A 52,545-nucleotide genomic window follows, 5' to 3' on the forward strand; every position below is an offset into this window, starting at 1 on the left:
CGGCAGCGCCCCCCACCGAAGGCCCACGTGCGGCAATGGCTCGTGTACGAGGGGCAGAGCTCAACTGCCGGGCTCGCATCCCTAAAGCCGGGGGTACCGGCTCGTCCCGGTCCAACCAGCCGTCCGGCAGGCCAAGAGCGTCCTCCATCGCTCGCGCCCGTCGCGGTCCGAAGGCGCGCCGCTGGCTAGCAGCCCGCGTCTCCGAGTTCATCAGGTCAGAGAGCATCGACGGTGCCGTGTTCAGCAACGTCGCCAAATGGGTCGTATGCGTGCAGGCGTCCGCCAGTCGCCTAAGGTTGCCGCGCCGCAAACGCTGGAGTTCCACGCTGCTGGCTTTCGCCCTGGAGTTGCGCTGAAGCGCTCGAATCATGTCCGGATGCCAAGGCTCGCCCGAACCCAGCCACGTCGCCGGTACCTCGGCGCACTCCGCGATTTGTGCCCATTGCAAGGGGGACAGCAACCCGTAGTCGTCCATGGCTCGCTGAAGCAGTGGCACTGAGCATTCAGCAGCTTTTGCCACGGCACCTGCCAAGTCGGGCGATTGCTCAAGGAGCTGGGCGACATGTGCGGCGGGGTTCATGGTCACTCCTTGCTGACAGCCTCGGGTCAGGTTGTACTGCGACTTTAAGGCGTTGAAGTATAACTTTACCCAGGCTACACCTTGAGGTCAAGAAGAACGGCGCGGCTGCGTGGAATTAGGGCAGGCCGGCCGCGCGAGCCCAGAAAAAAAGAGAGCCTGGGGCTCTCCTGGGGGAATGTGCCGTGGGGACCGGGCGTGCCCGCTGGACGGCCCATGGCAAGACGCCCCGCGCTGGGCGGGGCGTTCGCTGACAAAGCTAGCAAGCCCTATCGGCCGGCGTAGAGCGAGGCGGAGGCCATAACCCCGGCAGAGCGCATCGCCATGTAGCGTGTACTGGCCCCTGCCATCTCCGTGAATGCGGAGGTCACCGATTCGGTTTTGGTCGCATCGTAGGCCTTGATGTTGCCCGCCTGGAGGTTCAGGGCAGCGGCAAACTCGTCCACCTGGCCGGTGGGGCCCACCAGGGTGAACGTCCAGCGGCCTGTGGCCTCGAGCTTGGCGACGAGTTCGCGCAGCAGCTGCGGAGGGTAGCGGTACGACGAGGTGTCCTCGCCATCGGTGAACGGTGCCACGAGGAACGCAGTCGACGGCGAATCAGCGTCCGGGCGGGCCAGGAGCGAGGCGATGGTGTCCCCGATGGCGTCGTAGAGGGCGGTGCCGCCGGTGGGCGTGTACTCTTCCTCGGGCAGCGGACTCAGTTGCTCCGTCGGCGCCGCGCTCAGGACTTCCCGCGGCGTGCTGCTGAACACGTTCAGCGTGACCAGTGTCTTTCCGGCCTCCTTGGCGCCTTCCTTGATGACGCCGACCTGGTGGTTGTAGCCAGCCAAGGCAGCTGCGCGGTGGCGGTTCATCGACCAGGACTCGTCGAGGAGCAGCGCCGCATGTGTGGTTTGTTCGCCAACGGCGGGCCGGGAACGCTCGGCGCGACAGTCTTCAATCGAACGCGCGAGCAGGCGCTGGATGGCGGCAGGTAACTCGAAGGCCGGGAGGGTGGGCCGGACATGGGACTGGACGGTGAGGCCAAGGTAGGGCAGTACCAGGGGGCCGAGGCGGGGGTTATTGAGCACGGTGAGTCTCCTTGCGCGATTTGAAGAATTGAGCGATGGGGTTGGCGGGGGTGTGCACGAGCTCAGGAGAGGCCGCGCTGGGGGTGGTCGGGAAGTTGGCCTGGGCCGAATGGGCGCATGCGCCCTGCACACCGCCAGATGCGGCGAGCCAGTCGGAAGAAGTTGTCTGAAGGCTCGCGCCAGGTCCCTGGCGCATTGCGCTTTCGTAGGCGCTCAGCCCCAGCCGAACAAGGCCTGCGACCGCAACGTCGGAGGTCACCTGCAGCTCTTGGCGGACGCGGTCCACGCGCTCCTTTTCGTCGCTGGCGATATAGCCCTCGACTCGGCGGAAGCTGCTCTCCGCCAAGCGGCTTCGAAAGGCCTTCGTTCGTTCCGCGGGCTCGAGTGGCTCGGGGGGTGGTGATTGCTTGTACGTCATCGGTTTTCTGTCGTTACCGGTAACGTCTAGCGTGATGTTTTATACGCGCCGTTTTCGTCAGTTCGCTGGTTAAAGGCCCGCCCGCCCCACAGTGCCGAGCGAGAACCAGCGCCTTGCGAAGGGGCGGGCGGGCCCCTCGGATGTCCCGCCGAGAGCCGGAGGTCCAACCGGTCCGTACCCGTGTCACGCCCATGGGCACAAGAGCTTGATTGCTATCCGAGGGATGCCTGTCCTCGTTCCCGCCGCCTATTGCCTGGTCGTCATGCTGCTCGCAGCGTGGTTCGCCATGGACGCGCTCACGCTTCCCATTGGGCGTGGGCTGAAGCGCTATGCGATTGTCGTTTGCGCCTTGTCTGCGGCCCCCTTGCTGCACTTGCTCGAATCGCGAGCGCAGGCACCAGGCTGGACGACCGCCATATTTCTCGGCTGGGCGCTCGCCTTGGCGTCCGTAGCGGTCCTGCGCGACCGCCGGCTCGCACAAACTCGCGCGGCAAAACCGGCGTAGTGAGCCCGCCTCGGGCGGCGCGGAGGCCCCTTGGCCGCGGTGACTATAGGGGGAAGGTCACATCTTCTCTTTAAAGGCAAATCATGCAAACCGTTTTCGCTATCGCCATCCTCGCTGTTGTCATCGCCTCGACTTCTGTCCTGGTAACGATGCTCATCGAGCAGGTCAAGGCTGAACGTCGCGTGGCTGCCGAAAAGGCCGCCAAGCATCAACGTCTCCGCACGCTGGAAATGAACCTCCGGCACCTGGAAGCAGACTCGAAGTCCCGTAAGCTTTCCCAAGCTGAAATGGACGACTACGCTGCTTTCATCGCTGAGCGCAATGACTTGTCGGCCGCGTTGTTCCCGCAACGCAATCCGTCCCTGGCATTCGCTTAAATTGATTCCGCGCCCCTAACCCGGGCGCGTTTCTTTTTGGGCCTCGGCCTTGCCGACTAGCTACACGAGGCAGGAAATTTGCCAGGAACACACCATGAACCAAGATTCGAACACCGGCCTTTCGGTGCGCTACCTGCTGACAGTGCAGGGGCAGCCAGAGGAACTCGAGGTCTTCGTGACCAGCGTGCGGCATCCGACGGACGGCGACAAGCTGTTCCAGCCGAGTAGGGCGGTACCGGTGCCTGCTGGCCTGGAGGCCGTCGACCCCTTCGCTATCCCGTACTATCACTTCATCCAGAACCAATACCGCATGGCGGCTGAGGCGCTGGAGGCGCTCAACGAAGAGCCCAAGCTGGTGGCGTTGCTGAAGGACCCCGCCAAGCACCAGGAAGCACGCGTGCTCCTGAACCGCACACTGGACACCGAGGCGCTAGCCGGCGTTGCCCTTGTTCGCAAGAACGTGCGTCAGTACAACGCCCTCACACGTGCCCAGTGGGCGCAGAAGAACTGGGGGCAGTTTGACGACCGGCTGACATGCGCGCAGTTCGAGCGTGTCACGAACCGCCGAGGGCAGTACCACTTCACGTGGCACACCCTGGACGTTCGGATTCTCGACCAGCTCGGCGCGCTCCATCCGACCCTCTCCTTTGGCCTCGTCGGGGTGGACGAGCTCAACCTCAAGCAGGCCTACGGTTGGCACTGCGAAGGCTCAAGCACGTTCCACCACGGGGCCGGCGCAGTCGACCCGGGCAGGCCTACCTGGCTTGACCATCTCCCCGCGGCGTTTTCCGTCGCGTGATTCTCTCCAAGGGGCCGCATCTGCGGTCCCTTCCTTTTTTTTGGAGGCGCGCTCATCGCGTCCTTCGCTACCTCCACAAAAACTCCTTTTCTTCCGCCTCAGCGCACAAGCGCAGCCTCCTTAGCTGGTCACTTGGCGGCCAAGGCGACGACAGGGGGAGCCAGGGCGGCCTGGGTCGAAGGTTCGAAGGGGTCGGCGGGTGGCAGAGGTCGCGAGAGACCGTTTACAGAAAAATAAACGTCATCCGCTAAAAGACTCTTTCTCTCGCCTGAGACTTCATCAATAACTCTTAAACAAGAGCAAGAGTCCTTCGTGCGAGCGCGAGCGCGCGACCGCTCAAGCCCGGTCTAAAAACTCGCCCCTATACCTTGCATGTTCAACGAACCCGCCCCGCCGTGACACACCGGTGCCATGCGCAGGCCTGCCTGACCGCTGTGCGCCCCGAGCTGCTGATGTGCGCGAAGCACTGGCGAATGGTTCCTCGAGCACTGCAGCGCGACGTGTGGCGGGAATACCGCCCGGGTCAATGCGATGACAAAAAGCCTTCGAGTGCCTGGAGGGGTGCCGCCTGTGCGGCTATCAACTTCGTGGCCGAAATCGAGGGTCAACCCAAACTTCCGCCGCTGGCGGTCTGAAAAATCATGTCTCTCGACCTTATCCCCAACGAAGTCGCCCGGTACGGACTCAGAGCCGACTGGCACTCCATGAACGTCGTCGTGGTCAAGCGCCGCGGGGCGTCATCGAAGAACGCCGGCCAGGAGTACGAGGAAACGCTGGCGTACTGCCGCGACGTCCGAAACGCTTCGCTCTGGCTGTTCAACCACATCATCCGTGCGAACGGGGCTGACGCCCAGGCGGCCGCGGAGGTGACCACCAGGTCGCTCGCCGACGTCGAGGCCTTGATGGCTGTCGTCGACGAGGCCCAGCGGCACGTGCTGGCTGCGGTCGAATCGCTGGAGACCAACCTTGCAGCGCTGGGGCTCAGCCAAAAGGAGCTCGTGAAGGCTTTGGCGGCCGCGGATACGCCTGCAAAGGCCGACGGCGAATCTTCGGGCCAGTGAGCCTTCGGCGGCGATGAGCGGCGAGTTCTCCTATCGGCTTCGGAACGACCTGTACGAGTTGTACCAGGGGGAGAAGTTGCTTGGCCAGCCCATGCTGGCCGTCTCATTGGCTCTCGATGAGGTAAGCGGTGCGGTGCTTCAGCACGGCAGCCCGGAGCTCGTGGAGCCGTGGGGCATGGACCGCCGCGCCAAGCTTCGAGCCGACAAGAATTCCGCGGAGGCCGAGCGCCTGGTGGTGCTCACCGGCCGAATTCCGGTGGTCGAGCTGAACCGCTGCTTCACCCAGCCTGGGCATGCAGCCGAAGTCCTGGCGCGCGCCAGGGCGGGCACCCTTGAGCCGGAGCCGACAAACAGCTAAGCGGCGTTCAGCAGATAAGTCGCGGCGCTACACGCCGGACCTATGCCCAACTCCATTGAGCCCCGCCCCGACCACCACGGTGGTGAGCATGACGCGCCAGAGCTCCTGCGAGACCGACTTGCAGCTGCTTACGACGACGAGATGCTGTTCCTGGACCCTCCAAGTCTCGACAAGGCAATCGTTGGTGTCGCCGAGCGCATCAACCTCGGGCCGGTCGTCGTATACGACCGGAACAAGCTGGTGCAGGCCTTTGCTGAGGAGGGCATGACCGAGGAAGAGGCGGACGAGTGGGTCTCGTTCAACGTCGAAGGCGCCTTCGTCGGCGAGCGAACGCCGCTTATCCTTTGCTCGGTCGACCCCCTGGCGCCATAAGCTCGGTCATCGGCTTACACCAGAGACGTCGCGCCCCCGAAAAAAGCGCCTCGAAGGTTCGGCATTGAATTTCGACGTGGCGGTGCAGTTGGCGGGCCAGTACTGGAAGTTGCCTTGGCCGGCCTCGTTCCAAGCACCCAGGAGCGCCGGTAGGCTGGAGCATTCCGACGTGGCGTCGAGGGTTGCCATGTCGAAAACCACCGATGCGGGACCGAATAGCCTCAGGGCGGAGCGCCTCGGCCTCAATGCACCCGTTGGCATGTGTCGGCGAAATGCCGCGTGTCCGGAAGAATGCGGAGCTTGCGAGCAAGGCAGCTTTCGTCATGCGGAAAGGTCTTTCGTCGAGAATGTACGACTTGGCATGTTGGTTGTCCTTGGTTGCCGAACGTCCTATAGCCGGCCAAGCCGACGCTCGCTAAACCGAGAAGACCATTTCTAGGAACACCATGGCAGTGAATCTTCCAGTTAGGAAGCTGGCGAAGCTTTGCAACCCCTTCTCGAACCCCTGGACGACCGGCCGCTTCTCGGCACCAGACGTGCGCCGGGCATTGGCAGAGGGTCGCCTACGCTCCGAAGCCTTCGGGATGGCCACTGTCGAGTGGACCTTGACGGAGCACATCGAGCGCATCGCCTTTCTGGTCCACTACGGCTGGTCAGAGGCGGTAGCGGTCGATGTCGGCGTCCCCAGCCTAGGCTGCGTCGTCAATTGGCCCCTGACCGACGGCAACCATCGCCTCGGTGCAGCCCTCGTTCGCGGTGATGACGTCATCGCAGCTTCGGTCGCCGGGGACATCGACTATGCCTTCAGGCTCTTCGGGGTGGACGTGCGAGAATCGGATTTCGAGACCGTGCCGGCGTAGCGCACCCTTCGACGGACACATTTTCTTCTTTTCGATTCCTAGAGGTCCTCGCTCTTGCGGGGACCTCTTCCTTTTGCCGTCCGCGCGCATGGCTACACCATTGGCAAAACAACTTTTCCAAAGGATTTCCATGCGCCTTCATCGCTCCCTCATTTCAATCCTCGCCGCCACCGTTTTGGTCGCCGGCGCACACGCTGCTCAGGAAGGGCTGGAGTCCCAACCTCCGACGCTGCGCCTCGATGCAGCGGCGAATCTGGAGGTCGTGGAAGACACTGCATGGGCCAGCCTGACCGTCGAGCGTGAGGCGCGCGAGGCCAAGGACGCCCAGCGCCAGGCTGCAGCAGCGTTCGCGAAGGTCGTGGCACAAGCCAAGGAGACGTCCGGTCTCGATGTGCGCACGGAGAGCTTCTACACCGGCCCGGTCTACGGGCGCGACGGAAAAATCGCCAGTTGGCGCTCGCGCGGCGAGATTCGCATCGAATCCAAGAACACCAGTGCCGTTGCCCAAGCGGCCGCGGAACTGGGCACTCAAGCGCGTCTGACCGGCTCCGGCTTCTATCTCTCGACCACGGCGCGTACCCAGGCCGAGAAGGGACTCATCGGGACGGCTGTCGAAGAATTCCAGGGTAAGGCCAAGGTGACTGCCCTCGCCCTGGGGTTCCCTCAGACCGAAATCAAGGAAATTTCCATCGGCCAGAGCGGCTACAACCCCCGCCCGCCGGGGCCGATGATGAAATCGATGGCAATGTCGGCCGAAATGGCATCGCGAGCGACTGAGCCGCTGCCCATGGAGCCTGGCAAGGCGACGGTGTCCGTCACGGTGTCCGGCGCGGTCACCCTAAAGCGTTGAGCCATTGTGAACTCCTGAAGCCCCGCTAGCGGGGCTTTTTCAATTCTGGCCCTTCCCTATACGTGCCAGGCGCGCGCTGTCGCCCTCCGCCTGCCCCCTCACGGGGACGGTGAATTGAGCAGCGCATTCAAGGAAAACACACCCTGAGTGCCTTCGTGCATGTCACGCGAGGCGCCTATCGGTAATGCAGGCAATCGACACGAAATGAACGTGATGGCGCTTCGCGCTCATCCACAAAGGAAAACTCATGCTTCACATCTACAACGCACAGTCCGCCAAGAAGGCGGCTCGCTCCCTCGAGAAGTTCGCTACGAGCCTGGGCTTCGAGCTCAAGCATGGCCAGGCGCTCGACGCCCTTGCCACCATGACCGGCTTCCAGAATTGGGCCGCTTTGAACGACAGCGTCTCCCAGGAGGCGATTGACGCCAAGCTGATGCCAGTCGAGCTCGACCACATCGAGGACAACCAGGACGTCACCTATGGACCGGAGTATGCGGTCATGGCCCACAACGGCTTTGAGCTGCGCTACGCCCAAGGGGACGAACCGTTGGACTACGTGCGCATCTGCGACCCACTGGGCCGCGAGATTGCCTACTGGGTCAGCGATGAGTGGCAGCAGGACCCGCAGGCGGTGATGGGCGCCATTCTTGGAGCCCTGGTTCAGGGCGGACCTCTCGAGGTCGGCGCGGCCAAGAAGCCTGCGAAGGCGTCCGGGCCGGCGCGCGAGGCGACTCGCCCGCCCACCATCATGGACCTTTACCCCTTCGACGCGGTCGCGCACGTTGTCGTTGACGGTCGTTCGTTCCCAGTGCGTTACCTCGACGGCGATGTCGCGCAGCTGCTGGAGGAACCGGCCGCCGACTTCGACGAGGAGGACGACGCAAGCCATGTCGTTCTCGACTTGCACTTCGAAGAGGACGGGCGCGACGTGGACCACCCGCTGACCGTCGCCGAGCTCCGCGAACTCCGCTGGAGCGCGAAGGAGGGCGGGTTTGTGAACAAGAAAGGGACCCTCTACGAGTTCTACATCGAGCAGAAGTTTGGAGCTTCCGCTTCCGTTGCCCCCAAGGCGGCGGAGGTGGCCAGGTCCGAGGATGGTCCGATTGAGCTTTTTGAGGTTTTCTGCCGCGCGCCTGACGGGGTTCAAGCCACATCGGGTGTTGCCCGCGTGGCGGCCAAGAGCGCACAGGGGCCATAGCCGCCTGCCGCGCTGCTCAGCAGCGGTTCTGGAACGGACCGCAGCGGCCGCCCGTTGGCGAGTTCTCGTTCGATACGAGGAAACTGTCCAAGGACGCGTTTGGGCCCTACAACGTTTATGTTGACGGTGGCTATTACGACACGGTCGAAACCCTGACACACGCCATGGATTTGGTGGAACTCTTGCAGGGGGCAGCGACCAGCGATGTCGAGGTTCGGGATAGAGACGCATGGACAGTTGGATTCGCAGCCGCGGACAACCAGGCGTAGTTGTCTAAACGAGCACTGACGCTCAATTTCATAGCCGCACCAGTTTCCTGGTGCGGCTTTCCTTTGCGGACGCGCCGGCGCCAGTTTTAGCGGAGGGCCGAAGGCTAGCTAGACCTTGTACAGCGGATGCTGTTTTCAACACAAGGACATCGATGCAAGCAGAAAAAATCTCGCTCTTTTACAAGGACGCCAAGTCCAACAAAGAATACCACGCCCAGTTGGAGCAGAAGGAGCCAGGGTGGGTGGTTCTGTTTCAATACGGGCCGCGTGGCGGTACGCTGACCTCGGGCGCGAAAACGAAGGCTCCCGTCGGCTACGAGGCGGCGAAGAAGACCTACGACAAGCTCGTCAGCGAGAAGGTGGGCAAGGGTTACTCGCCGGGTGAAGCCGGCAGCGCCTTTGTCAACACGTCGATGGAGGAGCGCTTCACCGGCGTCGTGCCGCAGCTGCTCAACGTCATTGATGAAGAGCAGGCTCAGCGCTTGCTGGACGACCCCGACTGGCTGATGCAGCCGAAATACGACGGACACCGTCGTCTCACTCAGCACACCGGCACCGAACTGCTGGGCATCAACCGAAAGGGCCTGGCAACGGGCCTCCCAGAGTGTGTGGCCAAGGCGCTTGCTGCGCTCGAAGGGCATGCACCCTACGTCCTGGATGGCGAGCTCATCGGTGAGACGTACTTCGTGTTCGACATCCTCGAGTGGGAAGGCATGGACATGAAGGTGCAGGAGTGCGGGTACCGGGTGAGTATGCTGCAGGCTGTGCAGGACCTCCTGAAGGCCGCCGGCGCCAAGCAAGTGGCCATCACCGGCACGGCCTACACCAGCGAAGCCAAGAGAGCGCTCTATGCGGCTGTGAAGTCCGCGTCCGGCGAAGGCCTTGTCTTCAAGCATCGAGACGCCCAGTATGTGCCTGGTCGCCCCAACTCCGGCGGCAACCAGCTCAAGCGAGTGTTCACCCATCGAGCCACCGTGATTGTCGGAGCGCAAAGCACGACCAAGCGCAGCGTGAGCATGGTGCTGCTGGACGAAGCCGGGGCCGAAGTCGATGTGGGCAACGTGACGATTCCGCCCAACCACCTCATCCCGGCCGTGCGCGCGCTGGCTGAGGTCGAGTATCTGTATGCGTTCAAGGGCGGTAGCCTGTTCCAGCCGCGGTACCAAGGCGCTCGTGACGACGTCGGCACCGACGCCTGCTCGTTGAAGCAGCTCGTGTTCAAGCCTGAAGGCGTGAGCAGCGACGAGGCTGACGAAGCCTGATTCTGAAAAGGCCGCCGAGTTACCTCGGCGGCCCTTCTTTTTGTCGAGGCACTAGTTCTGCGCAGGTGCCGCTGTTGACGCAGGCTTGTCAGAAGTCGCCTCAAGGACCAACTCGCCGAGCGAGGTGAGCCTATTTGAGACGTGCTGGACGCCGGCTTGCGCCGCCTCACCGACCTTGGTCAGCGTGGACGCTGCAGTGTCGCTCGCTGAAGTGACGTTCTCACCGAACGAGGTGAGGGACTCCTTGACGCCATCCGCGGTACTCGTCGCAGTGACCGCCGCGCCCTCTGCGCTGGACTTTGCGGTCTCGGCAGACTGCTTCGCAGAGTGCATCGTTGTCTCGGTGGACTGTCCGAGCCGGATGAGCTGCTCCTTCAGCTGGTGAGGGCTCGAGGGCACGTTGCCATTGCAGCCAGCAAGTAGCGCAAAGGCGGCCACGAAGGGAAAAAGATTTAGATTCACGAAGGGGCTCCAAGGGTTGATACCGGGTGTAGCGGAGTGCCCTGGAGAGGCCAAGAAAAAGAGCCCTCGGAGAGGGCTCTTAAATTGCTCCCGGATAGGCCTAGCTGGCGGATGCCAGAGCCTCCTTGGCGATGGCGCTCGCGGCACTGCCGTCGTAGTTGGTGCCATGCTGTTCCTTCAGGGCCTTCATCACAGCGCCCATCTGTTTGGGTGAGCGCTCGGCCAGGCCCTGGACAATGCCAAGGATGGCCGAGGTGAGCTGCCCGTGGTCGAGCTGCTGCGGAAGGTAGGCGTTGTAGACGCTGACTTCCTGGCGCAACGCGTCGCGCGCGGCAATACGTGCGTCATCGGTTGCATTCTCAAGTACCACGATGGCTTCCTTCGCGTTCTTGATGAACTTCTTGACGGTCGCTGCGACCTCCTCGTCGGTCGTCTCGCGATTGCCGGCATTCTTGCCAATCATGGCTGCCTCGGAGTAGAGGGTGGTCAGTGTTGCCGCCTTTGCCGCCTCCTTGGCCTTGCGGGCTTGGAGAGAGTCGTCTTTGATGCGTTGAAGCAAACTCATGGGGGTCCTTTGTTGTTTAGAGGTCTACTTCCGTATAGGCGACGCCGAAGCCCGTCGTACACGTCTAGCCTTCCAAGCCTTACCGATTAGAAGGTGGACAGCCTCGATGGCCCGATTAGAACCTGGAGGGTTGGCGGGAAAGCCGCACAGTGCGGGTACCCGCCCAAAAAGCGAAACGGCCCGGTTGGGACCGGGCCGCCTGACGGTCGGAGGGGGGCTAGCGCCTACAGTGCGGCAGCCTGCGTCAGCATTTTGAGAGCGGTAGCCTCATCCAAGCGACCCTCGCGCGCCTTCAGCGCCAGCGTTTGGACCAGCGCGGTCGCGATGGGCCCGATGGTTCCCACGTCTTCCGGAATCGCAGAAGCAGCCGGCGCTGCAGCGAAACGCCGCTGCTCTGCCGAAGCCGGTGCGCGGACCGTGGCGGGAGCAAAATCGGCCGCCGACGGTGTGGACACGGGCGCCGATGCACCCACGGAGGCCAGCGCAGGGACTGACACGGGAGCGGGCGCGCGCGTCGGAGCGACAACACCCGTCGAGAGCCGAGGCATCTTGACATCAGCCGGCGCCAGGACACGGGTGGTGGGGCCCTTGCGAGCAGCAGGCTTGCCAGGAATGAGGCCCTGGGCAGCCTCGCGAAGGGCCTTCTTGGTACCACGAGGCTGCTTCGGGCCCGGGTCCAGCATTTTTACGACTGCAGGAGGAATGTCCTTCGCCGTCCGCGGACCATCGAACCAGTCCTTGGGAAGGTGGAGAGCAGTCGTAAACCGCTTGACCTCCGCATCGTCGAGCTTCTTGTTCCTGTGAATCCGATGGGAGATGTTGGCCGGGCTCATGCCCATGATTTCACAGAGCTTGCTCTTGGCACCAGGGGCTTCGGTCAGCACGGCCAAGTTGATGCGGCGGGTGTCGAGGATGTCCTCGCCGGGCGTGTGTGTCGTTGGAGCGGTCGCAGCGGGCGCCCGCGTCTTCTTGGCGGCCGCCGCGGGCGGAGCCACGGTCTTGGCCGCCGCTGTCTTCTTCGCGGGCTGAGAGCTTTGTTTTTTGGCCATGTCTTCGTCCTGTCGTTGAGGTGCGGCTTCTGTGCTGGCTGGCGCTGCTTCCGGCACCGCTGCGAGCGTCAACTGGACCGGTGCCTGAACTGCCACTGCTGTTTGCGTTTCGGTTGATTCCGCTTCGTTTTCAGTCGCGTTGAAGTTTAGCGGAGATTTTAAACGATTTACAACTTCAGGTGTCAAGCGGGCGTTTACGCGGTCAAGGAACCCGCTGGGCAGCTCTAGCGTTACCTCGATGTGGTACGCAACGTCGTGGGGAAAGTTTTCGCCTCGAAGCAGCTCATTCACGCGCTGCAGTGGCATGTCCAGGGCTAGGGCGAGGTTTTCGACGGAGGTCGCGGCGTCCAGGAGAGCTTTAAAGTTTCTGACCTGGATGGCCGAGGCGAGCTGGGTGGGGTCTATCGCGGGCGGTTGATGCCGTGGCGCATTGTTGCGCTTCTGAAACTCACCAAATTGGGGCTGTCGGTTCGACCGTGCCTGGTGTCTTCCGGGGCTTTGATACATAGGGAGACGCTCCTGAAACGAATAAAGCACGTTAAGACGGCGAGTATAGCCCATGAACACTTTCGATTGCCTGTCTTTTTATCGGTATGAAACAGGCCCTCTATACGCCCAAAGCACTTTGAAGCGGATTGAATGGACCACGATTTTGGCTACGTCTACGTACTCACCAACCCCTCGATGCCGGGGCAGGTGAAAGTGGGCATGACCAGGCGACGGCCTGAGCGTCGAGGCGCGGAGCTGTCCAGTGCCACCGGGGTTCCGCAGCAGTTTGAGCTCTTCTACGCGCGCTCGTTCGAGGACTGCGCGCTCGCCGAAAAGGTCGTGCATTCGGTCCTGGATGAGCAGGGTGCCAGGACGGCGAAGAACCGCGAATTCTTTAACCTTACGCCCGAGCAGGCTAAAGAACTGATTGACAAGGTCGCGGAAAGGCTTGCGGTACCCGAAACGGCCGATGTCTTCGCCGAAGCCTTCACCGCCCGCGCCCAGCAACACCTGACCTTACCCCGGCCTAGCGTCGCCGAGCTGGAGGAGGCTTTAACGCTCTTGGAACACGCGGCGTCTCTCGGTCACCATCTGGCGCCATATCTGGCCGGCGAAACAGCCGTTGCGCTGTCCGAGAGAAAGAAGGGTCCTGCAGGGGTCGCCGAGCGATTGGTTGCTCGGGGCCGCGAGCTCTTTCAGCTGTCCGCGGAGCGCGGAGTCAGTCGCGGCTTCGGTAGGGCCGCCGAGGCCTCTTTGCGCCTGGGAGAGACCTTTGAGTACGCCACGCTCTGGGGCCGCTACCTCGCGGCGCTTCCTCCGGACGAGCCTATTCCCGAAGAGGAGCTCGAATTCATCCTCGTTTTCGTGCACGACCACATGTTCAGCGGCGAAAAGGCATGCCCACCGGTTCATGGCTATCTCCAGGCAAACTATCGTCAGTTGCGCGCCGGCGCACGCGGGGGAGGGGCGTCCAAGGAGTTTCTTGTCTGGCTTGACGAATACGCCAGTACGCTCAGCAGCCGGCTGGTGACAAAGGCGAAGTGGCCCCTGGTCGGCCTCGCTGGTCTAGCGGCATTCTGGGCCATTCGGCCGGAGGCCTTCGTGCTCTTCCTCGCTGCAGCCTTGCTCCTCGCGGGCGTAGGTGCCGGCATCAGAAGGCGGTACCGGACACGCGCCGCTTTGAAGGCACCGAAGACGGGCCGAATCGACGTTAGCGGGCGACGCTAAAGCCTTGGCGCAGGAGGATTTACCCCATCCACTGCGCTTTTCGACCCGTAGGTGTAACCGATGAAGACGAGGTTGCTATAGGTGTTTGCTGACGCTTTCTGAAGCACTCAGCGGCCTTTCATCGGCAAGCGGCGTGTCCGGACGCGCTGCTTCCCGGGGAACAAGCAACTACCGACCCACCGGGCGCGCTCGTCGCGATGGCCGGGAATCCAGAGTGGCACCAAGTGCGCCTGGGTCGTGTCGCGGGGCCGTTGAAGCGGGGAAGTTGGTCCGCTGGCTTGGCCAGTCGTTGCTTTCGTAGATTTGTCCTGACGAAACTCGGGGCTCCGCGGAAATCGAAAGAGCAATGGCGCGTGCTGGGCCGGCGGGCTGAAATCCCCTTCGCATTCGTGCGAGCGCCAGCAAAAACCAGACAGTCGGTTTGAGCCAGGCAGGAAACTGCTTGACTGGGTCCACTTGAGGTGACGTCGTCGACGGGACTCGAAGTCGTTGCCAATGGTAAGCTCTACGCTCACCAGGCCGAACGCGTTGACACAGGGCTGCCTTAGCCTAGAGACCGGTGGAGTTCGCTTCACCGCGGTACACGAGGCGGCCACCGTGGGTTTGTTGCAGGTTGCGCTATGTCTCACCAGGCCGACCATGGAATCGACCATTCAGAGGGCTCACGTACGGGAATACGGGGGCCCTTTTTTCTGCTCAGCTGCCGCCTCGCATGACATTCCCCAGGCTGATGACGTTGGAATCGACCTCATGCGGCGTCATTTCGTCCAACCCAAGGAACACCATTCCCCGGCCGGCTGGACCGTCTCCCGCGCAAATGAAAGTGCACCGGCCCGGTGCAGGCAGCGCTTCCGCGGGGCGAAGAAAGTCCACAACGAACCGCGCACGCTCTTCGGAAGCGGCGCAGAAACGATATTCCCTGCCCAGGCGCACGCCCCAGTTGCGATAGGCCGCCTGGCCGGAGAGCAGTAACGCCCTGCGCCGAGCGGCAGCCTGCTTGGCCACTGCGTTGTCGTGCAGGAGCTGCGCCTTTGACAGGGCTTCGGAAGCCAGGCCCCTCGAAAATGCATTCGACCAGACCATCTCGGCTTGGCACCGGTTCACCGAGTCCGCAAAGAAAGCTGCCTCCCGCTCGGCCTCGTCCACAACCTTCCATTGCTGGCAGGCCTGGATGTACGTGAGGTCGATTACCTGCGCTTGCATTGCTGAGGGGTCGGCCGCTTAGTGACCCGCGTCCTCGACACCCAATGACTTCGCACCGCCGCCGATGATGCGGTAAGGCAGAAAGGCGAGCTGTACCCAAAGGCGAATGCAGCTGTCGAAGTACGCTTCCATGAAATGGTTCCCGTTGAGGTGACCGGCTGTTTAGGCAAGCGACTTAAATGTTTGCGCAACGGCATAAAAGTCAGCGCTACACGACGTCAATCCAGCCAGCCGCTGGCGTCAAGGCTCACTTCGGGAGATTCCATGAGTCAGTTCACGATGTCGCTGTCCCTCGGCGGAACCCGCGAGATTTACAGCCCCGAAGCTGTGGTCAAAGCCATGGCCCGCTCAGAAGGAACGAACAACGCGCTCCTGATGAAAACCTACGGTCGAATGCTTGACGTCGGTGCCCAGCGCTTCATCTCCAAGCCGTCTTCCTCCGACGCGCTTGCGCCGCTCGCCCAGGCGTGCCCCAACTTCCAGGGCGTGGTCGACGACTTGCGCAAATACCTGGAGCTCGCGCTCTATGGCTCATCCCCGCTCAACTTCGTGCCAATCCTGCTGGCAGGCGAGCCTGGGGTCGGAAAGACGCACTTCGCCGCAGAACTGGCGAAGGCGCTGAACATCCCGCATCGCTTCGTCTCGATGGGCACCATGACCAGTGGCTGGGTGCTGTCCGGGAGCTCGTCGGGCTGGAGCGGTGCACGCCACGGCAAGGTGGCCCAGGCGCTGATTGAGGAGACCATCGCCAACCCGGCGTTCACCCTCGATGAGGTGGACAAGGCAGGTGGCGACCACCGCTATGACCCCTTCGGCGCGCTGCTGCAGTTGTTGGAGCCGGACACGGCCAAACACTTCACCGATGAGTTCCTCGACGTCGAAATCGACACGTCAGGCATCTTCTGGGTCGGAACCGCGAACAATCTCTCGGCCATCCCCGACTACATCCTCCAGCGAATGATGGTGTACGAGGTGCCGTCCCCGACGCGCGCCCAGGCCGCCAGCATCGCTCAAAGCATCTATTCGGGGCTTCTGGCCGCTAACGGCTGGGGTTTCGACCCGGACCTCACCGATGCCGTGCTCGAACACATGGCGGAAGTGTCCCCGCGGGAAATGAAGAAGGCCCTGCTCGACGCCATGGGGTCCGCGCGCCTGGCCAAGCGTGAGACGGTCCTTGCCGACGACGTCGGACATTCGCACGTGAAGAAGAAGACGTCGATGGGCTTTCGAGCCTGAATGCTCGCCGGCAGGATTCGGGCGTGATTGAGCGGGAAACGCCGAGCTTTAGCTGGGCGTTATGGCATGAGGGGCCTGCGGCAGCTAGCCGTCGGCTTGCCGGCGGGCCGGAGCCAGGTCAGGCGGACGCGAGGGCGTTCGCCGCGCCGAGATTGGCCAGCGCATCCGCGCGTTCATTGCCTGGGTCGCCATTGTGGCCCTTAACCCAGGTCATCTTCACCTTCCGCTTCGCGAAGAGGGCATCCAGCTGCTGCCAGAGGTCGACATTCTTGACGGCGTCGCCGCCGGCGGTACGCCAGCCCTTGCGCTTCCACCCGGGCATCCACTCGGTTAGGCCCTGAATTACGTACTTCGAGTCGGTGAAGACCTCGATGCGGGCGCCTTCCGGGACGCGGCGAAGCGTCTCGATTGCAGCCGACAGCTCCATCTTGTTGTTGGTCGTTCCAAGGGCACCGCCGTGTCCTTCCACAACCACGGTGCCATTCTGGTCGCGGAGCGAGAACCCCCAACCTCCGTTGGCTGCGGCGCCGACCTTGCCGTTGGCCTTGCAGGCACCGTCGCAGTAGGCGACGTAGCTGAGAGCAGTCGGAGCAGGGGCGGCGAACAGGTCGTTTTGCATTTTAGATTCTTGTGAGTGGTGTCAGCATTATAGCAGAAAGAGCTTGGCTCTAAAGCCCCCTAAAACGTTTTAGCCTTCGGGCGTCGTGGATGCACCGATAGCCGCGTGCGGGCTGTTCGCTAGACCAAGCAGGACAACTTTCACTCAAGAGGACAAACCAATGAAAATCAACAGAGTTCGTCAAAGCCTGGTGCGCAACATCAGTGCGGGTCTGGCGGTTCTGCTTGTTGGCGCCCCTGGCGTCGGCAAGACGGACGTCGTGCACGAAGTCGCAAGACAAACTGAGCGGGAACTGCTCGTTTCGCACCCGGTGGTCTCCGACCCGACGGACGCGAAGGGCTTGCCCTACCCGAACAAGAAGGGCGACGCAGCGCGGTTTCTGCCGTACGGTGTGATGGCTCAGGCGCTCAGCGCCACGAAGCCGACGCTCTGGTTCCTGGACGACCTTGGCCAGGCTGCCCCGGCGGTGCAAGCCGCCTTCATGCAGCTGCTGCTGGCGCGGCGCATCGACGAGCACGTTCTCCCGAACTGTGTCACCTTCGTTGCCGCCACGAATCGCAAGCAGGACCGCGCCGGCGTCTCTGGACTGCTGGAGCCCGTCAAGAGCCGCTTCGTGACCATCTTGGAGGTCGAGCCTGACCTGGATATGTGGATTGACTGGGCGCTCGCGAAGGGACTTCCTCCGGAGCTCGTCGCTTTCCTGCAGTTTCGCGGGGGCGACCTCTTTCACAAGCCCAACCCGACGACCGAGCTGGTGAACAGCCCGTCGCCACGTACCTGGCACAACCTGGCAAAGCTGCTCAAGGCTGGCGCTGCCGATGACCTCAAGGAGGACAAGGCCGGCGTACTGGAAGAGCTAAGCGGCTCTGTGGGCAAGGAAGCGGCAACCGAATTCGTCAACTTCCTGGAAGTGGCGAAGGACCTGCCGAGCCTGGACGACATCCTGCTGTATCCGGACACCGCGCGCATCCCTGATGAGGTCTCCACTTTGTGGGTCCTGGCATCAGGGCTCGCATCGGCAGCGACGAAGACCAACTTCGGTGCGCTGAGCACCTATGCAGGACGCATGGTCCAACAAGCCTACGGCGAAGCCGCGGCCTTCATGGTCCGCAAGAGCATCGTTCTGACCCCCGGAATCACCCAAACCGCAGCCTACTCACGGCTGCTGGCTGGTGAGGTGGGCGCATTGCTGTAAACGAACAAGGAATCAAACATGGAAATCAAGAATGCAGTGCTCGTTTCGCTGAACATCAGCGTGTGGCAAGCCAACCGCCAAGACAAGAAGATTTCGGAGCAGGTCACCGACGCCCACCAGGTGACGGACCGCCGCCTCGGACGATTCTGGAAGAGCCTTCTGCCGAAGTGCCAGGTGCTGGACACGCTCTACGCGGCCCAACGGGCGGCGCGGACGTTCCACTACGAAAACACCCTGGCGTGGATGCATGACGGCCCGCGCATCTTGCCGACGGCAAACTACGAGTCCTACATGAAGGCGATGCGCGGCTTCAAGCATCAGTTTGAAGTCGCCGTGCTCGGTCTCATCGACCAGTACGACGGTATCCGCGAAGAAGCGCGCAAGGTGCTCGGCCAGCTGTACAGCGAGAGCGACTACCCTGACAAGCAGTCGCTCAAGTACAAGTACGACTTCGACATGAAGGTGATGACGATGCCGGCGTCTGAAGGGATGCTGCATCTGGGCCTGGCCGACAAGGAGGCGCAAGACCTTTGCGCCAAGCTGGAAGCCGACATGCGTGACACGTTCAAACGGGCCAACCGCCGGATGTGGGAAGACCTGCACGAGCGCCTCGAGCGCCTGTCGGCGAAGCTGATGGACGGGGACGCCTACGTGCGCGAAGAGACGATTGCAGCGGTGCGCGACCTCGCGGACCTTCTGCCTCGGCTCAACGTGACGAACGACGAAAAGCTGGACATGCTGGCAAACCGCCTGAAGGGCTCGTTGACCAACGTCAGCGCCGCGATGGTGAAAAACGACCCCAGCGCGCGCAAGCGCGTCGCGGACGAAGCCAAGACGGTGTTCAGTGTCATGCAGGCGTTCATGGGCCAGAAGCGTGCCCCGCCGGCGCCAATGGCCGCACCTGCGGTCAACGCGACGGTGATGGAGCTCAAGCGTGCAGCCTAAGTCGGCACACGTCAAGCGGGTCATGAAGGCCCGCTCCGACATGCTGGCCGACCAGCCGTTCTTCGGGTTTCTGGCGCTGCGCCTGAAACTCGCCGAGGACCCGACGTGTGCGGGCATGTGGACGGATTCGGTGACGCTGGGATTCAACCCCCGGTATATCGATACCCTGGTCGACGTTGAGCTCAAGGGCTTGATTTCGGCTACCGTCCTGCACATCGTAGCGGGCCATCCCTGGAGGCAAGACAGTCGAGAGACAGTTCTCTGGAACGAGGCGTGCGACGAGGCCATCCATCCGATGGTCCTGAAATCGGGTTTCCGACTGCCGCAAGGCATGGCAACAGGCAAGGAGCACCTCGGATTCTCCGCGGAGTTCATCTACTCGAAGCTTCTCGAAGCTCGGCCGCCGGCGCCGCCGCCCGCGCCCCCCACACCGGAAGGTGGCGGCGGGGACGCGGATGGCGGGGACGGAGGCAGCGACCCCACCCCCTCACCCGAGGGTCAGGAAGGCCCCGAGCCCCGGTCACCGGACAACGGAAGCGGGTCGGGCGAGCCGGAGACCGGCGAGCAGGACGGCGAGGGCGGGCAACCGCAGGCCGCTCCCGTAACGCCGCAGATGCTGGGTGAAGTACGCCAGGCCCCCAAGGAGGCCGAGAACGGCCAAGGCACCAAAAGCCTGGAGACCGAATGGCAGCTTGCGGTGGAAGCGGCGACGCACATGCAGGGTGACCTGCCTGGCAACGTGATGTCACTAGTCGGTGAGGCGCTGAAAAGCAGGGTCGACTGGAAGTCGGTGCTGCAAAACTTCGTCGAAACGTCGATGCACGCCCCGGACTACACGATGGCCGTCGTCAATCGCCGCTACCTGCACCTGGGGTTCATTCTCCCAGGCCTGCGCGGGGCGAGCATGAAGACGTTGGTCGTCGCGCGGGACACCAGTGGCTCGGTGAAGAACGACTACCGGCGCCTGTTCAACGGGGAGATTCTCGACATCGTCGAGCGGCTCAAGCCAGAACGGGTTGTGGTTCTGGACATCGACACGCATATCCGCAAGGTACAGGACATGGTGGACGACGTCGCAGAGGAGCTGGACCAGACCACCTATGGTGGCGGCGGTACGCACTTCGAGCCCGCGTTCAGCTACGTCGAGGACGAGGACATCGAGTGCTGCTGCATGGTCTACCTGACCGATTTGCTGGGAACCTTTCCCTGCGAGGCACCCGACTACCCGGTTCTCTGGGCAGTCCCAGAAGGAAGCAACCGAGGAAAGCTACCGCCATTCGGCGAAATGGTTGAACTCGACGTCGACTGAAAACATCTTTTCCAATCCCGGACGCTCACGCGGTCCGGGATTTTTCTTGGGGTGCGGGTTCCGGTATAGGTCGCTAGACACAGAGCAACAGCCTTGTGCTGGGGTTGCTTCACCTCCCGTTCGCACCTCGCAAGAGGCACGGCAAACGAAGCGTCTCCCGAGCTTCGGCTCAAAGGACACCTATCTCAACACCCATGACAACTCAACCTAGCGGTTGGCATGTCGGGACAACGCGAACATCTTGAAAGCAACAGGCCAACTGCCAAACGGAGAAATCTCATGGAAGTTCAAGAACAATCGAATGTCGACCTCTTCAAGGAGTCGGCACGCCGCATGACCGAATTCTTTGCGTCCAAGGGCGTGAAGGTCAAGAACACCATCGCTCTCGAGGCGCTTTCGACCGCCCTCGGCGCGAAGAACTATCGTACGCTGCTCGCCTCGCTGAATCGGCCGGCCGCCACGCGCGCCGAGGAGGACCCGAATGCCTGGAAGCCTGGGCAGCCGCGATACACCGTGCACGCCCTCTATGAAGACAACAATCAGCGCTACTCGGACGACTTCGGGGGTGCTGACGCGCTAGAGGCCGCGGTCTGCTGTCAAGTTGACCGCAATGCGGACTTCTGCAGCGTCACCATCGCGTCTGTCATCGACCGGGTCACCGGAAAGATTGCCGACACCGGCTGGTGCGGGGACGACGAAATCGGAAAGCACGGAGCGGCGGTCCGAGCCATGCTCGACGTTGCGAAGGGTGTCCTGAGACAGGATACCAAGGTGCCAGAAGACGTGGCCGCAGCGTTTCTCTACCTGAACGTGCAAGTCGACGGAACCAGCACAGAGCTCATCGACGAGATGTCTCCGGGCGAAGGCGACATCAAGGAAAGAAAGCCGGTGACGCTCAAAGCCTACGGCCTTGAGCATGTCGTAGAGCCGGTCGAGGCCCTGGAGACCGTGGCTCGGTACATCCTGGACTGCGTGCATGTGCATGGCTGGGTCAAGCTGACCAACGAGGAGCTTCGCAGCGTGTATCACGCTTCGGCGCTCACGCGGTATTTCGAGTACGAGCTTCGTGGCGCATTATTCGACGAGAACGAGCTCGAAATCCTCGATGAAGCACTGCCTGCGGGCAATCTCGCAGGTCACCCGATGGCCCCAATCACCTGGCTGGCCATTGCAAACGACGAGCAGGTCTTCGCGCAAGGTACGCATTACACCGTCGCCGGGTCAACTCCCGCCTGACGTCATTCGAGCCGCCATCTTCGGATGGCGGCTTTGTCTTGGCACTGGCCACGCGCAGCTACAGGCGATACACCTTGTCCACAACGCCGCGTGCGCCGGCGCCGATGGTCGTCGGACGAACGAAGGTAATCCGGTCTGGCGCCAGGCGACGGATATGGCCGCGTCGCAGATGTTGCCGGGGCGGATTGCGCTGGCCATCAATTTCGTAGCCGCCGGCCCGGGCGGGCCCAGCAGGCGCTTTCATGAGGTCCAAGACCCAGCTCTCGTAGAAGGGTGGTCGGCCGTTTTTGATGCGCTTCTTGTTCAGCTTGTCAGGCGCGGGCATCCGCACACGGCCCACGTTGCTGGCGTTGACCGTCAGGCAGAACCCCAGCGCCGTGCTCGCCTCGTCACGCACATCGATGGATAGACGCGCGATGGCCTGCTCCATTGAACCAGTCTCTTGGGCCATGAGGGCGACCATCTCCGGGCACAGGTTGACGGTCTGGCACTCGTACGTTGCCGTCGTTGGTTTGAGGCGCCCCTGGCTCAAGAGAAACTCGCGCTCCAACTGGTCCGAGCCTGGCAGTGGCTCCTCTGCACCTCGCCAGATGCCCGGGTTCAGTGGGATGAACGAAGCCAGGGGTGCTACGAGCCAGCGCTTCGCATCGTCGTGGTAGTACACGGACGCAACAAAAAAGCCGGGTCGGCTCATGCCTGTGGGGCACAAGGCCGGATACCGTTTGGCCAGGCTGCTGGACCAGCAAGCAGCGATTCTCCTGGAGGATGCAGTTTCCTGGAACGCACCTCCGCCGGCGTATACCTCCTTATCCTGGGGGAAGGGCGCCTCGAGCGCGACGGCGTCGAACGGAAGCCGGATGAATTCCGAGAAGCTGTCCGTGGAGTTTTCCAGCGCAACGAGCTCGCCATGTTCGGGCAGGTTGAATTTCACGGCTTCGCGCAGGAGTTGGCCAAGTTGCTCATGGACCGCTGCGGTGGTGGTGAAGCCGTTACCTCGCAAGCCTGGCACGCGCGCTTCGAGTTCCTCGATGGCGGTGGTGGAGTAATTCAGGGCTGTAGGTGACACGCGCGGGCCTTTGCTGGAGTGCGTCCATTTTCTCTCATCAAAAGAAAAAGGCGCCGGGGGGCGCCTTTTGAATCATGAAGAAAGCTTAAGCGATGGACTGGTCCATGTAATTAGGCTTTCGGCATGACCGCTTCACCCACGGGACTGGATGTTACGGCTTCTGCTTCAGGCTCGACGGCGGCAGCGGATGCTACGCGACGACGACCGGCGTGAGCGGCAGTGGTTTCGACGAGCCCAAGGACGAATCCGAGGAACGCGACGAAAGAGAAGGCGAAGCACAAGATGAGGTTCAACGAGATGTTGTAGCCAAAAATCGCGTAAATCGGCCAGGGAGCGTCGACGATGAGTGAACCAAAGGCCAACGCGCACCCGAAAGTGATGAGGCGCTTCGACAGGGGAACCGATTGCTGCATGTTGCGGGACATGGATACTCCAAAAAATGGTCTATGCGCGGTATAGCAACGGCAGGAGGCGGCCCGAGAAAGCTGAATCTAGCAAGAAAAACCCGACCTCAAAGAGGTCGGGTTGGAATGACATTACTCGATGCCGAGCTTCGCCAGGTCCGCGAGCTTGCGCTGCGGAAGCGGCAGGTCTTTCTTCTTGCACTCGTAGACGTACCTGGCCGCGGCGGTTTCAGCAAATTCGCCGACCGCCGACGTCTGCGTCACCAGCGCAAGCAAAATCTCGTCCACGCGCTCTCCGAGCGGCTCTGCGAGTGCATCGCGCAAGGCCTGCATCAGATAGCTGATGACCTTGGCCAGGCCGCCTTCGGCCGCCTTGGTGGCTTCCTTTCGACGCAGCACGAGGCTGCCATCGTCTCCGAGCCACGCGAGGTGGTCGGGCGCATCGCCGAACTCGAGGTGCAGGGCCCCCTTCGACAGCGCCAGTCCGCGGGATTCGACGAGCGAGGCAAGGTCCTTGGCGAGGTAGATGGTCGACGTCTTGAAGGCTGTTTGCGCTGCCTTCTCGGCAGGCTCCAGCTCCGAATGGGCCAGGACAATGCGGTTGCTCACCAGCGAAGGGAAGGTTGCCCGTCCGTCGGCGGTCCACACGTTATTCTCGAATCGCGCAAGGCGCGAAGGGTCCTGCACTTTCAAGCTTTCGGCGAAGACTGCCTTCAGCTGGCTCGGCTCCGTAAAGCCCCAAAGCTTGAGGGTGTCCAGGGAGACGGCCGTACCCTTGCGCAGCTTGACAATCCGCTTGCCCAGCTCGTCCCCCTTCGGGGCGAACAGAACGACCGGTGCGCGCCAGTCCGACACGAGGTCGAAGTACTTGATGCCGCGGCCGAGTACGGACGTCACCAGCTGAGGGTGGTTTTCCAGCGCGGAGAAGAGCGGTTTGGTGCCGGCCTTCACGGCATTGGCGACTTCCTTCAGCTCTTCCTCGGTGTCCTTTCGGACCTTAGGCTTGTCCTTCTCCTTCGCCACGGTTGCGGGGAAGTGCTTGGCGATGCGGGGCCAAACAGGGCAGCTCGACATGATGTCGTTGCGAGCAACGTTCAGGCTGAGCGTGAAGTCCGGCTTGGTCACGACCTCGCCGGCACAGGAGAACCGGTAGCGGCCGAAGTGGTTCACCAGCACGCCGCCGTTGTAGACATCCAGGCTGTAGCCCTTCGGGTCAAATCGGTAGTAAGCCTCGTTGGTCTCCAGGTCCCAGGCCTCGGTGGCAGGGTCCTTCGTGATGAGCTTCGCGTTCAGATAGACAGCGCCAGGCACGTAGCGCACGAGGCGCTCGAGCTCGGCTTCCAGCTGCAGCAGCTCCGCGTCGCTCAAGGCCTTGTAGAACTTCCCGAAGATGGAGGTACCTTGGCGAGCTTCAGTCTCCTGCAGCACGTAGTCGAGACCTTTGGTCTGGACATCGACGTGCATGAGGAACTCGTTGGAGTGCCAGACGTTGCTTGCGTAGGCCCATTGCTGAGCTCTCCCGAGGCCGAATTTTCCGTATATGCGGTGGTTACCTTCGTCATGCGGAAAGCCCAGGGTTTCAAACCAGGCATAAATTTCTTCGCGCGACAGAAAGCCCGAGCCGTCATCGACGATGGTGTACTCGGTGCTCGAGACGTTGATGTCGACCCGTGTGGCGCCGGCGTCGACCGAGTTCATCACGGACTCGGACAATGCCTTGCCCATCGAGCCGGCTTGCGCCTTGATGAAGGTGTGGATGGCCAGCGGATGAAGGGTCAGCTTGCGACTCTCGATAACAGTGCTCATGGTGTCCTTGAGTTGTGGGAAGACGAGCTTCCGGTTGTGATATTTCCTTGTCCGTCGTCTAGGAACCGCCAGCAGGTGGTCTGGCGCCGTCCCGTTTAGGCAGGGGCGCCGGCATAAAAAAGCCCGGCTGTGGTGACAGCCGGGCGAGAAGCGAGGAGGTGGGGCCTAGTAGTTGGTGGTCCGAGTCAGGTGGAATTTCGCGTCGCGTGCCTGGTTTCGGTTGGCCCATAGCCAGAAGTCCACCGCCTCCACAGAGCACCTGAAGTGTTCGGCAAGTTCATTGACAGCCAGGATGGTTGCCGCACGGATAGCCAGTTCCTCCTGGCTGCCTGCCTCGATGAGTTCCTGTCGGTCGATGGCCGCCGCCCACGCCGGCGAGTAGTCGAGCAGTTCCAGCGCGCGCAGGACTTTCGGCAGCTGGTAGTCGGCCGCGGCGGTCACGTCGAGTCGCACCTCCTGGCCCCCCATGCGTGCGTTCCACTCGCTGGCGGCAAACATGAGGGTGAGCTGGGCCTTCTTCAGGTAGCGGTCGCCGTACGCAAGCGGGAACATGTACGCGAGAACCTGCGCGTCCGCCCAGGCAAGTTCGCCGTTCCAGAGCACGCGCCGTGCAATGAATTCAGCCGCGGTGGTGAGCTTCGAGGGCTCCAGCACCTCGTGAAGGATGCGGGCGCGGGCTTGAGCGGCCGGGATGTCTCCGAAGATGAAGCCAATGCCTTCGTGCGCGATGCGGGAACGCAGTTGGCTGGCCACTTCGGTGCACTGCTCGTGGATGGAGCCGTGACCGCCTAGGCCGCCGAGGGCCTCGAGCCAGGCGGCGTGGAATCCTTCCTGCATTGCAAGGGCGCCGACCTTGCCATTGTGGGCATAGCGGATGAACTGGCCCTCCGCATCGACGTCCCAGAACTGGAAGTTCATCGTGTTCATGACGATGAAATACGGAACGAACATGTGCGGATGCGCAGCCAGCGGGCTGGCACCGAGGGACGAGCCCATGGCGCCGAGGTCAGAGGGTCGTTCGAGGGCGGTAATCGCCTCCGATGCGACGCGCACCATGTGCGGGGTGTAATCGGCTTCAGCGACGACGAGAACGGGGTTTCGAAGTGGGTGAGGGTGCATTCCCTGGTTTCCTTTGAGGTGTGTTGCCTCAAAGGTGTAGGGAGCCCTCTTATCGCTATGGCGGCGATACCTCGCCGTACGGTATACGTGCGCTAGGCTGCGCGGCGCGCGCGCCACTTCAGGAAGTTGACCACAGGTGCTGCGCCGCAGGGGGCGTGCGCCAAATGCGGCTGACCAAGAAGCTCAGCCATCAACAGGCGCTCGGGGCTGCCAGGAGGCTGCTGCCGCAGGTGTGTGAGGTCGGGGGCACGGAGGTCGGCGTACGGAAGGGCTTTGATGGCAAACGCCGCAAAGTCTTGCCAAGGCAGAGCGACGTAGGGCGCCCCGAGCGCCGTTTCGAGCGGCGCGGCCAGGGCGTACTGGCCTGCTCGTGTCAACCACACGCGGCCATCCGCGGCCACGAGGACCAGATGCCGAAAGGTGTTCCAGAATTCCTTGGAGGGTGACGAGGTACGCGCAGCCATCGGCTGAATCTAGCACGCGGGTTTCACATCACAAAATCCAAGAGAAAACGCGTTCTCCCCAATGACAAAGGACCGGTGGTCCGGTCCTTTGAGCTTGGGGGGGGAGGGAGGCTATCAGGCGCCGGATGCGGCCTCGTCGCGCTTGCCCAGCAGCTGGAGCTCGCGGCCGACGATTTCGGTCGTGTACTTCTCCACGCCATCCTTGTCGGTGTACTTGCGCGTGCGCAGCTTGCCCTCGATGTAGACCTGGCGCCCCTTGGTGACGTATTGGGCCACCACGTCGGCCAGCTTGCCGTACACGGTCACACGGTGCCACTCCGTCTGTTCCTTGCGCTCGCCCGACTCCTTGTCGGTCCAGCGTTCGCTCGTGGCGACACTGAAGTTCGCGACGGCCTCGCCGGAAGGCAGGATGTTCATTTCCGGGTCGTTGCCAAGGTTGCCGACGATGATGACTTTGTTGATGGACATGGAAGGTTCAGTTCGAAGTGAGAGTGAGTTGTGGGAGGAGGGGGTGGGAAAGGGGTCAGTGCAGGTGCGCGCTCAGCGCGCCCGAGGCTTGAAGTTGTGTAGAGAGGCCCAAGCGTTTGAGGGTCAGGGTTGCGACGTTGAGCGCGACGTCATCAGGCCCTGAGAACCGAGCGACATCGACGGCAGCGGCGAAGGGCGGCAGGAGCGCCGCGGCGTCCTCAATGGGGAGCCCGTCATCCTCGGCAAGCGCCGCAACGAGTTGCAGGAGGTCCTCGACTTGAGCTGTTGGAAGCCCTACGCAGTGCAGCGCCTCGAGCTGACGCGCGAGAGCATCCAGGACCGGCGGGTCGAGGACGACGAGGAAAGAGCCCAGAGAAGGACGGAACCTTGTCTGGCTGCTTGCCTGTCGGTAGACACTGTAGAGGGGGAAGAACCTTCGCATTGCGGCTCATGCCCGCGGAGCTGTGATGCGACTTGTAGAAAGACGAGTTTAGCCCTCGACCTAAAACAATGCTTACGGGATGCATTTTAGGTGTGCTACAATGGCTGCGCTTTAGATTGATGAAAGCGGCTTAAAGTGATTCATTCCGCTCCCGTTCCCCTGTAGCTAAGTTGGCGAGGAAACCGCCTTGAAAATCAAACCCATGTCCAAGTCCCAAGCAATCTCTCTGGCGAAGCTCTTCGCCTTGCAAATCTCCGCCCAAGCTATGCTCGTCACCGATGGCATGACCATGGAGCGCGCCTGCCTCGCGGTCAGCGCGGTGATGTTCGTCCTGCCTTTCATCTCCCGCTCCGTTCGCAGCTTCTACCGCAGCGCGCTCGGCCCGCTGCCGGGGCTCATCCGCCCGTAACTCGCGCCCAGACCTGGCTCTCCATCCGCGCGAGGGCCATGTCCATCAAGGGATGCAGGCGCCTCGTGAGGGCACAGGGCCCAGAGAGCTGGCCGTCGACGTCGGTGCAGGCGAGCTCCGGGCCACCCATCATCTCAGGGTCGTACTCGTACGCGCAGAGCTGCACCCGTTGCTCGCCGGCGAACAGCGCAAACTGAACCCGAGTGGGGTCGACCTGGCTGAAGAGCACGCGCAGCTGTGCCTGGGCGCTGCCATCCCTTGCCGACTGCTCGTTGAGTTCGGCCAGCCCGAGCAAAACCGCGTCGACGAGGTGGGCCGACTGAGCGCCTTGCATCTCAAGGACGGCGAGCGCCTGGCTGCGGCTGAAGGGACGAGGGGTCGTGGTGGTTGTCATGGATGAAAAGTGGCTTCCTGCTCCCGTCTAGAACACGCAGCCGGAAATCTAAATCCATGGGCTATAGGTGAGGCCTCGGCCGTCGCGTGCGCCGCACGCATCCGAGGCTCCGCCTATTCGCCATGACTCAAGCTACACTCGCCTCGGTCCTTTCGTTTCTCCTGCCGTGCCTGCTGTACGCGCAGGCCATCCTGCGCCTCTTCAAGGCGGCGTCCCTCAAGCGCGCCTGGTACACCGTTGCTCCTGCCATCAGCTTTGCCTTCACGTCCCTGTGGCTTTCGAGTTCCATCCGGTCGCACTGGGCAGGCGGTCTGCCGGCGGAATCCGTACAGGCACAACTGAGCATCGGACCGCTCTTCTTCGGCTTCCTGCTGGTGCTGGTCGAGGTCCCATTCCTGGCTGCATGGCTATACACGGCACGAGCACCCAAGCGGCGCGCGTGAGTGTTTTTTGCTGACATCCAGAGAGGCCCGCTATCAATCTTCAACCTCAGACCCCTTTTCTCGACCGCATGAGCCAGCTTGCGGCAGGAATGCGTACCAACTTCATCCAGCTGCAAGGCGCCATCGAAGCGGCCCGCAGCCGTCAACTGACGCCGGGACGCTTCGTCGTGCTGAAAGACACCGACGAGTTGGCCCTTGTGCTGCGCTACAACGACGCGGAGCTCTCGCTGTACCCAGGCCACGACTACCCCGTGGTGGTGCGCACCGGCCTCGGCGAGCAGGAATGTGCGCTAGAGGACCTGCACATGAGCCCCCTCGACCAGGTTGTCGCCGTACTCGAGGACGACCGCCAAGTTTGGGTTCGCGCAGTGCAGACCGGCGCAGGCTGGGTCCTCCACGACGCTCAAGGCCGAGCGCTTGCCCTCGACCAGCTGGTCGAGTTGCACGCGGATTCGTTCTGACCTTCCTTCCAAGTCGCCCCATTGGGCGACTTTCTTTTGGCTAAACGCGCCAGCTACAGGTTGCGTCTTCGAACCCACAACACGCCATGAATCGTCGTTTCGCCCGCTTCCTCCTACTGCCCGTGTTTGGCGTGCTTCTCAGCGCCTTGATGGGGTGCACCGGGAAACCGGACCTTGACATCGTCGCTCAGTGCATTGCCGACAAGGCGACGCCAGCTGAAGTTTCGCGGTATGGCTCCCTGCTCGTGAGCGAGGGCAAGGTGACGCCGGACCGCTGGGCGAGCGTTGGTTGCAAGGGCGGGTGGGCGGTGGCCACGGACAAGGAAGCCCGCCAGAGCGTTGCGGAGAAGCTCCCTGAACTCCTGGTCCCCGACCCGGAGTTCCGAGCGGGCGCGTTCAGCGCCTTGCTGGGTGACGGCGCGACGTTAGAGCAACGTAAAGCAGTGGCGTCCCTTGGCCTCAAGCTGGAGGACTTTGCGAACTTGCGAGAAGAAGCCTTGAACTGCATCCAGGCACCGGAGGCGGTGCTCCTAATGATGGCGGAAAGCGACCTTCCATTCGCCATCGCAGTGCTCGGGAGTCGCGCTGACATCGGCGAACCCGCGCACGCGAGGGCGCTCGCTGCGGCGCTGCTGACCCAGGTCAGCCAGACCGCGAGCCTGAAACGCACCCAGCAGTGCGAGGGCGCTAAGGACACTGAATTTCGCGCGTACGCCGCGGAGCTGGAGAGCTTCATGGCGGGCACGCATCCGTGGGCGCCGGGGTGCCGCGCTGAGATGGACGACAAGGGCATGACGCTCTCGTGCCGGGGCGTCGACAAGCCGTAGGCCTATATCCGCGGGCCGCCCGGCCCGGCGGCGCTGCGCCGTTGTAGCTACACGCAGGGTATTCCACCACTAGGACACCTGCACAATGCAAATTCGCACAATCGCTCTCGACACCGAGACCACGGGCCTGGACGCCGGCGCAGACCGGCTCATCGAAATCGCAGCGCTCGACTTCGACCCCGAGACCGGCCTGCCCACCGGCAACACCTTTCACCGGTTCATCAACCCCGAACGGGAAATTCCCCTCGAGGTCTCCCGGGTGCACGGCAAGACCTGGTCCGACCTGAAGAGCGAACCTGTCTTCAAGGAGGTCGTGAAGGACTTCAAGGAGTTCATCGCCGGGCAACACGTGGTCATCCACAACGCGCCCTTCGACCTGCGCTTCCTCGACGAGGAACTGCGCTTGGTCCGCGGAGGCAAGATGGATAAAATCGTCGAGCGCACGACTGACACGCTGGCGATGTCGCGGCGGCACACGACGGCCAAGGTTCACACCCTGGACGCGCTGTGCGACCGCTACGGCATCGACCGCACCAAGCGCGTGCTCCACGGGGCCTTCGTCGACTGCGAAATGCTCGCAGCCGTGTATCCACCCCTTCTGGCAGACGCCAACCAGCTTGTCGCGCGCCTCAATGCCGTGCTGCCGTTTCCCCTCGGAGATGCGGTGCCTGATTCCATTGAGGGCATGGCCAAGCGCGCGCTGTTGCTGGCCGACCTCAAGAAGGTCCTGGAAAAGGAGTACGACCGCTATACCGAGCCTGTCAAGAAGCTGACCGCCGGCAAGGACTTTGCGACCGAGCTCTTTGAGGTCACATACACCCCCAGCACCAAGACCGACTGGAAGAAGGTGCAGGCCAACCACCTCGAAGGGGTGGACCTCAAGCAGTACCAAACGCCGTCGAGTAGCATGTACATCCGCTACGTGTGATTCCCGAAACCAGCCCTTGCGGCTGGTTTTTCTTTTGCCCGATGCGGAAGGTCACAATAGAAAAGGCCCCTGACACGAATGTCAGGGGCCTCGAATGTTGATGTAGTCAGTGGCGGGGTAGGTAGCCACCGGCGAAACCGCGTTGGGGGTCGCCGTAGAGCCGAGCCAATCCACAGTTGTCCATCCATGCCTGCACCAGGTGCGCAGGCGCGCTCCTGATGCCGGCCTTGAGCTGCTTCGCATCCTGGCGCCTCACGTAGATGTAGGGCATGCCGAGACGTGCGGATGCCTCGCTCACTTCCGTGGGCGGCTCCTCGATGAACGCGACCTGCTCGCCGGCCAGCGAGATGCGTGGAGCTGCCTCCAGAAGCTTCGACGCATGGTCAATCTGGCGATGCAGTTCAACCTCGGTCAGGCCCCTGGCCCGGCAGCGACTCGCGATGCGCCAGGCGGCCAGCTCCTCAGGGGTTACGCCCGGGCATCGACCTTGGTAGGCCGAAGTCAGGCAGTGGTCCGCCGCAGCGATGACCAGCTGTTGCTGGGTGGGGTTCACGCCGATGAAGCGCAAGAACTGGCCAAGCGACGAACCCTCGAAGTACTGCTCCGGCGGCATCCCGTATCCGGGGTCGCCCGGGTGGTGATGGTCGATGATGTCGTCGGGCCTCAGCCCCATGACGGCGCACTCCACAAACACCTGGTGTGCGCCCACGGGAATGAGAGCGGTGACACCATTTGCTTGATAGGCTTCGTGCGAGTGGACGATGTTCCCGCCGACGGTTGCAAAACCGAAGGCGAGCCCGCGCTCTTCACAGATGCGGGCAATTTCCTGCATTTCGTGGTCCGGAGCGCCGAGTACGAAAAAATATGTTTTCATGTTGACTCAACGTTCAAATAGTTAAATGTTCCTGGGCCGTATAGCGAGCGGCCCGAACGTCTGCGGCGTTTAAGGGCCCGCGGGCGGAACGCGTTTAGGTACGAGAGCTCGGACTCCGCATCGCCCTCCAGGGAAGGCGCAACAGGCAGGCTGGCCAAGCTTGACGTCCACGCGGCTAAAACCGGACGCTAAATAGGCCATGACCCGTTCGTATGCAACCGACCGGCCAGCACAGCATGTTTGGCACATCACGTATTCCAGCAAGAGCGGGCAGCCGCTAGTGCCGGTTGCGGACGCCCACTTGCAGGCCGAGTCGTTGCACCTGGAGGTACTCGCGCTTCGCTTGCTGTACGCGCAGCAGCGCGAACGCATCGCGCAGCTCGAGGCGCAGTTGCAGGCCCGCTCGAGCGGGTCGATTTCCCTCACTTCCCCCCAATGACCGATTTAGCAAAGCCCGATTTCGAATACCGCGTGACGTACGCGGTTGTGCCTTCCGACTTTCCGGACCACGCTCGCGTGGCTGAGGACATGTCAAGGATTTCGCCCAAGCCGCCCAAGGGCGGGGGCTGGCAACTGGCTGGGTCGACGCCGGTTCAGAACGCGAAGGGCTGCGTCATCTTCTACCAGTGGGAGCGCCCGGCCCGCGAGCGCGCTCCGGCCGGCTGAGGCGCCATGGACGCCGAGCTCCGTTCGCTTGCGGTGGACGTGCTGTTGCCAGCCTGGGGCTGGCGCTGGGCGTTCATCATCGGGGTGGGCGTCCTGCCCTTTGCACTGCCCGCCATACTCCCCCTTCAGTGGAAGGACGTTGTCAAATCCGAGCTCCAGCACATCTGCGGTGTTGTAGGGTTGATGCTGTGCTTTCTCAGTTTTGGACTTGCTGTGGATACGGTCTTGGTCGAAGCGAGAAGCTCGCTGGCGCTTGTGGAGACGCAGTGCAAGGTTGCGCAGGCCCCTGATAGCCGGTGGAGCCGGCTGCAGTGCGACCCGGGCGGCTTCTACTTCGTTGAGAAGCCCATCGACGCCGCCCCCGGCGAGACTCTTCTGGTCACGCACCTGAGGATGTCGGGTTGGGCTCTAAAGGCTGAGCGCATCGCGCCTTAAAAAAGCCGCGGTGCCTGCAAGGCCCGAACGGCTCAAAGGCAGGCGAGGGCGAACCACCCGTCCGTGGGCCGGCCCAGGAGCCGGTCGACTGCCTGGCGAGCTTCCTCCGGCGTTCGAGCAAAGCCTGCGAGCAGCAGGGAAACGGCGCCCGCGCGGCGCGCGGCGAGAAGCTTCAGACAGGTAGTACGGCCCGGGCGGAAGGCCAGCTCGAGTGCCAGTCTCTCGACGCCCCGCTCGGCGAACAAGTCCAGGCGGCCCTCAATGACCCGTCCCTCGTGAAAGTACTCCTGTTTGGCGGTGCGAGTGACGCGTGCGCCGTTTTTCTCCAAGACCCAAACAAGGAGGTCAAGCATCCGCTCAGTCTGCTCGCGTGCGAGCCGTCGGTCTGCGCGTGCCTTGGCCCATAGGCTCGGTGCAGCATTGCGCACCAAGCGGGCGAGCGATGGCCCGGCGGCCGCAGAAGCCACGTGTGCCGGAAGCAATGTGCCCTCCGAACCGGGCTCCCTGAGCGCCGGTGCGGAAGACGGGGCCTGAAGGTCGGTGTCGGAGGGCGGCATTGTGGAGCCTCAGAGAAGGTTGGTCAGCTCTTCAGATGGAGCAGGTAGATGAGGGCGCCGCCCAGGACGACGCTTAGGAGAACGCAGATTCCCGTGATGAGCTCTGCGTTTTGACGAAGCCAGCGTGTCACAGCGAGGCTCCCTGATGGGATGAATTGTGGAATGGTCCGGACATGGCAAATGGGGTTAGAAAGTTGACAGCGCGTATAGGTAGCCGCTCAATTGAACGTGTTGAGCGGTTTCGTGTTGAGGAGCGTCAGGTACGGCCGCTTGAGCTGGTTGTGCTTGCTCGCGCTGAGGTATGTCGCGCCGTAGGCCACGGGCGGGGAGGCGAACGTGCGCTTGGGACCCGGGGTTGCGACTGCGACGTCAGTGACCTCGCCCAGGACCGCTTCATAGAAGGCTTCGTCCTGCTGGACCTGGGCGGTCGAAGCGGCCGCGGGGTCTCGCTTGCGGGTCATGCGCCTGGTGATGTAGGCGTTTACGCGCTTTGCTGGCTGGAGATAGGCCATCAGCAAGCCAGCAACGCCAAAGGCGACTAGTACCCAGTTTTGAAGAAAAAGGCCTACGGCCACGGTACCTGCCGCCAGAAGCCAATCCAGGGCGCCGAGATAACGAATGAGTTTTTCCATGATTCTGTTGGGGAGGGGTCCGCCTTGTAGAGAGGTGGTTTAGCCGGAGCCGCTCGTCGCGGGCGAAGAAAAAGAGCGTCGACGAATCGACGCTCTTTGAAAATGAAGCCTTTTAGGCTTATCCCTTCAGCCAGACCTCGCCAGCTTCGGGTTCGCAGCCGGCCTTCACCCCGTAGGGACGAAGGAAGTGCTCAGCTGCATCGGTCATGACCCGTCCGATGATTTCGTTGTACTCGTCCAGCACCTCGTCGGGCACCTCGAAAAGCACTTCGTCGTGGACCTGGTTGATGATGGTGTCGAAGACCTTCGGGTACTTGCGAAACTCCTCCATCACCTTGCCCAGAATGTCGGCGCCGGTCGACTGGTCTTCGTAGCTCAGTGCCGCGTTCAAGCCGAACGCATAGATGAGCCGGTTGCCCAGCGTGTAGGAGGCGTAGACAGCCTTCTTGCCGAAGCGGCCGCCACGGTCCTTGTCCGGAATCATCACCGTTTCCTGCGGGTTCAGCTCGGTCCACTTGTGCCAGAGGTCGATTTCGACGTATGCCGCAAGCCATTGCGCGCGAACTTCCGTGGCCTCTTCCAACGTCCAGTGGATATTGTAGTTCTTGGCAGCAGCGTCCATCAGGCCGCGTGCTTGCATCGCGTACAGGAGGGAGAGGTTGCCGACCTTGCCGGTTTGACGGACGTCGCCCAGCTCAGCCTTCCACTTCTTCAGCTCCTTGGCCACATCTTCGCCCTTCAGGCCTCCGAAGAGAGCCTTGGGGTTGCGGCCTGTCATGTCCAGCGCGGTCCACGTGTGGATGTCCATGCCTTCAATTTCGAACGCGTCGCGCAGGGAGCCCCAATCGGCGGTGCCGGCGGCGTCCGCGCGCATCCGCACTTCGGCCAAGCAGCGCTGGAAGCCCGAAAGCAGCTGCGTACGCTGCAGCTTGCGGTACTTGTCCCAGAACGCCTTGCTCGCATCTTTGCCTGCTTCCATGGCCGCTTCGCGACCCAGCTTCCACTCCTCGAAGTCCTTGACGGCCTTCAGCTCGAGCGCTCGCGCGTCTTCGTAGGTCACCCGGCCCTCAAGCACCCGGCTGATGCACAGGAACACATCGTTCTGCACCACATGGTCGCCCATGTAGGTCTCGACGATTTGCCTCTGAGCGCGAATCGCGAGCGCCGCGCCCACCCGCATGTCCAGTGCCGAATAGTCGGCGGAGACAATCTTGTGGCCAGGCCGAGCACGAACGCAATTTCGGAACTTCTGGTCCCGCGGAAACTGCTGGCAGTTCGGCTCCGACGAAGACAGGCGCCCTGTCACGGGGCCGTGCCCCGTGTTTGGATGCAGCCGCCCATCGTGCGACCGCCCCGCGTACGAGGAGACTTCCTTGGCCATGCCGCCGGCCTTCTTGGCACGGTTGAGTGCGGTCCAGGTGTCGAACAGGGCCTTGGCTTCGGGCGTGATGGCCGCGCGAACGCGCCGCAGGTCCTTTTCGCCAATCTTGAAGGCGCCGGTCTTCTCGGTCATCTCCAGCTCAATGCCGCGGCTCGTGAACGCCGTCCCGATAGCCTCTTTCAGCTTCGCGTTGACCCCGGTGGTCGGGTCGCTCAGCGCAGGCAGATAGTCCTTGAGCGCAGGCTCGAGTTCCGCCATCTTCGCAGCGTGCTCGCGCACCTTTTCCCACTGGGCCGCAACGTAGCCTTCGGATTCCTCCAGGTTCCACGGCATGCCCGTCTCGCGCATCCGCACGATGTCCCAGACCTGGGGCTCGATGATGCGCAGGGGAGCGTGCTCCTCGCGCAACTCGAAATAGCGCTCCAGCAGTTCCGCCGGGTCGTCGATTTCGAAGAACGACATCAGGAGCTCCAGGAGCACCTTCACGTCGTCCGTTGCGTAGTCGTACGCCTTCTGGGTCAGGAACGGCTCGCACCAGTTCTTCGGGCCTTGCATCTCCTTCGGAAGCACCTTGCGCAGCCGGCTGACCGCCAGGTCGGCTAGCGACCAGCCCGACTTGCCGCCCATGAACATGGACACGGCTTCGGCCTGCAACGTGGGGTCTTCGTCCTCATCCTGGCACATGCGCGCCATGACAACGGGCTGCTCGGGGTAGAGGACCCGTGCGATGAGCATCGAATCCAGGAGCAGCGACGGCTCGGTTGTCGCGTAGGTGCGGGTCCAGTAGGCGTCGAAGCCCGCGTTGTGCGCGATGACGACGTTTGTGAAGCATGCAGAGCACACGTCCACCTTCTCAGCTTCGGTGAGCTGGTCCAGGTCGAAGGATTCGACGAGGAACTTTGAGGTGACTGGAAAGCCGCAAGGCGTCGGGTAGAGAACCGACATCACCCGCAGCCGAAGCTCCGAGTCGACGCCGCGTTGATACTGCTTGCCGGAGAACTTCTGCTCCTTGCTCGCCGGGTTGAGGCCCGTTGTTTCAACGTCGATGATTTTCCACGGCGCCGCCGTGATGCGCGCCAGGAGCAGCTTTTCAGCTTTTGCCCATGGCACTGCTACGTGGGTGACCGGGTCGACGTAGTCGAGGTCGAAGCCCATTTGTTTGTTCATGAAAGTGGTTCCTTAAAAGCACGAGGTTTGGTTTCGCCACCCTCGCTGGTGGCCTCACCCGCCTATAGCGAACAGCGCCTACCGTGCTTTGCTGAGACCTTAAATCGCGCAGCTTCATGGCCGCACCCCGGGCTAAAGGGCATGGCTATCCCCTGAGACCGACCTCAATTTCGTGCTCACCAGACCTCACGCGGTTTACGTGGAGACCTGATATCGCTTCGCCCGGGCATGCGTTTGCCGTCAACTAGTCGTGCCTATACGAGCTCGTTAGGTCAACTAGAAGAAACCAGTTCTCGATATGTACAAAGCAACTTTTGAAATCCCTGCCATCGTTCAAGTCGAGGTTTACGTCGATGGCGTCACCAATCAGGTCGACGCGCTTGCCGATGCGTTCGACCGGCTCGGCGACGCCGCCGCGCGAAAAGCCACGGTCGTGTCGCTGAGCACGGACCAGGCACGCAATGTGGGCCTGGAGCGCCTGCCCGAAACAGGCGAGCGTACTTTCGCGCAGATTCCGACACCGGAGAGCGTGATTGGTGCACGCCGCGACGGGTACACGCTTCACCTATATCGCGGGGAGCTCAGAGGCATCGACCGTCCAGGCGACCTCGTCCTTGAGCATCCCGGCTACCAAGAGGCCCGCGACACGCTTGTGGACCAGGTGGAGAAGAGCGGCCGCGAGTACGGCGCTGGCCGCATCATCAACACGCTGACCGGCAACACCATGCTCACCTCACGCAACCCGCGCGGCGGGTGGGAGGTCGTAGGTCAGTCCGCGAGTGGTGAAGAGCGCCACAGCGAAAGCTGGCTCGACAAGGCAACGGCGCTCAGCACGGCCAGGAAGCTCAGCGTCCGGGACGACATCGCTGTGGTCGTCGTGAACGACTTCACGGACCGCGCTGCGGGCCCGAAGGTTTTCAAGCGAATCGCATGAAGCCAGACGTAGTCGGACAGCTGGAGCGTGACGGCAAGGTTCTGTACGCCGGCGAGCCCGTCGGAAACTTCGAACCGGATGCGTCAAACTTCACACTCACCCTAGGCATTGACGGCAACGAGGTCTCGCTGGACCTCTGCGGTCTGCGGCAAGCCAAGCTCCTCATCCAAGAAGGCGAACGTCGCTTGCTCCTGCGTCAGGAGCAAGCCATGAAACGCCGGAATCTCAGCCTCGATTTCTGACGGCCCCGGTCGCCAGCATTCCATTCAGACCCTGCATGCCAACAAGCGTGCAGGGTCTTCTCTTGGCGCGACGCCTAAACGGTTGCGCTAGACAGGGCTCACCCTCGCCGCGAAGCCGCTTAAACCCGCCCATGTCCATTTTCCCGACCCTGCAGCAGTACGCCACTGACATCCACCTGTTCTTCACCGGAGAAATTGGCCGTGTTGCTGCGACCGTCCTTGTCATCTTGGCTGCGGTCGCGGCCCACCGGCTCAACCTGCGCTACGTGGGGATGTCGACGCGACGAGAGGGCAGCCAGGACGGGTTGCGGCACCGCGTCGTTGCCATCAAGAACGTGCTGTTCCTCGCCGCCAGTCTTGCCATCGGGACCATCTGGGCCACCAAAATCGCCGGAGTTGCGCTTTCGCTGGCTGCCTTTGCTGGCGCGCTGGTTCTGTCGGCGAAGGAGCTCATCATGTGCGCGACCGGCTATCTGCTGTTCACGGTCTCCCGGCCATACCGGGTAGGGGACTTCGTCGAGGTCGCAGGGGTGGCCGGGCGGGTGACCGATGTCGACATGCTCTGTACGACCCTTGCCGAGACCTCCTCGGCGTACCAGCTCACAGGGCGCACCGTCTTGTTTCCCAACAGCTTCCTCCTGTCCACCTCAGTGCGCAACCAGTCGGCCACCGGGGGCTTTGTCATCAACCTCCTGCGCCTTGCGGTGCCGTACAGTGCAGACATCGACGCCTACGAGTCCGCAGCGGTCCGCGCCGGCGATGCGGTGTGCGCACCTTGGCTCGGAACGGCCGACGAGCACTTCCGCCGCATCGAGAAGACCGATTTTGTCGACCTGCCCTCATCGCGGGTGCGGGTGCTCTGGGAGTCTCACGACATCAAGCAGCACTGGCTGGTCATTCGCTTCGCCTCGCCGGCCTCCGAGCGCGTCAATGCACAGCAGGCGGTGACGCGCCTCTTTTGGAAAGAGCTGGGCTCGGTGCCCACAGCCTCGCAGGACTGAGGCGACACGCCTGCGCGCAGGGACGCAGAGCCGGCCAAGAAAAAGGGCCCCGCGAGGATGCGGGGCCCTGAATGATGGTGAGCGCTTAGCTGAGCGTCTTCACCGTGTTGCCAAGACGGTCCAGAATGCGAATCTCTGCGTAGCCGGTCTCGTCATCGAGCGCGAACGCGACTGCATCCTGCACGCTGTCGAACACGCCTTCCTCGCTGGTGCCGCCGCCATGGTCGTCTTCCAGTTGAACCGTGACACCGTCGTGCTGCACGCCGTGCACCGTGAAGCCTTCCAGGTCGTCCTGGTGGGCGTCGTTGTCCAGTTCGCGGTCGCCGCGGTCGATGCCATTGCGCTCGTCGATGGTCACATCGCTCACGCGGTTGCGCAGGCGCACGGAATTCACGTCACCGTTCTCCACCACGTCCTCGAACTCGGCCGCAGCGTCCGACAAGCGGTCGAAGGCCTCGTGCTCGCGCCAGCCGGAGCCATAGTCGACCTCGACGATGAACGGCATGTCTGCCGCCACCGTCGCCGCGGTGAGAATGTTGTTGTCGGCCTTGTACGCGTCGGTCAAGTCGCGAGTCACCTCGTACCTGCACACGCGCATCTTCGTGTTGTTGTAGTCGCGGGGGATGGCCACCACGTCGGCCGGATTCACCTTGCATTCCACGATGCGGCCGTTGGCGTTCGCGAAGTGCGGCAGGTAGTCGTACGAGCACACGTGGAGACCCCGGCTGCAGGTGCGGTCCGGATTCTCGTCGACCTTGTTGCGCAGCATGGTGGGCGTCTGCCCGATGCTGTTGTCGATGCTGCGGGTGTAGATGTCGAGCCAGTCCTCGGTGATTGCCTTGTAGGCGACGAAGCAACCGTCTTCGGTCAGCGCAAGCTTGCCAACCTCGAGGAATTCGTACAGGTGTTCGACCACGCGCAGCGACGGGTTGAGCATCAGGTTTTCCAGGAAATTGGCAGACGGCGTGAGGTCGAAGCCCTCTTCCAGCATGTCGAGCATGCGTTGGACGATGACGCCGGCCACCGGTTCACCCTTGTACAGGACCTGGCCGCCCTTGACCTCGACGTTCGGCGTGAGGAGCACGGCGGCTTCGAGCCGACGCTTCTCGCCGTCCAGGATTTCAAGGATGTCTTCGGGCTTCTGTTTCTCGACCAGGGCCTTTCGGACCGCTTCATAGTGGTCGCTGTTCTTCGCGACCATGATGGGGCGACCGTCGAAGACCATGTGGATTCCGCCGGGCAGGTGCATCATGCTCATTTGCATTGGGTGTTTCTCCATAATTAAAAAAGGTGCCTTACAGAGCGCAGAACAACCGCGCTACTGAGACCTATAGCGAGTGCGGCAGTGAGGAGGCCTATACGCGAAAAAAAAGAGCGCTCCAAATGAATGGAGCGCTCTCGAATGAGAACTTGCCGAGGGCTACGCTGCGAGTAGCATGGCTTCGGCGGTGACTTCGGCGGCAGGCTCGGGAGCACCGTCGCTGTTGGCAGCTTCGGCGGTCACATCGACTTGGGTGTCCGATGAGTCCTCGGCGACGTCCGGCTCGTCTGCATCTTCCTGCACAGCGTCTTCTGGCTCTTCGGCTTCCTCCAACTCCACCCTTTCTCCGGGCAGGGGGTCAAGCGCGAGCGCCGTCACGAGCATGGTGGCCGCCTTTTCAGGCGATTCGGCCATGACCTTCAGCAGGGCGTCGTCGTCGAAGATGCTCGATGCCAGGGGGTAGCTCTTGCCGACTGACTGACTCACCTCATACGGCGTCTTGCGCTTGCACTCGGTCACGTCGAGATACGCGCCGTCGATGTGTGACTGCAGGTACTTGAGCTCCGTTGCCAAGTCGTCGTCCCCGAGCGCTCCGTTCACCTTGAACGCAAAAGCTGCAACCTCCTCCAGCAAGGGATGCCCGGCGAGCCGAGGCTCAAGCGCTTCCCATGCAGGGGTACGCTTCAGCAGATGCATTGCCAGGATGCCTAGCAGCGAGTACTGCTTCGCGATGTAGGGCTGCGCCAGGTCTGCCTTGGGCGTGCGGTCGATGCTTGCGACCAAGCGCTTCCAGTTGCTTCCCGATTTCAGCTTGCCGACTGTCCAGGTCATCAGCGGGCGGTAGCCCAGTTCGACCAGTTTCAGCCGACGCACTGTCGCCTCGCTTTCCACCATCACGGCGCCGGCAACCTCGTGGCCGAGGCGCTTGAGCACCCGTTGCATGGTCCGCATCGTGCTGCAGAAGTCCCGCTCGCGCGGGCCAACCCAGCCGGTCGAGCCATGATTCATGAACCGGTCGCGGCGTCGGATGACGTAGAACTTCTCGGCTTCTTCCTCAATGTCGCCCAGCGTCGTCTTCGAGGTGCCACCCGCGGCAAAAGTGGTGAAGGTCACCTCTTCGCCGGCGGTCAGCTCCTCTAGCGTCATCGACTTGCGCATTCTGCGTCGTTCGAGGTCCGAGGCGTAACTCGGAGACACCGGCAGCGTCGAGGTCCCTGCACACGGCAGGCCTTCGATTCCGTCCGGACCGCAAATCCGCTCACCCAATGCCTTCGCGTGAACGGCGTCCACGCCCCGGCCAGCTACGACTAGGAAGAATGCATCGGTCGGGGAGCCCGACTGCCTCAGCGCGTAGCGGATACGCGCGTCAGCGGACTTGCTGTCCGAGTAGTAAACCCGGGTGTCCGAGAGCACCGGCACGGTGGTCAGAACCGGCTTGTCCTTGGTGAAGTCCTGATAGCCGTTGACGACTTCCTTCTTGCGGATACCGGTTTCGGTGGAGCGATACAGCCACACGCGGCAGCTGTTGTTCTGCCAGGTGGCGTCGACGACCGGATTTCCGGCGACGTCGCGAATCCAGTCGCCATCTGCATCCTTCTGGTAGGGCTGCTGCTTGCCCATGATGCCGTCGCCGACCTTGGGGAAGGTGAGCGCGCTCTCGTTTGCGACCTGTCGGATGTGCTCGATGTCGTCCTTGCCCACGCCGGCCTCCTTGAGGAAGCTGATGAGATTCATGCGGATGCTCGAGGGAAGCGTGCTCACGTAGCTATGGACCTTGCGATACCAGGCCAGCTTCGTCGGCTCCTTGGTCATCACGTCGGCGCGTACGCGCTCCGCGACTTCCTTCACCGCCTGGTCCAGCCGCGCCATGATGGCGCTGCGAGTCTTGTCGGTGTATTGAAGTGCTTCCCGCGACACGGCCATCAGAACTTCGCCGTTGTCGACGAAGAGATGGATGCCGCCGTCCAGCAGCGCCTGCATGTTCGGCGTCAGGTCGCGCAGCCGAGCCTTTTCGATGGGATAGCGCACATTGGCCATGACGACCGCGGGCACCCGGTGGAACGTTTCGCCACTGGTTCCGAAAGGAGCGCCCATATTAAAGAAGCTGCCCTCGAAATGGAACTCTGGCTTCTTGAGAGGCTTTTCCATCCCGAGGATGCGCGGGGGTACCGTGAACCACTGGAAGATTTCCTGCGCCTTGGCGTGGAATTCAGCGATGTCCCGGTCCTGGACCGGGAAGGTCACCATCACGCCGCTTTGCCAGTCCGGGTCGGCGTCGAAGACGCCCATGTCCGTCACTGCCGGCGAGCCGTTGTCGTCGAGGTGGCACACGTAGACGCGCTTCTTGCCTTCCTTGACCGCGACGACCGTGAAGCCGTCCTCGTTCTCGGGGTCGAAGAGCGTGTACGCAAAAGGCGATTTCGAGCCGAGACCGAAACCACCAGTTTGGTCGTTCGATTGCTGTTTGGTCGAGACACCGTAGACGGTGTAGATGCCTTTGACTTCCTCGTCGCTGAGCCCCGGGCCCCAGTCCTTGATGTAGAACTGAAGGTCGAGCTTCGTGGGAAGCTTGACCTCGATGGGGCGGGTGGGCATGCGCCCGAAGATGTGGGCGTCCATCGCGTTGCAGCCGACCTCGCGCTCCACGGCGCCAATCTTGTCCCCGTACAGCCCGGAGGACAGCACGTTGAACATGTGGGCGTTCTGGGCGATGCCGAAAGTGGCGGTCTGGCCGACACCTTGCTTTGCTACGACCGAAGTCGAAGAGCTTTGTGAAACCTGCATTGGGGGTCCCGTTTCCTGAGTGAGTTGATAAATGTTCCTGTGAGTCGTATAGGGAGCTCGCAGGGCCAGCTAAAGCGGCTGGCATCAAATCAGGGGAAGGGGACTAGGCCGACATCGAGCAGTCGGCGAGATGGGTCGCACGCGACCCTCCCGAGGCGGACCGCGCTCTTAGGCGGCCAGCATCGTCTCCTCGTCAAGGCTCGAAGCGTAGAAGCGCTCGATGAGGCGGAGGTTGAGTTCCTGCAGCAGTTCGCCATCGCCGAAACGAACCGGCAGATTCCATACCACGCAGTCGCTGGCCTCACGCCGAACCTCTTGCACCAGAGCATCTGCGGCTGCCTCCGCCTGGTCTAGAAGATTCATGAGCGCCGCCTCCAGGACCTCCGTTTGGACAGCCAGGCCCGCCGTGTGAACCACCGGCAGCCCAACGCGCAGGCGGGCGTAGCTGGCCTCCGGCGTCGTGACCCGCTCGGCGTGCATGGACAGGTGGACCAGGGCGACGCCCGCCACTCGTCCGCTCGGGCGCTGGACGGTTGCCACTGCGCGAACCAGAATGCCGGCTACATCGTCCTCGTTGACCGTCAGCTCGCCAGCTTGCTGGTTGGCCAGACGCCGAGCGGCCTGGGCCGTGAACGGGCCTTGCTCGGTGGCCAGCGAGTCGACCACCATCTCTGACCAGGCAAGGGCTTGCTGCTCACTGGGGAAATCGGGCAGGACCATCACCAGGTCCGGATTTCCGGGCGCAGAGGGAGAGGGCAGTTGAAGTTCGGTGCGAAAGGCGAGCACGGTGGCGGTCATGATGAGGTCCGTTGTGGGTTTTTTTGGATGTCGCGGGGCTTATTCCCCGCAGTGCCGAAAGTCTAAAAGTCATCGCTAACCATCCCAACGGCTTTCGCTACCCAGTTGTGAGCATCCTCACATCCGCCTGCAATCCGCTCGGGCTAACCCCGTGACGCATTTCACGGTTCCGAGCTGACGCTACACAAAGTAAGACCAACTAATTAACCAGAAACCATGAAGCAGGACACCAACATGCAATCTGTCAGCACCACTCTGCAGGACATCCTGAAGAGCCCCGAAAACGAGCAACCGGCGCTTCTGGCAGCCGTGCTCGACAAGTTCCCGCAGCTCTTTCGCGTGTTGCGCTCCCTGAACGTCGACGAGCTGATAATTGCGCCGGCCGAGGTCCCCGAGGGCGCCGGCTTCCTGGTGGTCGCCGACACAGAGACCACCGGAACGGACAACACGACGGACGACATCATCGAGCTCGGCATGGTCGAGGTCGCCTACGACCGTGAAATCGGCTACATCTATGGCGTGACCCGCGTCTTCAACGAGCTCGAGGACCCGGGCCGGGCGATTCCGGCCCAGGCGGCCGCGGTCAACGGCATCACCGACGAGATGGTCGCCGGCAAGCGCATTTCCGACGCGGAGGTCGACGCATTCGTCAAGGACGCTGACCTGGTCATCTGCCACAACGCGAAATTCGACCGCACGATTCTCGAGCGACGTTTCCCCGTGTTTACGACGAAAGCATTCGCCTGCTCTCAAAGGCAGGTGGATTGGCAGGCCGGAGGCATCACCGGCACGAAGCTGGACTACATTGCGATGTGCCTGGGCTTCTTCTTCGAAGGTCACCGTGCCTCCGTGGACTGCCTGGCACTGGTGAAGGTGCTGAACACGCCCATGGCCGGCTTCGACGGCCAGACCCCGCTGCAGCGGATTCTCGAGACCTACAAGCTCGAGGCGCGCCGTATCTGGGCCACCGGGGCGCACTTCGACTTCAAGGACCTGCTCAAGAAGCGCGGCTACCACTGGCATGACCCCGCGAACGAACCCGGTGCCGAAAAGGCCTGGGCGATGGACGTGGCTGTCGAGGACTTCGCGGCTGAACTCGACTGGCTCAAGGCCGAATGCCTGTATGGCAAGGGGCTCAGCATGCCGGTTGACCGAATCGACGCTTACAACCGCTTTACGTCGCGGCGCACTCCGATGGAGCGCGCGTACCGCTGATTAAAAAAGGGCCGCTTCCATGCGGCCCTTTTCTTGTGCGCAGGCGACTGGAAAGGCCTCAACCCAGCCTCAGCCTTCGGTCGAGCTCGTCTAGGTGCTCGGCCGTGAGTGCAATGCGGGGGTCCGTTCTGACCAGGAACGGGCAGCTGGGCGCGAATAGGCTGCCGTCGTCGTCCAGCGCAGCGAAGGGTCTCCGGACGCGCGCGCTCTCGCGCAGGTAGTGCTCAATCTCCGCTTGGCGCTGGTACCGGAGCGCGTCGGGCAGGTCTGGCGTCACGCCGACCACGCGCGGGTGGAGCTGCTCGCTCGCGAAACAGTCCCGAAGCTGCGCCAGGCTGCTTTCGAGCCGCCAACTCGACGAAATCACGATATCGACGCTCGGTCGTGCGAGGAGCCACGCTTCGAGCAGCGGCATGCGCTCAAACGTGCCATTCATGTTGCGGTGCACGACACCGTCGAAGTCGAGTAGGAGAGTTGAATTCATTCCTCCTATAGCGTTCCGCGCCTGGCTAACGATGGCTAAACAACATGCCTAGATTCAGGCATTCCAGGAGCATCGAATGCGCGTTTTCGCCCTGGCCGTACTGTCGGCCGCCCTTTTCGCCAGTCCCGCCTTCGCGTCCGACGACGCCGACGGCAAGCCTTTTACGCTGAAGGTGGAGTCCCCGGGCGTCCCTGAGCGCGGCACCATTCAGACCGATGTTGCTGCCAACCTGGACGGCAGCGCGGCAACCCCGCGGTCCGCCCAGCCACAAGTGGCAACGGCTCCGGTCACTCCTGCGCCGCAGGATGTGGCTCCCGCACCATTGGGTCTGCCGCAGATTGCTGGCACCGTAGGGGCACCGGGGCAACCTGCCCCCGTCCCGGCCCTCCCGGCCGCCACGGCCGCCGCGCCAGCGCCTGCTTCCGAGGCCCAGCCTGGCGGCGTACAACCGCCCGCTGCGGCGCCAAGCCACACTGCCCTGATTCCGGGTCAGCCTGCCAAGGTCTACACCACGCTCGCGGCTGCGGCCGAGGCGGGCGTGGACCCCTTGAACGAGCGGACGCTTACCGTGACTAAGCACCGTGATGCCGAGGAAGACGACGTCGAAGCCGGCTTCAACTGGCGCGACGCCAATGCCTACCTGACCGTCCTCAGAGCGAACGAGCAACTCGCCAAGCTGTGCGGCCTTGGTTTCTTGGGCGCCATCCTGCTGTTGTGGATGGTGCGCCGTCGTCGAGGCTGAGCCGGCTGTGCTGCTGACGCGCGACTACCTAGTCAAGCTTGGCGCTGGCTTTGCCGGCGGCGCGCTGTCGCTCGCGCTTGCGCACTTCATGGCCCCCAGCGTGGCGCTGATTCTCCCCAAGCCGCCTACGCCCGTGCGGGTGTCCGTGAAGGCTCCCTCCGCGGCACCAGTGGCCGCCGCGCCAGCCCCGGCACCCAGCTCGGAGAAGGAACTGAGGCTGAAGTCGGACAAGCCTGTCGAGGCACCGAAGCCGAAGCTCAAGCCGCGGCCGAAGCCGCCCGCCCCGAAGCCCGCGCCAAAGGTCGCGGAGGACGCTCCTCCCGCCCCCAATGTGGCCATTCCGCCCTCGGACCTACCCACGCTGTCTCAGCCCGCATTTCCGCAGGCCGTGCCGATTGCAGCCCTTCCCAATCTGCCGGCCATGGCAGCAGCGCTCGAGGAAGCCCCTGAGGCGCCTCCAGAGAGCCTGCCTGAAGGTCCGCGCGCCAAGATGTATCCAGAGGAGCAGGGCGGCAACGTGTTGGTGCTCGGGTTGCTCGTGAACGACCAGGGCGTCGTCATCGACTCCGACATCCTTGTCAGCTCATTCAAGCCTCTGTCCGATATCGCCGTCGCCTGGGCGTCCATCGGCCAGAAGTGGACGAACTTGCAGCCGCCGCTCAACCCTGGCGAAACACGCTGGATTGAGCTGCGCATCCCCTTTGTGCCGGACACAGACCGGCTGAAGACCCTTCCCTAAATCCAATCCGGAAAATCCATGCAACACCTCGCCGCTTCCATCGACTACCTTCTGTATGCACTTGTCGCATTGACGTTCGCGGTCATCATTTACAAGGGCGCTATCCTCTATGCGCCAGGCTTGGCGGGCATGAAGGCGCCCGCAAGTGCTGACAAGGCGGACATCGATGAACACGTTGAAACGCTGGAAAACGGCATGGCTCTGCTGGCTGTGATGGCCAGCGCGGCGCCGTTCGTCGGCCTCGCAGGTACCGTGTTGCACATCATGCAGGCGCTGTCGCGTCTGTCTTCGGCCGCCATCGACATCACGCTCATCAGTGGTCCCATCGCGACCGCGTTGAACTCCACCTTGGTCGGGTTGTGCGCGGCCGTTCCGGCACTTGTCGCGTACAACCTGATGCAGCGCCGCATCCAGGTGCTGCACAACCGCCTGCTGCGCGCCGCCAACGAGGAGGCAAGGTGAGCGTGGCTGATACCGTCGTTCTCCCTCCCGTAACCGTTGCCGGCTATGAGCTGAACTTCTTTTGCGACTTGGCCGGGGAAGGCGCCGCGCGCGATGTCGTTGCGACCCTGCAGGCCTGGTGCCGCCTGCACCGCCTCGAGAGCGCCGAGGTGGCCAAGCTGGGCGTCGCAGATGAGGACGGCTGGTACGACCTGGCCCGCCAGTGGATGCTGGAAGCTCGGCGCGACCTGACGTCGTGGAATGCCTGCACCCGAGCCATCGCCGCAGCTCGGGAGCCCATCGACCGGATGGGCGCCGCCGGCGGCCAGCTGCGCTACTTCCTCGCCACCTACGGCTGGATTCAATTCACCCCCGCCAGATGACTTCCAACCGCCAACAACTCGCCGCTATCAACGTCACGCCCCTGGTGGACGTGCTGCTCATCCTGCTTGTCATCATGATGTTGGCGATGCCCATGTTCGTGAAGAAGCTCCCCGTGGACCTCCCACAGACGAGCCTGAGCGGTGCCCCCTCAGTTGCCCAAAGCCTGTCGGTGTCGCTCCAGGAAGACGGCAGCCTGATGCTGGACAGCAGTCCCACGACGCTGCAGGAGCTGAAAGCGCGCATTACGCCCACGGTTTCAGTGGAGCTCTCGGTGGACCGCGCAACCACCTACGAGAAGATTGCAACGGTGATTTCCGAGCTTCAGGCGGCGGCGCCAAAGGACATAGCCCTCCTGACCCGATGAGGGCAGGGCCTTATCTGGCAGGCTTTAGGGGCTTAAAGCCGAGCCGTTCCATCGGAGTGGAAAGCAGTTGCGGGGTAGACCAGTAGTCGCTCCACGGGTCCTTCGTCCTCGTCGATAGCTCGTCCGCTGCGTTTGCCACCGTCCAATGGGCGCCACTCGTCAGAAGTGGCAGGTCATCCCAGTCCACAGTCATCGAGACGCCCAATCCTGGCCGGGCCCTTGCCGAAAACGCCGCTACGGTGGTGGCCGCGCGATTGTTCCGGAGGTAGTCGACAAAGAGCCTGCCAACGCGATTGGACGGGCCACTCTTGCTCACGAAACGCGAGGGAATCGCGCGAGCAAGGTGCTCGACGATGGCTTGGGAGAATCCCTTGACGACAGCCACCTCATGGACCGGGGCGAGGGGCACGAGGAGGTGCAAGCCTTTCCCGCCACTTGTTTTCAGCCAGCTTTTTAGCCCCAACTCCTGAAGCATCAGCCGAACCAGGGATGCGTCCTCCTGCACGTGCTCCCAGCTCGTTCCCTCACCGGGGTCGAGGTCGAAGACCATCTGGTCTGGCCTGTCGATATGGCCGCTTCGGGAATTCCAGGTGTGAAGCTCGATGACATTTGCGCGCGCAGCGCTCCACAACGCTGCCTCGCTGTTGACGACCATCAATGGGGCATGGCCTGGCCACAAGCTCGGCTCGAGGAGGGTCAGGCCCCGGACTGCCGCGGTATCGGCATGCTTCTGAAAAAATAGTTCTCCAGTTACCCCTTTCGGCCCCCGAAGGAATGAGCAGGGCCGGTCTGCCAGGTGAGGCTGCATCCAATGTGAAACGCGTTCGTAGTGGAGGACCAAGTCCAGCTTGGTGAGCCCCGTCGTGGGGTCGATGATTCGGCCAGGATGGCTGACCGGGCCACCCCTCACCGTAGCCTTTGACGGGCTCCCCGCGGCATTGGGCGAGTTCGCGGCGCCCTGGGGCTCCCGGACGACCTCTCGAGCGGGTTTGTCATCCCGCAGCCCACGATAGGACGCGTGGCGGATTTGCCCGCCCGGCGTCCATTCGGCGAACTCTACCTCGGCGACCAGCTCCGGGCTCACCCAGCTGACCTTTCCAGTGGACGAGTTCTTGGACCATCGGTCTGGCTTGGGCGCGCCGCCGACAAATGCAACCTTGGGCGTCACCAGCTTGCTTAGCCGGGCCCGAAGTTTCACGGCCTCCTTCGCCGACCAGCCCGTTCCCACGCCCCCGGCGGACTTGAAGGTGCCGTCGGGGCCGTAGACGCCAAGCAGCAGCTTGCCGACCTGAGAGGCGTCATCCGTCCTGGGTATAAAGCCGGCGATGACGAATTCCTGGCGCAGCTTGCATTTCAGCTTCAGCCAGGTATCAGTCCGGGCGGAAACATACGGGGAGTCCAGGCGCTTCGCTATGAGGCCCTCCAGCCCAAGGCCGCACGCCGATGCGAGGATTGAGGAAGGGTCGCCTGGGAGGCTCGAACAAAGTCGCACGTGCTCCTGCTCGTTCGTCTCGAACAATGCGGCCAAGGCCGTGTATCGGTCCTCGTGGCGCGCCGCTCGAAAGTCCCAGCCATTCAAGAACGGCAGCTCGAACACGAAGTACACCAGGTTGGCGGACTTTGCGCCTCGGTCAAAGGAGTTCTGGAGGGCGTTGAAATCCGGGGTCCCCTGGGCGTTCAAGCTGACGACCTCGCCGTCCAGCCAGGCGCTCCCGATGTTCATTGCTTCCAACTCTGCGATGAGGGCCGGCATCTTGGCGCTCCAGTCGTGACCACCCCTCGTGATAAGTTTTGCCCTGCCGTTTTCGACGCGCGCCATCATCCGGTAACCGTCCAGCTTGATGGAGTAGCTCCAGTGAGCCCCCGGGGGAATGCGAGTGGCGAGAGTAGCCAACTGTGGCGCCAGCGAGGGCGGAAGCTCGGAGGCAACTGCGCCTTCGATTGGCGGCCGGTCGGGCTGGGGCCTGGTTTTGCGGGCGGCGGGCATGCGGAGAATTTTCCACCCCGCGCGGTGCCCCAGGTTCACTCCGGTTGCTCGCGTCACCGTCGGACCGCGCCTTCAGCCGACTTGGCCATTGGCCGGCGGCGCGCCCTCTGGGGGCGGGCACTATGTGTGGTGGGCACCGTGCCCGTACGCCTGGAGACAAGTAATGGCTGACGACAAGACGAAGACTGGCGGCCAGGACCGCAGTCGGATTAACGTAAACGAGGACTATGAGCTTCGTGACTGGTCCGCCAAGTTTGGGGTGAGCCCCGAGCAGCTCAAGGAAGCCGTGAAGGCGGTAGGCCCCATGGCCCAGGACGTGGAGCGCCACCTGAAGGGGAAGGGCGGCTAGGCAGACTCGCGCTGCCAAAAAGAAGCCGCTCAAACCAGAAGGTTTGAGCGGCCAGCAGAATCACCTCAGGAGAGGTGTGCGCGCAGCTGCGTCAGACGCATGCGGCACATGTCGAGCAGAGGATTGCGAACATCCCCGAACTCGCGTACCTTGTTTTCGAGGTTCGTGCGCAGCGTGAAGAGTTCACGTCGGCTCGAAAGACGAAGCTTGTCGAAAAAGTCGCCTTCTTTGGCGATTTCCTTCAGGAACGGCTCGGGTTGGCGAGCGTTGTTGTTGGCAAACGGGAATTTGGCAATGGCGTGGCTCATGGGGTCGCTCCTCAGATGTTGACAGTGGTCCTAGGGGTGACTGAAGGGGAAGTACTTCAGACAAGACCTATAGCGACCCACTTGAAACAGCCTCGCCTGCCGTTTAAACTCGCGCCCCGTTCACCAGGAGGCCCATGCTTTTTCACCGCCGCGTCTTTTCACTAGGCTCCCACGACGGCATTCCTGTGCTTGTGCGCCGCGCCCTTGTAGACGGGCGGCTGCCGTACGTAGTGTTCAGGGAAGAGGTGGAGAGCCCGTTCCGCGGCGCGCTGCGCGCGAACTTCGAGAGCGTGGCGACGCAGTACTACCTCGAACTCATCGTCCGCGGGCAGCAGCGGCTAGGGCCGCACCTGCATTTCGTGCACGAGCGGCCGCTTTGGTCGAACGGGGTGGTGACGTTCTCAGCCGAATGGAACGAAGTCAGCATGGAGCTAACCCCGACTGGGTACCGGCGTGGCCGGTGGGAACCGGTCCCGCCTGAAGTACTGGCTCAGCTCAGTGCAGAGCTCCAGCCACCGCGTGTCGTGAGCTGAACCTGCCGCCCGCGAACGGCAGGCCGATGTCGGCGCACATCCCCTCGACGACGCGAAGCAGTTCGGAATCGGCCTCGAAATAGGTGAAAGGCGGGATGAGGATGATGTGACCGTCGTCTTCGTGGGGCAGCTTGCCGACAATTTCTGCGTAGCCCGAGACGTCGAAGCGCACGCCGACCTCCACATTACCGTAGGCCTTGCGGCTGTTGGCGAGATTGGCCTGCAGCTCGACGAGTGCCGGGCCATTGCAGCGAAGGTGCATCTCGGTAATCGTGTGCGGGATGTGGCTCACCACGGACTCCACTTGGACACCTTGGGACACCATCGAAGCCTGCACGACACGCGCAAAGGTTTCGCCCGGCCACAGTACGGTGCGGTTGAACACGGAGGTGGTGCCCACCGGCAAGCGGCAGGAGACCAGCATGAACATGGTCACGCTGCGATACGCGTCCAGCTCGGAATCCAGCATGAGCGGCAACGGCTCGAGCCGGTCTTCACCGCTTTGCTCGGCCTGGAGGACCATCCTTCCGAGCTTTCTCGGACCAATGACCTGGAGGTCCTCCCGCTTGAAAAGCTTTGTCGACGCGCGCAGGATGCCGTGGGGGTTGCAGTAGCCAATGGCGTCCAGTTCGCCGATGAGCGCCTGAGCGTCGATAACCTGGCCCTTGAAGGATACGTGCTGCGCGAGCGCCTCGGGGGCGAAGGTCACGGTGAAGGGCACCGCAAACAGCCACAGGAACTCGGGGAAGCTGCCATCCTCTGCTGGCAAAGGAATCTTGTCGTAGATGGCGCTGGTGCAGAACTCCAGCGTGCGCAACCTGCGCAGGTCGCCCTTGCTCGCCTCCAGGGCCTTCTCGACCAACCCGTCGAATCGGTCTGCCGAGTGCAGCATTTCCGTGTGCAGCGCGTCGTAGCAGGCCTTGATTGCTCCCATCTGTCGTCCCCCGTTTCGAGCCGTGGCGGCTTCATCGAGGTGGTACAGGAAATCGGGACGGGACGAACGCATTGACTTTTCTTTCTGATGGACCTAACTGCGGCGTGCATTTTAAGTCCATAGTTTAAAATGGTCAATGCGTTTTAGGCTCACGTGCAAGCAGCGCCGCCGCGAGACGGTCCGCGCCGTCGTTGAACGCGCGCGGAACCAGGCGCACCTCGAGGTGATGGAATTCCCCGGCCATTCTGAGCAGCTGCGCCTCCAGCACGCAGAATTTGAGGGCAAGCTTGCCCTGGAAGGCGCGCAGCACGCCGAGCGCATCGACGTGCAGGCGGGCCCTGCGGATGCCCGCGGCAAGCATGGCGTCCAGGCACAGCAGTGCCGCCTCCAGCTCTGCTTCCAGTGCGTTGGTGGTGTGCGAAGCCTGAGCTGCCTGGAGCGCTGGCGTGCCGACAGCACCGTGCACGAGGAAGGCAACCGCTGCGCGACCACCGCGCACAGCGCCGTCGCTCCACGCAAGATGCGCGGGCTGTGCGTCGGGCGAACCAAACCGCACAAAGGGGACATTTTCGGCCGAGCGCATGCCCAGTC

Annotated in this window: 61 protein-coding genes and 1 pseudogene (2 of these 62 cut by a window edge); 34 read left to right on the forward strand and 28 right to left on the reverse strand. The window is 62.7% G+C overall.

What is annotated here, in order from left to right:
- From E5P2_RS31400 to E5P2_RS31410, 3 genes are all read right to left on the reverse strand, one after another.
- Positions 1-580, reverse strand: partial view of a hypothetical protein gene (locus tag E5P2_RS31400; RefSeq protein WP_162571070.1) — the 5' portion only. Its footprint begins 179 nt before the window's first position; the window shows 580 of its 759 coding nt (coding positions 1-580); its start codon is at positions 578-580; its stop codon lies beyond the left edge, outside the window.
- Between the two features lie 266 nt (positions 581-846).
- The gene (locus E5P2_RS31405) at positions 847-1,647 is read right to left on the reverse strand and encodes a vWA domain-containing protein (protein ID WP_162571071.1); all 801 of its coding nucleotides are present in this window, start codon (positions 1,645-1,647) and stop codon (positions 847-849) included.
- Entirely contained in the window at positions 1,637-2,065 is a 429-nt protein-coding gene (locus E5P2_RS31410) for a hypothetical protein (RefSeq protein ID WP_162571072.1), read from the reverse strand. The genes E5P2_RS31405 and E5P2_RS31410 overlap by 11 nt, the downstream gene beginning before the upstream one ends.
- A gap of 223 nt (positions 2,066-2,288) precedes the next feature.
- Here E5P2_RS31410 and E5P2_RS31415 point away from each other — a divergent pair, with 223 nt between their 5' ends.
- The 10 genes from E5P2_RS31415 to E5P2_RS31460 all read left to right on the forward strand — a co-directional run bounded on the left by E5P2_RS31415 (position 2,289) and on the right by E5P2_RS31460 (position 9,976).
- A complete protein-coding gene (locus tag E5P2_RS31415; RefSeq protein WP_068673868.1) occupies positions 2,289-2,570 on the forward strand; it encodes a hypothetical protein in 282 nt (93 codons plus the stop codon).
- Between the two features lie 83 nt (positions 2,571-2,653).
- On the forward strand, positions 2,654-2,947 hold the full coding sequence (locus E5P2_RS31420; RefSeq protein ID WP_068673866.1) for a hypothetical protein: 294 nt from the start codon (positions 2,654-2,656) through the stop codon (positions 2,945-2,947).
- A gap of 94 nt (positions 2,948-3,041) precedes the next feature.
- Positions 3,042-3,746 carry a hypothetical protein gene (locus E5P2_RS31425; protein ID WP_162571073.1) on the forward strand — a complete coding sequence of 235 codons (705 nt, stop codon included), beginning with the start codon at positions 3,042-3,044 and terminating at the stop codon, positions 3,744-3,746.
- 641 nt (positions 3,747-4,387) lie between these two features.
- Positions 4,388-4,807 (forward strand): hypothetical protein, encoded by a 420-nt coding sequence (locus E5P2_RS31430; protein ID WP_146039457.1) that lies wholly within the window; start codon positions 4,388-4,390, stop codon positions 4,805-4,807.
- A 13-nt stretch (positions 4,808-4,820) separates the two neighbouring features.
- The gene (locus tag E5P2_RS31435; RefSeq protein ID WP_068673860.1) at positions 4,821-5,165 is read left to right on the forward strand and encodes a hypothetical protein; all 345 of its coding nucleotides are present in this window, start codon (positions 4,821-4,823) and stop codon (positions 5,163-5,165) included.
- Between the two features lie 42 nt (positions 5,166-5,207).
- The gene (locus E5P2_RS31440) at positions 5,208-5,537 is read left to right on the forward strand and encodes a hypothetical protein (protein ID WP_068673858.1); all 330 of its coding nucleotides are present in this window, start codon (positions 5,208-5,210) and stop codon (positions 5,535-5,537) included.
- A 446-nt stretch (positions 5,538-5,983) separates the two neighbouring features.
- Positions 5,984-6,397: a hypothetical protein gene (locus tag E5P2_RS31445; RefSeq protein WP_174258345.1), complete on the forward strand. Its 414-nt coding sequence runs from the start codon at positions 5,984-5,986 to the stop codon at positions 6,395-6,397.
- Positions 6,398-6,527: 130 nt separating this feature from the next.
- Positions 6,528-7,247 carry an SIMPL domain-containing protein gene (locus tag E5P2_RS31450; protein ID WP_162571074.1) on the forward strand — a complete coding sequence of 240 codons (720 nt, stop codon included), beginning with the start codon at positions 6,528-6,530 and terminating at the stop codon, positions 7,245-7,247.
- Between the two features lie 247 nt (positions 7,248-7,494).
- Entirely contained in the window at positions 7,495-8,445 is a 951-nt protein-coding gene (locus tag E5P2_RS31455; protein WP_162571075.1) for a hypothetical protein, read from the forward strand.
- Positions 8,446-8,866: 421 nt separating this feature from the next.
- Positions 8,867-9,976: a WGR domain-containing protein gene (locus tag E5P2_RS31460; RefSeq protein ID WP_162571076.1), complete on the forward strand. Its 1,110-nt coding sequence runs from the start codon at positions 8,867-8,869 to the stop codon at positions 9,974-9,976.
- 51 nt (positions 9,977-10,027) lie between these two features.
- Here E5P2_RS31460 and E5P2_RS31465 read toward each other — a convergent pair whose 3' ends face one another.
- The 3 genes from E5P2_RS31465 to E5P2_RS31475 form a co-directional block, all read right to left on the reverse strand.
- Entirely contained in the window at positions 10,028-10,438 is a 411-nt protein-coding gene (locus E5P2_RS31465) for a hypothetical protein (protein ID WP_162571077.1), read from the reverse strand.
- Positions 10,439-10,538: 100 nt separating this feature from the next.
- Positions 10,539-11,003, reverse strand: coding sequence for a GatB/YqeY domain-containing protein (locus E5P2_RS31470; RefSeq protein ID WP_162571078.1), 465 nt, complete (start codon positions 11,001-11,003; stop codon positions 10,539-10,541).
- 224 nt (positions 11,004-11,227) lie between these two features.
- Positions 11,228-12,613, reverse strand: a complete 1,386-nt coding sequence (locus tag E5P2_RS31475) for a hypothetical protein (RefSeq protein WP_162571079.1) — start codon at positions 12,611-12,613, stop codon at positions 11,228-11,230.
- Between the two features lie 78 nt (positions 12,614-12,691).
- On the opposite strand from E5P2_RS31475, the gene E5P2_RS31480 reads away from it, so the two are divergent.
- Positions 12,692-13,768: a GIY-YIG nuclease family protein gene (locus tag E5P2_RS31480; RefSeq protein WP_162571080.1), complete on the forward strand. Its 1,077-nt coding sequence runs from the start codon at positions 12,692-12,694 to the stop codon at positions 13,766-13,768.
- Between the two features lie 696 nt (positions 13,769-14,464).
- Here E5P2_RS31480 and E5P2_RS31485 read toward each other — a convergent pair.
- Positions 14,465-14,971 (reverse strand): hypothetical protein, encoded by a 507-nt coding sequence (locus E5P2_RS31485; protein ID WP_162571081.1) that lies wholly within the window; start codon positions 14,969-14,971, stop codon positions 14,465-14,467.
- Positions 14,972-15,235: 264 nt separating this feature from the next.
- Here E5P2_RS31485 and E5P2_RS31490 point away from each other — a divergent pair, with 264 nt between their 5' ends.
- Entirely contained in the window at positions 15,236-16,207 is a 972-nt protein-coding gene (locus E5P2_RS31490) for an AAA family ATPase (protein ID WP_068673841.1), read from the forward strand.
- A gap of 118 nt (positions 16,208-16,325) precedes the next feature.
- Here the strand turns inward: E5P2_RS31490 and rnhA are convergent, their stop codons facing one another.
- A complete protein-coding gene (gene rnhA, locus E5P2_RS31495; RefSeq protein ID WP_162571082.1) occupies positions 16,326-16,826 on the reverse strand; it encodes a ribonuclease HI in 501 nt (166 codons plus the stop codon).
- A 160-nt stretch (positions 16,827-16,986) separates the two neighbouring features.
- Here rnhA and E5P2_RS31500 point away from each other — a divergent pair, with 160 nt between their 5' ends.
- The 4 genes from E5P2_RS31500 to E5P2_RS31515 all read left to right on the forward strand — a co-directional run bounded on the left by E5P2_RS31500 (position 16,987) and on the right by E5P2_RS31515 (position 21,511).
- The gene (locus E5P2_RS31500; RefSeq protein ID WP_162571083.1) at positions 16,987-18,021 is read left to right on the forward strand and encodes an ATP-binding protein; all 1,035 of its coding nucleotides are present in this window, start codon (positions 16,987-16,989) and stop codon (positions 18,019-18,021) included.
- 18 nt (positions 18,022-18,039) lie between these two features.
- Positions 18,040-18,966 (forward strand): hypothetical protein, encoded by a 927-nt coding sequence (locus E5P2_RS31505; protein WP_068673835.1) that lies wholly within the window; start codon positions 18,040-18,042, stop codon positions 18,964-18,966.
- 22 nt (positions 18,967-18,988) lie between these two features.
- Positions 18,989-20,275 (forward strand): vWA domain-containing protein, encoded by a 1,287-nt coding sequence (locus tag E5P2_RS31510; protein ID WP_162571084.1) that lies wholly within the window; start codon positions 18,989-18,991, stop codon positions 20,273-20,275.
- A 279-nt stretch (positions 20,276-20,554) separates the two neighbouring features.
- Positions 20,555-21,511 (forward strand): glyoxalase superfamily protein, encoded by a 957-nt coding sequence (locus tag E5P2_RS31515; RefSeq protein WP_162571085.1) that lies wholly within the window; start codon positions 20,555-20,557, stop codon positions 21,509-21,511.
- Positions 21,512-21,569: 58 nt separating this feature from the next.
- Here E5P2_RS31515 and E5P2_RS31520 read toward each other — a convergent pair whose 3' ends face one another.
- The 7 genes and pseudogenes from E5P2_RS31520 to E5P2_RS31550 all read right to left on the reverse strand — a co-directional run bounded on the left by E5P2_RS31520 (position 21,570) and on the right by E5P2_RS31550 (position 27,280).
- Positions 21,570-22,577, reverse strand: coding sequence for a hypothetical protein (locus E5P2_RS31520; RefSeq protein WP_162571086.1), 1,008 nt, complete (start codon positions 22,575-22,577; stop codon positions 21,570-21,572).
- A 110-nt stretch (positions 22,578-22,687) separates the two neighbouring features.
- Complete coding sequence (locus tag E5P2_RS31525; protein ID WP_162571087.1) at positions 22,688-23,002, reverse strand: hypothetical protein; 315 nt, start codon at positions 23,000-23,002, stop codon at positions 22,688-22,690.
- 111 nt (positions 23,003-23,113) lie between these two features.
- A complete protein-coding gene (locus E5P2_RS31530; RefSeq protein WP_068673825.1) occupies positions 23,114-24,787 on the reverse strand; it encodes an ATP-binding protein in 1,674 nt (557 codons plus the stop codon).
- A 165-nt stretch (positions 24,788-24,952) separates the two neighbouring features.
- A complete protein-coding gene (locus tag E5P2_RS31535) occupies positions 24,953-25,906 on the reverse strand; it encodes a queuosine salvage family protein (RefSeq protein WP_162577697.1) in 954 nt (317 codons plus the stop codon).
- Between the two features lie 92 nt (positions 25,907-25,998).
- Positions 25,999-26,370: a hypothetical protein gene (locus E5P2_RS31540; protein WP_068673821.1), complete on the reverse strand. Its 372-nt coding sequence runs from the start codon at positions 26,368-26,370 to the stop codon at positions 25,999-26,001.
- A 117-nt stretch (positions 26,371-26,487) separates the two neighbouring features.
- Positions 26,488-26,838 (reverse strand): annotated as a pseudogene (gene ssb / locus E5P2_RS31545) (single-stranded DNA-binding protein); the annotation flags it as partial.
- 55 nt (positions 26,839-26,893) lie between these two features.
- Positions 26,894-27,280, reverse strand: coding sequence for a hypothetical protein (locus E5P2_RS31550; protein ID WP_068673817.1), 387 nt, complete (start codon positions 27,278-27,280; stop codon positions 26,894-26,896).
- A 187-nt stretch (positions 27,281-27,467) separates the two neighbouring features.
- On the opposite strand from E5P2_RS31550, the gene E5P2_RS31555 reads away from it, so the two are divergent.
- Positions 27,468-27,689 (forward strand): hypothetical protein, encoded by a 222-nt coding sequence (locus tag E5P2_RS31555; RefSeq protein ID WP_146039464.1) that lies wholly within the window; start codon positions 27,468-27,470, stop codon positions 27,687-27,689.
- Here the strand turns inward: E5P2_RS31555 and E5P2_RS31560 are convergent.
- Complete coding sequence (locus E5P2_RS31560) at positions 27,676-28,083, reverse strand: hypothetical protein (RefSeq protein WP_068673813.1); 408 nt, start codon at positions 28,081-28,083, stop codon at positions 27,676-27,678. The two genes, E5P2_RS31555 and E5P2_RS31560, sit on opposite strands and share 14 nt — an antisense overlap.
- 122 nt (positions 28,084-28,205) lie before the next feature.
- Between E5P2_RS31560 and E5P2_RS31565 the strand changes: the two genes are divergently transcribed.
- The 4 genes from E5P2_RS31565 (at position 28,206) to E5P2_RS31580 (ending at position 30,742) form a co-directional block, all read left to right on the forward strand.
- Positions 28,206-28,526: a hypothetical protein gene (locus tag E5P2_RS31565; RefSeq protein WP_068673811.1), complete on the forward strand. Its 321-nt coding sequence runs from the start codon at positions 28,206-28,208 to the stop codon at positions 28,524-28,526.
- A 68-nt stretch (positions 28,527-28,594) separates the two neighbouring features.
- On the forward strand, positions 28,595-28,987 hold the full coding sequence (locus E5P2_RS31570) for an FAD-dependent oxidoreductase (protein ID WP_162571090.1): 393 nt from the start codon (positions 28,595-28,597) through the stop codon (positions 28,985-28,987).
- Positions 28,988-29,073: 86 nt separating this feature from the next.
- Positions 29,074-29,814, forward strand: coding sequence for a hypothetical protein (locus tag E5P2_RS31575; protein WP_162571091.1), 741 nt, complete (start codon positions 29,074-29,076; stop codon positions 29,812-29,814).
- 85 nt (positions 29,815-29,899) lie between these two features.
- Complete coding sequence (locus E5P2_RS31580; protein ID WP_068673805.1) at positions 29,900-30,742, forward strand: exonuclease domain-containing protein; 843 nt, start codon at positions 29,900-29,902, stop codon at positions 30,740-30,742.
- A gap of 106 nt (positions 30,743-30,848) precedes the next feature.
- Here the strand turns inward: E5P2_RS31580 and E5P2_RS31585 are convergent, their stop codons facing one another.
- The gene (locus E5P2_RS31585) at positions 30,849-31,616 is read right to left on the reverse strand and encodes a hypothetical protein (protein WP_162571092.1); all 768 of its coding nucleotides are present in this window, start codon (positions 31,614-31,616) and stop codon (positions 30,849-30,851) included.
- Between the two features lie 199 nt (positions 31,617-31,815).
- Here E5P2_RS31585 and E5P2_RS31590 point away from each other — a divergent pair, with 199 nt between their 5' ends.
- On the forward strand, positions 31,816-32,055 hold the full coding sequence (locus E5P2_RS31590) for a hypothetical protein (protein WP_068673801.1): 240 nt from the start codon (positions 31,816-31,818) through the stop codon (positions 32,053-32,055).
- A gap of 233 nt (positions 32,056-32,288) precedes the next feature.
- Complete coding sequence (locus E5P2_RS31600) at positions 32,289-32,717, forward strand: hypothetical protein (RefSeq protein ID WP_068673797.1); 429 nt, start codon at positions 32,289-32,291, stop codon at positions 32,715-32,717.
- Between the two features lie 32 nt (positions 32,718-32,749).
- Here E5P2_RS31600 and E5P2_RS31605 read toward each other — a convergent pair whose 3' ends face one another.
- From E5P2_RS31605 to E5P2_RS31615, 3 genes are all read right to left on the reverse strand, one after another.
- Positions 32,750-33,070, reverse strand: coding sequence for a hypothetical protein (locus E5P2_RS31605; protein ID WP_068673795.1), 321 nt, complete (start codon positions 33,068-33,070; stop codon positions 32,750-32,752).
- 422 nt (positions 33,071-33,492) lie between these two features.
- Positions 33,493-33,906, reverse strand: a complete 414-nt coding sequence (locus E5P2_RS31610; protein ID WP_068673793.1) for a hypothetical protein — start codon at positions 33,904-33,906, stop codon at positions 33,493-33,495.
- Between the two features lie 118 nt (positions 33,907-34,024).
- Entirely contained in the window at positions 34,025-36,442 is a 2,418-nt protein-coding gene (locus E5P2_RS31615) for a DNA polymerase (protein WP_068673791.1), read from the reverse strand.
- 310 nt (positions 36,443-36,752) lie between these two features.
- Between E5P2_RS31615 and E5P2_RS31620 the strand changes: the two genes are divergently transcribed.
- The 3 genes from E5P2_RS31620 (at position 36,753) to E5P2_RS31630 (ending at position 38,631) form a co-directional block, all read left to right on the forward strand.
- Positions 36,753-37,388, forward strand: coding sequence for a hypothetical protein (locus E5P2_RS31620; RefSeq protein ID WP_068673789.1), 636 nt, complete (start codon positions 36,753-36,755; stop codon positions 37,386-37,388).
- On the forward strand, positions 37,385-37,630 hold the full coding sequence (locus E5P2_RS31625) for a hypothetical protein (protein ID WP_068673787.1): 246 nt from the start codon (positions 37,385-37,387) through the stop codon (positions 37,628-37,630). The genes E5P2_RS31620 and E5P2_RS31625 overlap by 4 nt, the downstream gene beginning before the upstream one ends.
- Before the next feature lie 131 nt (positions 37,631-37,761).
- The gene (locus E5P2_RS31630) at positions 37,762-38,631 is read left to right on the forward strand and encodes a mechanosensitive ion channel family protein (RefSeq protein ID WP_068673785.1); all 870 of its coding nucleotides are present in this window, start codon (positions 37,762-37,764) and stop codon (positions 38,629-38,631) included.
- An 85-nt stretch (positions 38,632-38,716) separates the two neighbouring features.
- Here E5P2_RS31630 and E5P2_RS31635 read toward each other — a convergent pair whose 3' ends face one another.
- The 3 genes from E5P2_RS31635 to E5P2_RS31645 all read right to left on the reverse strand — a co-directional run bounded on the left by E5P2_RS31635 (position 38,717) and on the right by E5P2_RS31645 (position 43,474).
- Positions 38,717-39,895: a hypothetical protein gene (locus tag E5P2_RS31635; protein ID WP_162577695.1), complete on the reverse strand. Its 1,179-nt coding sequence runs from the start codon at positions 39,893-39,895 to the stop codon at positions 38,717-38,719.
- 156 nt (positions 39,896-40,051) lie between these two features.
- Positions 40,052-42,676, reverse strand: a complete 2,625-nt coding sequence (locus tag E5P2_RS31640) for an ATP-binding protein (protein ID WP_068673781.1) — start codon at positions 42,674-42,676, stop codon at positions 40,052-40,054.
- 168 nt (positions 42,677-42,844) lie between these two features.
- The gene (locus tag E5P2_RS31645) at positions 42,845-43,474 is read right to left on the reverse strand and encodes a hypothetical protein (protein WP_162571093.1); all 630 of its coding nucleotides are present in this window, start codon (positions 43,472-43,474) and stop codon (positions 42,845-42,847) included.
- A 234-nt stretch (positions 43,475-43,708) separates the two neighbouring features.
- Between E5P2_RS31645 and E5P2_RS31650 the strand changes: the two genes are divergently transcribed.
- Positions 43,709-44,689, forward strand: a complete 981-nt coding sequence (locus tag E5P2_RS31650) for a 3'-5' exonuclease (protein WP_162571094.1) — start codon at positions 43,709-43,711, stop codon at positions 44,687-44,689.
- Between the two features lie 58 nt (positions 44,690-44,747).
- Here E5P2_RS31650 and E5P2_RS31655 read toward each other — a convergent pair whose 3' ends face one another.
- Positions 44,748-45,173: an HAD domain-containing protein gene (locus E5P2_RS31655; RefSeq protein WP_162571095.1), complete on the reverse strand. Its 426-nt coding sequence runs from the start codon at positions 45,171-45,173 to the stop codon at positions 44,748-44,750.
- A gap of 76 nt (positions 45,174-45,249) precedes the next feature.
- On the opposite strand from E5P2_RS31655, the gene E5P2_RS31660 reads away from it, so the two are divergent.
- From E5P2_RS31660 to E5P2_RS31680, 5 genes are read left to right on the forward strand one after another with little or no spacing between them, the layout of a single operon-like run.
- The gene (locus E5P2_RS31660) at positions 45,250-45,915 is read left to right on the forward strand and encodes a hypothetical protein (RefSeq protein WP_162571096.1); all 666 of its coding nucleotides are present in this window, start codon (positions 45,250-45,252) and stop codon (positions 45,913-45,915) included.
- 7 nt (positions 45,916-45,922) lie between these two features.
- Positions 45,923-46,654 (forward strand): hypothetical protein, encoded by a 732-nt coding sequence (locus tag E5P2_RS31665; protein ID WP_162571097.1) that lies wholly within the window; start codon positions 45,923-45,925, stop codon positions 46,652-46,654.
- An 18-nt stretch (positions 46,655-46,672) separates the two neighbouring features.
- Positions 46,673-47,116 carry a MotA/TolQ/ExbB proton channel family protein gene (locus E5P2_RS31670; RefSeq protein ID WP_162571098.1) on the forward strand — a complete coding sequence of 148 codons (444 nt, stop codon included), beginning with the start codon at positions 46,673-46,675 and terminating at the stop codon, positions 47,114-47,116.
- A gap of 2 nt (positions 47,117-47,118) precedes the next feature.
- Positions 47,119-47,478, forward strand: a complete 360-nt coding sequence (locus E5P2_RS31675; RefSeq protein ID WP_162571099.1) for a hypothetical protein — start codon at positions 47,119-47,121, stop codon at positions 47,476-47,478.
- Positions 47,475-47,843 carry an ExbD/TolR family protein gene (locus E5P2_RS31680; protein WP_162571100.1) on the forward strand — a complete coding sequence of 123 codons (369 nt, stop codon included), beginning with the start codon at positions 47,475-47,477 and terminating at the stop codon, positions 47,841-47,843. The genes E5P2_RS31675 and E5P2_RS31680 overlap by 4 nt, the downstream gene beginning before the upstream one ends.
- Positions 47,844-47,853: 10 nt before the next feature.
- Here the strand turns inward: E5P2_RS31680 and ligD are convergent, their stop codons facing one another.
- The gene (gene ligD / locus E5P2_RS31685; RefSeq protein WP_162571101.1) at positions 47,854-49,830 is read right to left on the reverse strand and encodes a DNA ligase D; all 1,977 of its coding nucleotides are present in this window, start codon (positions 49,828-49,830) and stop codon (positions 47,854-47,856) included.
- A 163-nt stretch (positions 49,831-49,993) separates the two neighbouring features.
- Here ligD and E5P2_RS31690 point away from each other — a divergent pair, with 163 nt between their 5' ends.
- Positions 49,994-50,179, forward strand: coding sequence for a DUF3606 domain-containing protein (locus E5P2_RS31690; RefSeq protein WP_162571102.1), 186 nt, complete (start codon positions 49,994-49,996; stop codon positions 50,177-50,179).
- A 65-nt stretch (positions 50,180-50,244) separates the two neighbouring features.
- Here the strand turns inward: E5P2_RS31690 and E5P2_RS31695 are convergent, their stop codons facing one another.
- Complete coding sequence (locus E5P2_RS31695) at positions 50,245-50,487, reverse strand: hypothetical protein (RefSeq protein ID WP_162571103.1); 243 nt, start codon at positions 50,485-50,487, stop codon at positions 50,245-50,247.
- A gap of 134 nt (positions 50,488-50,621) precedes the next feature.
- Here E5P2_RS31695 and E5P2_RS31700 point away from each other — a divergent pair, with 134 nt between their 5' ends.
- Complete coding sequence (locus E5P2_RS31700; protein ID WP_162571104.1) at positions 50,622-51,020, forward strand: hypothetical protein; 399 nt, start codon at positions 50,622-50,624, stop codon at positions 51,018-51,020.
- Here E5P2_RS31700 and E5P2_RS31705 read toward each other — a convergent pair.
- The gene (locus tag E5P2_RS31705) at positions 50,983-52,026 is read right to left on the reverse strand and encodes a hypothetical protein (RefSeq protein ID WP_162571105.1); all 1,044 of its coding nucleotides are present in this window, start codon (positions 52,024-52,026) and stop codon (positions 50,983-50,985) included. The two genes, E5P2_RS31700 and E5P2_RS31705, sit on opposite strands and share 38 nt — an antisense overlap.
- A gap of 61 nt (positions 52,027-52,087) precedes the next feature.
- Positions 52,088-52,545: the 3' portion of a reverse transcriptase-like protein gene (locus E5P2_RS31710; protein ID WP_162571106.1), read on the reverse strand. The gene runs 205 nt beyond the window's last position; only the last 458 of its 663 coding nucleotides appear in the window; its start codon lies beyond the right edge, outside the window; the stop codon is at positions 52,088-52,090.

The sequence above is a fragment of the Variovorax sp. SRS16 genome, from assembly GCF_901827165.1.
GTDB lineage: Bacteria > Pseudomonadota > Gammaproteobacteria > Burkholderiales > Burkholderiaceae_C > Variovorax.

Bases quoted from the DNA above. Each gene is read 5' to 3' on its own strand.
- E5P2_RS31410 (WP_162571072.1), bottom strand. From the start codon at position 2,065: ATGACGTACAAGCAATCACCACCCCCCGAGCCACTCGAGCCCGCGGAA.
- E5P2_RS31415 (WP_068673868.1), top strand. From the start codon at position 2,289: ATGCCTGTCCTCGTTCCCGCCGCCTATTGCCTGGTCGTCATGCTGCTC.
- E5P2_RS31420 (WP_068673866.1), top strand. From the start codon at position 2,654: ATGCAAACCGTTTTCGCTATCGCCATCCTCGCTGTTGTCATCGCCTCG.
- E5P2_RS31425 (WP_162571073.1), top strand. From the start codon at position 3,042: ATGAACCAAGATTCGAACACCGGCCTTTCGGTGCGCTACCTGCTGACA.
- E5P2_RS31430 (WP_146039457.1), top strand. From the start codon at position 4,388: ATGTCTCTCGACCTTATCCCCAACGAAGTCGCCCGGTACGGACTCAGA.
- E5P2_RS31435 (WP_068673860.1), top strand. From the start codon at position 4,821: ATGAGCGGCGAGTTCTCCTATCGGCTTCGGAACGACCTGTACGAGTTG.
- E5P2_RS31440 (WP_068673858.1), top strand. From the start codon at position 5,208: ATGCCCAACTCCATTGAGCCCCGCCCCGACCACCACGGTGGTGAGCAT.
- E5P2_RS31445 (WP_174258345.1), top strand. From the start codon at position 5,984: ATGGCAGTGAATCTTCCAGTTAGGAAGCTGGCGAAGCTTTGCAACCCC.
- E5P2_RS31450 (WP_162571074.1), top strand. From the start codon at position 6,528: ATGCGCCTTCATCGCTCCCTCATTTCAATCCTCGCCGCCACCGTTTTG.
- E5P2_RS31455 (WP_162571075.1), top strand. From the start codon at position 7,495: ATGCTTCACATCTACAACGCACAGTCCGCCAAGAAGGCGGCTCGCTCC.
- E5P2_RS31460 (WP_162571076.1), top strand. From the start codon at position 8,867: ATGCAAGCAGAAAAAATCTCGCTCTTTTACAAGGACGCCAAGTCCAAC.
- E5P2_RS31470 (WP_162571078.1), bottom strand. From the start codon at position 11,003: ATGAGTTTGCTTCAACGCATCAAAGACGACTCTCTCCAAGCCCGCAAG.
- E5P2_RS31475 (WP_162571079.1), bottom strand. From the start codon at position 12,613: ATGGGCTATACTCGCCGTCTTAACGTGCTTTATTCGTTTCAGGAGCGT.
- E5P2_RS31480 (WP_162571080.1), top strand. From the start codon at position 12,692: ATGGACCACGATTTTGGCTACGTCTACGTACTCACCAACCCCTCGATG.
- E5P2_RS31485 (WP_162571081.1), bottom strand. From the start codon at position 14,971: ATGCAAGCGCAGGTAATCGACCTCACGTACATCCAGGCCTGCCAGCAA.
- E5P2_RS31490 (WP_068673841.1), top strand. From the start codon at position 15,236: ATGAGTCAGTTCACGATGTCGCTGTCCCTCGGCGGAACCCGCGAGATT.
- rnhA (WP_162571082.1), bottom strand. From the start codon at position 16,826: ATGCAAAACGACCTGTTCGCCGCCCCTGCTCCGACTGCTCTCAGCTAC.
- E5P2_RS31500 (WP_162571083.1), top strand. From the start codon at position 16,987: ATGAAAATCAACAGAGTTCGTCAAAGCCTGGTGCGCAACATCAGTGCG.
- E5P2_RS31505 (WP_068673835.1), top strand. From the start codon at position 18,040: ATGGAAATCAAGAATGCAGTGCTCGTTTCGCTGAACATCAGCGTGTGG.
- E5P2_RS31510 (WP_162571084.1), top strand. From the start codon at position 18,989: ATGAAGGCCCGCTCCGACATGCTGGCCGACCAGCCGTTCTTCGGGTTT.
- E5P2_RS31515 (WP_162571085.1), top strand. From the start codon at position 20,555: ATGGAAGTTCAAGAACAATCGAATGTCGACCTCTTCAAGGAGTCGGCA.
- E5P2_RS31525 (WP_162571087.1), bottom strand. From the start codon at position 23,002: ATGTCCCGCAACATGCAGCAATCGGTTCCCCTGTCGAAGCGCCTCATC.
- E5P2_RS31530 (WP_068673825.1), bottom strand. From the start codon at position 24,787: ATGAGCACTGTTATCGAGAGTCGCAAGCTGACCCTTCATCCGCTGGCC.
- E5P2_RS31535 (WP_162577697.1), bottom strand. From the start codon at position 25,906: ATGCACCCTCACCCACTTCGAAACCCCGTTCTCGTCGTCGCTGAAGCC.
- E5P2_RS31540 (WP_068673821.1), bottom strand. From the start codon at position 26,370: ATGGCTGCGCGTACCTCGTCACCCTCCAAGGAATTCTGGAACACCTTT.
- E5P2_RS31550 (WP_068673817.1), bottom strand. From the start codon at position 27,280: ATGCGAAGGTTCTTCCCCCTCTACAGTGTCTACCGACAGGCAAGCAGC.
- E5P2_RS31560 (WP_068673813.1), bottom strand. From the start codon at position 28,083: ATGACAACCACCACGACCCCTCGTCCCTTCAGCCGCAGCCAGGCGCTC.
- E5P2_RS31565 (WP_068673811.1), top strand. From the start codon at position 28,206: ATGACTCAAGCTACACTCGCCTCGGTCCTTTCGTTTCTCCTGCCGTGC.
- E5P2_RS31570 (WP_162571090.1), top strand. From the start codon at position 28,595: ATGAGCCAGCTTGCGGCAGGAATGCGTACCAACTTCATCCAGCTGCAA.
- E5P2_RS31575 (WP_162571091.1), top strand. From the start codon at position 29,074: ATGAATCGTCGTTTCGCCCGCTTCCTCCTACTGCCCGTGTTTGGCGTG.
- E5P2_RS31580 (WP_068673805.1), top strand. From the start codon at position 29,900: ATGCAAATTCGCACAATCGCTCTCGACACCGAGACCACGGGCCTGGAC.
- E5P2_RS31585 (WP_162571092.1), bottom strand. From the start codon at position 31,616: ATGAAAACATATTTTTTCGTACTCGGCGCTCCGGACCACGAAATGCAG.
- E5P2_RS31590 (WP_068673801.1), top strand. From the start codon at position 31,816: ATGACCCGTTCGTATGCAACCGACCGGCCAGCACAGCATGTTTGGCAC.
- E5P2_RS31600 (WP_068673797.1), top strand. From the start codon at position 32,289: ATGGACGCCGAGCTCCGTTCGCTTGCGGTGGACGTGCTGTTGCCAGCC.
- E5P2_RS31605 (WP_068673795.1), bottom strand. From the start codon at position 33,070: ATGCTTGACCTCCTTGTTTGGGTCTTGGAGAAAAACGGCGCACGCGTC.
- E5P2_RS31610 (WP_068673793.1), bottom strand. From the start codon at position 33,906: ATGGAAAAACTCATTCGTTATCTCGGCGCCCTGGATTGGCTTCTGGCG.
- E5P2_RS31615 (WP_068673791.1), bottom strand. From the start codon at position 36,442: ATGGGCTTCGACCTCGACTACGTCGACCCGGTCACCCACGTAGCAGTG.
- E5P2_RS31620 (WP_068673789.1), top strand. From the start codon at position 36,753: ATGTACAAAGCAACTTTTGAAATCCCTGCCATCGTTCAAGTCGAGGTT.
- E5P2_RS31625 (WP_068673787.1), top strand. From the start codon at position 37,385: ATGAAGCCAGACGTAGTCGGACAGCTGGAGCGTGACGGCAAGGTTCTG.
- E5P2_RS31630 (WP_068673785.1), top strand. From the start codon at position 37,762: ATGTCCATTTTCCCGACCCTGCAGCAGTACGCCACTGACATCCACCTG.
- E5P2_RS31635 (WP_162577695.1), bottom strand. From the start codon at position 39,895: ATGCAAATGAGCATGATGCACCTGCCCGGCGGAATCCACATGGTCTTC.
- E5P2_RS31640 (WP_068673781.1), bottom strand. From the start codon at position 42,676: ATGCAGGTTTCACAAAGCTCTTCGACTTCGGTCGTAGCAAAGCAAGGT.
- E5P2_RS31645 (WP_162571093.1), bottom strand. From the start codon at position 43,474: ATGACCGCCACCGTGCTCGCCTTTCGCACCGAACTTCAACTGCCCTCT.
- E5P2_RS31650 (WP_162571094.1), top strand. From the start codon at position 43,709: ATGCAATCTGTCAGCACCACTCTGCAGGACATCCTGAAGAGCCCCGAA.
- E5P2_RS31655 (WP_162571095.1), bottom strand. From the start codon at position 45,173: ATGAATTCAACTCTCCTACTCGACTTCGACGGTGTCGTGCACCGCAAC.
- E5P2_RS31660 (WP_162571096.1), top strand. From the start codon at position 45,250: ATGCGCGTTTTCGCCCTGGCCGTACTGTCGGCCGCCCTTTTCGCCAGT.
- E5P2_RS31670 (WP_162571098.1), top strand. From the start codon at position 46,673: ATGCAACACCTCGCCGCTTCCATCGACTACCTTCTGTATGCACTTGTC.
- E5P2_RS31680 (WP_162571100.1), top strand. From the start codon at position 47,475: ATGACTTCCAACCGCCAACAACTCGCCGCTATCAACGTCACGCCCCTG.
- ligD (WP_162571101.1), bottom strand. From the start codon at position 49,830: ATGCCCGCCGCCCGCAAAACCAGGCCCCAGCCCGACCGGCCGCCAATC.
- E5P2_RS31690 (WP_162571102.1), top strand. From the start codon at position 49,994: ATGGCTGACGACAAGACGAAGACTGGCGGCCAGGACCGCAGTCGGATT.
- E5P2_RS31695 (WP_162571103.1), bottom strand. From the start codon at position 50,487: ATGAGCCACGCCATTGCCAAATTCCCGTTTGCCAACAACAACGCTCGC.
- E5P2_RS31700 (WP_162571104.1), top strand. From the start codon at position 50,622: ATGCTTTTTCACCGCCGCGTCTTTTCACTAGGCTCCCACGACGGCATT.
- E5P2_RS31705 (WP_162571105.1), bottom strand. From the start codon at position 52,026: ATGCGTTCGTCCCGTCCCGATTTCCTGTACCACCTCGATGAAGCCGCC.